Annotated in this window: 45 protein-coding genes, 7 tRNA genes, 1 riboswitch and 1 other annotated feature (2 of these 54 cut by a window edge); of the genes, 5 read left to right on the plus strand and 47 right to left on the minus strand. The window is 29.2% G+C overall.

Annotated features, from left to right (window positions below):
* The 17 genes from AC2A4K_RS15150 to AC2A4K_RS15230 form a co-directional block, all read right to left on the minus strand.
* Nucleotides 1-365, minus strand: partial view of a signal peptidase I gene (locus AC2A4K_RS15150; protein WP_322505083.1) — the 5' portion only. 136 nt of this gene lie to the left of the window's left edge; 365 of the gene's 501 nt are visible here — the first part of the coding sequence; it begins with the start codon at nucleotides 363-365; its stop codon lies beyond the left edge, outside the window.
* Nucleotides 366-576: 211 nt separating this feature from the next.
* A complete protein-coding gene (locus tag AC2A4K_RS15155; protein WP_322505082.1) occupies nucleotides 577-2277 on the minus strand; it encodes an ABC transporter ATP-binding protein in 1701 nt (566 codons plus the stop codon).
* 249 nt (nucleotides 2278-2526) lie between these two features.
* Entirely contained in the window at nucleotides 2527-3375 is an 849-nt protein-coding gene (locus AC2A4K_RS15160; RefSeq protein ID WP_322505081.1) for a 3-hydroxybutyryl-CoA dehydrogenase, read from the minus strand.
* Between the two features lie 113 nt (nucleotides 3376-3488).
* A complete protein-coding gene (locus AC2A4K_RS15165; RefSeq protein WP_322505080.1) occupies nucleotides 3489-4496 on the minus strand; it encodes an electron transfer flavoprotein subunit alpha/FixB family protein in 1008 nt (335 codons plus the stop codon).
* Nucleotides 4497-4517: 21 nt separating this feature from the next.
* Nucleotides 4518-5297, minus strand: coding sequence for an electron transfer flavoprotein subunit beta/FixA family protein (locus AC2A4K_RS15170; RefSeq protein WP_322505079.1), 780 nt, complete (start codon nucleotides 5295-5297; stop codon nucleotides 4518-4520).
* Between the two features lie 18 nt (nucleotides 5298-5315).
* Nucleotides 5316-6455 carry an acyl-CoA dehydrogenase gene (locus AC2A4K_RS15175; protein ID WP_322505078.1) on the minus strand — a complete coding sequence of 380 codons (1140 nt, stop codon included), beginning with the start codon at nucleotides 6453-6455 and terminating at the stop codon, nucleotides 5316-5318.
* Between the two features lie 44 nt (nucleotides 6456-6499).
* On the minus strand, nucleotides 6500-7282 hold the full coding sequence (locus tag AC2A4K_RS15180; protein WP_322505077.1) for a short-chain-enoyl-CoA hydratase: 783 nt from the start codon (nucleotides 7280-7282) through the stop codon (nucleotides 6500-6502).
* Nucleotides 7283-7552: 270 nt separating this feature from the next.
* A complete protein-coding gene (locus AC2A4K_RS15185; protein WP_322505076.1) occupies nucleotides 7553-8191 on the minus strand; it encodes a redox-sensing transcriptional repressor Rex in 639 nt (212 codons plus the stop codon).
* Nucleotides 8192-8656: 465 nt separating this feature from the next.
* Entirely contained in the window at nucleotides 8657-10852 is a 2196-nt protein-coding gene (locus AC2A4K_RS15190; RefSeq protein ID WP_322505075.1) for a heavy metal translocating P-type ATPase, read from the minus strand.
* A 14-nt stretch (nucleotides 10853-10866) separates the two neighbouring features.
* On the minus strand, nucleotides 10867-11226 hold the full coding sequence (locus AC2A4K_RS15195; protein WP_322505074.1) for an ArsR/SmtB family transcription factor: 360 nt from the start codon (nucleotides 11224-11226) through the stop codon (nucleotides 10867-10869).
* A 129-nt stretch (nucleotides 11227-11355) separates the two neighbouring features.
* Nucleotides 11356-11976 (minus strand): GntR family transcriptional regulator, encoded by a 621-nt coding sequence (locus tag AC2A4K_RS15200; RefSeq protein ID WP_322505073.1) that lies wholly within the window; start codon nucleotides 11974-11976, stop codon nucleotides 11356-11358.
* 84 nt (nucleotides 11977-12060) lie between these two features.
* Nucleotides 12061-12639, minus strand: coding sequence for a zinc dependent phospholipase C family protein (locus AC2A4K_RS15205; RefSeq protein ID WP_322505072.1), 579 nt, complete (start codon nucleotides 12637-12639; stop codon nucleotides 12061-12063).
* A gap of 326 nt (nucleotides 12640-12965) precedes the next feature.
* Complete coding sequence (locus tag AC2A4K_RS15210) at nucleotides 12966-13532, minus strand: DUF3867 domain-containing protein (protein WP_322505071.1); 567 nt, start codon at nucleotides 13530-13532, stop codon at nucleotides 12966-12968.
* A gap of 275 nt (nucleotides 13533-13807) precedes the next feature.
* A complete protein-coding gene (locus AC2A4K_RS15215; protein WP_322505070.1) occupies nucleotides 13808-14878 on the minus strand; it encodes a mannose-1-phosphate guanylyltransferase in 1071 nt (356 codons plus the stop codon).
* Nucleotides 14879-15029: 151 nt separating this feature from the next.
* A complete protein-coding gene (locus AC2A4K_RS15220) occupies nucleotides 15030-16409 on the minus strand; it encodes a glycoside hydrolase family 1 protein (protein WP_322505069.1) in 1380 nt (459 codons plus the stop codon).
* Between the two features lie 704 nt (nucleotides 16410-17113).
* On the minus strand, nucleotides 17114-18490 hold the full coding sequence (locus tag AC2A4K_RS15225; RefSeq protein ID WP_322505068.1) for an aldehyde dehydrogenase: 1377 nt from the start codon (nucleotides 18488-18490) through the stop codon (nucleotides 17114-17116).
* Nucleotides 18491-18724: 234 nt separating this feature from the next.
* Nucleotides 18725-19435, minus strand: coding sequence for a DUF3298 and DUF4163 domain-containing protein (locus AC2A4K_RS15230; protein WP_322505067.1), 711 nt, complete (start codon nucleotides 19433-19435; stop codon nucleotides 18725-18727).
* A gap of 105 nt (nucleotides 19436-19540) precedes the next feature.
* On the opposite strand from AC2A4K_RS15230, the gene AC2A4K_RS15235 reads away from it, so the two are divergent.
* On the plus strand, nucleotides 19541-20488 hold the full coding sequence (locus tag AC2A4K_RS15235; RefSeq protein WP_322505066.1) for an alpha/beta hydrolase: 948 nt from the start codon (nucleotides 19541-19543) through the stop codon (nucleotides 20486-20488).
* A gap of 155 nt (nucleotides 20489-20643) precedes the next feature.
* Here the strand turns inward: AC2A4K_RS15235 and rluF are convergent, their stop codons facing one another.
* Genes rluF through AC2A4K_RS15250 form a run of 3 tightly spaced genes read right to left on the minus strand, consistent with a single transcriptional unit; the run spans nucleotide 20644 to nucleotide 23279 of the window.
* Complete coding sequence (rluF, locus tag AC2A4K_RS15240) at nucleotides 20644-21531, minus strand: 23S rRNA pseudouridine(2604) synthase RluF (RefSeq protein ID WP_322505065.1); 888 nt, start codon at nucleotides 21529-21531, stop codon at nucleotides 20644-20646.
* A 20-nt stretch (nucleotides 21532-21551) separates the two neighbouring features.
* Nucleotides 21552-22565: an anti-sigma factor domain-containing protein gene (locus AC2A4K_RS15245; RefSeq protein ID WP_322505064.1), complete on the minus strand. Its 1014-nt coding sequence runs from the start codon at nucleotides 22563-22565 to the stop codon at nucleotides 21552-21554.
* A gap of 60 nt (nucleotides 22566-22625) precedes the next feature.
* Nucleotides 22626-23279 (minus strand): class D sortase, encoded by a 654-nt coding sequence (locus tag AC2A4K_RS15250; RefSeq protein ID WP_322505063.1) that lies wholly within the window; start codon nucleotides 23277-23279, stop codon nucleotides 22626-22628.
* Nucleotides 23280-23676: 397 nt separating this feature from the next.
* Between AC2A4K_RS15250 and ispF the strand changes: the two genes are divergently transcribed.
* Nucleotides 23677-24147 (plus strand): 2-C-methyl-D-erythritol 2,4-cyclodiphosphate synthase, encoded by a 471-nt coding sequence (ispF, locus tag AC2A4K_RS15255; RefSeq protein WP_322505062.1) that lies wholly within the window; start codon nucleotides 23677-23679, stop codon nucleotides 24145-24147.
* Between the two features lie 134 nt (nucleotides 24148-24281).
* Here ispF and AC2A4K_RS15260 read toward each other — a convergent pair whose 3' ends face one another.
* The 7 genes from AC2A4K_RS15260 to AC2A4K_RS15290 all read right to left on the minus strand — a co-directional run bounded on the left by AC2A4K_RS15260 (nucleotide 24282) and on the right by AC2A4K_RS15290 (nucleotide 28127).
* Nucleotides 24282-25595, minus strand: a complete 1314-nt coding sequence (locus AC2A4K_RS15260; RefSeq protein WP_322505061.1) for a Na+/H+ antiporter NhaC family protein — start codon at nucleotides 25593-25595, stop codon at nucleotides 24282-24284.
* 101 nt (nucleotides 25596-25696) lie between these two features.
* Nucleotides 25697-25861, minus strand: a riboswitch (SAM riboswitch).
* Nucleotides 25862-25937: 76 nt separating this feature from the next.
* Nucleotides 25938-26780, minus strand: coding sequence for a pyridoxamine kinase (locus AC2A4K_RS15265; RefSeq protein WP_322505060.1), 843 nt, complete (start codon nucleotides 26778-26780; stop codon nucleotides 25938-25940).
* Between the two features lie 134 nt (nucleotides 26781-26914).
* Nucleotides 26915-26990: transfer RNA gene (locus AC2A4K_RS15270), tRNA-Lys, on the minus strand.
* Nucleotides 26991-27034: 44 nt separating this feature from the next.
* Nucleotides 27035-27108: transfer RNA gene (locus AC2A4K_RS15275), tRNA-Gly, on the minus strand.
* 70 nt (nucleotides 27109-27178) lie between these two features.
* Nucleotides 27179-27253, minus strand: a tRNA-Gln gene (locus tag AC2A4K_RS15280).
* A 3-nt stretch (nucleotides 27254-27256) separates the two neighbouring features.
* Nucleotides 27257-27333 (minus strand) — tRNA-Arg (locus AC2A4K_RS15285).
* A gap of 101 nt (nucleotides 27334-27434) precedes the next feature.
* Nucleotides 27435-28127: a hypothetical protein gene (locus tag AC2A4K_RS15290; protein WP_322505059.1), complete on the minus strand. Its 693-nt coding sequence runs from the start codon at nucleotides 28125-28127 to the stop codon at nucleotides 27435-27437.
* 191 nt (nucleotides 28128-28318) lie between these two features.
* Between AC2A4K_RS15290 and AC2A4K_RS15295 the strand changes: the two genes are divergently transcribed.
* Nucleotides 28319-28723, plus strand: coding sequence for an HNH endonuclease signature motif containing protein (locus AC2A4K_RS15295; protein ID WP_322505058.1), 405 nt, complete (start codon nucleotides 28319-28321; stop codon nucleotides 28721-28723).
* A 65-nt stretch (nucleotides 28724-28788) separates the two neighbouring features.
* Here the strand turns inward: AC2A4K_RS15295 and AC2A4K_RS15300 are convergent, their stop codons facing one another.
* From AC2A4K_RS15300 to AC2A4K_RS15315, 4 genes are all read right to left on the minus strand, one after another.
* Nucleotides 28789-31851, minus strand: coding sequence for a GDSL-type esterase/lipase family protein (locus AC2A4K_RS15300; protein WP_322505057.1), 3063 nt, complete (start codon nucleotides 31849-31851; stop codon nucleotides 28789-28791).
* 240 nt (nucleotides 31852-32091) lie between these two features.
* Nucleotides 32092-32166: transfer RNA gene (locus AC2A4K_RS15305), tRNA-Gly, on the minus strand.
* A gap of 9 nt (nucleotides 32167-32175) precedes the next feature.
* Nucleotides 32176-32249, minus strand: a tRNA-Gly gene (locus tag AC2A4K_RS15310).
* 4 nt (nucleotides 32250-32253) lie between these two features.
* Nucleotides 32254-32337, minus strand: a tRNA-Leu gene (locus tag AC2A4K_RS15315).
* Between the two features lie 242 nt (nucleotides 32338-32579).
* Nucleotides 32580-32798, plus strand: a binding site (T-box leader).
* 87 nt (nucleotides 32799-32885) lie between these two features.
* Here AC2A4K_RS15315 and thrS point away from each other — a divergent pair.
* Nucleotides 32886-34817, plus strand: a complete 1932-nt coding sequence (gene thrS, locus AC2A4K_RS15320; protein WP_322505056.1) for a threonine--tRNA ligase — start codon at nucleotides 32886-32888, stop codon at nucleotides 34815-34817.
* 83 nt (nucleotides 34818-34900) lie between these two features.
* Here thrS and AC2A4K_RS15325 read toward each other — a convergent pair whose 3' ends face one another.
* The 6 genes from AC2A4K_RS15325 to glmM all read right to left on the minus strand — a co-directional run bounded on the left by AC2A4K_RS15325 (nucleotide 34901) and on the right by glmM (nucleotide 42736).
* Complete coding sequence (locus AC2A4K_RS15325) at nucleotides 34901-36595, minus strand: M3 family oligoendopeptidase (protein ID WP_322505055.1); 1695 nt, start codon at nucleotides 36593-36595, stop codon at nucleotides 34901-34903.
* A gap of 91 nt (nucleotides 36596-36686) precedes the next feature.
* Nucleotides 36687-37268, minus strand: coding sequence for a 5-formyltetrahydrofolate cyclo-ligase (locus AC2A4K_RS15330; protein WP_322505054.1), 582 nt, complete (start codon nucleotides 37266-37268; stop codon nucleotides 36687-36689).
* Between the two features lie 272 nt (nucleotides 37269-37540).
* Nucleotides 37541-38353 (minus strand): class I SAM-dependent methyltransferase, encoded by an 813-nt coding sequence (locus tag AC2A4K_RS15335; RefSeq protein WP_322505053.1) that lies wholly within the window; start codon nucleotides 38351-38353, stop codon nucleotides 37541-37543.
* Between the two features lie 256 nt (nucleotides 38354-38609).
* A complete protein-coding gene (locus AC2A4K_RS15340) occupies nucleotides 38610-38780 on the minus strand; it encodes a hypothetical protein (RefSeq protein ID WP_322505052.1) in 171 nt (56 codons plus the stop codon).
* A gap of 17 nt (nucleotides 38781-38797) precedes the next feature.
* Nucleotides 38798-40630 carry a glutamine--fructose-6-phosphate transaminase (isomerizing) gene (gene glmS, locus AC2A4K_RS15345; protein WP_322505051.1) on the minus strand — a complete coding sequence of 611 codons (1833 nt, stop codon included), beginning with the start codon at nucleotides 40628-40630 and terminating at the stop codon, nucleotides 38798-38800.
* Nucleotides 40631-41389: 759 nt separating this feature from the next.
* Nucleotides 41390-42736 carry a phosphoglucosamine mutase gene (gene glmM / locus AC2A4K_RS15350; RefSeq protein WP_322505050.1) on the minus strand — a complete coding sequence of 449 codons (1347 nt, stop codon included), beginning with the start codon at nucleotides 42734-42736 and terminating at the stop codon, nucleotides 41390-41392.
* Nucleotides 42737-43206: 470 nt separating this feature from the next.
* Here glmM and AC2A4K_RS15355 point away from each other — a divergent pair, with 470 nt between their 5' ends.
* Nucleotides 43207-44499: a DUF349 domain-containing protein gene (locus AC2A4K_RS15355; RefSeq protein ID WP_322505049.1), complete on the plus strand. Its 1293-nt coding sequence runs from the start codon at nucleotides 43207-43209 to the stop codon at nucleotides 44497-44499.
* A gap of 52 nt (nucleotides 44500-44551) precedes the next feature.
* Here the strand turns inward: AC2A4K_RS15355 and AC2A4K_RS15360 are convergent, their stop codons facing one another.
* The 10 genes from AC2A4K_RS15360 to AC2A4K_RS15405 form a co-directional block, all read right to left on the minus strand.
* On the minus strand, nucleotides 44552-45946 hold the full coding sequence (locus tag AC2A4K_RS15360) for a sensor histidine kinase (RefSeq protein ID WP_322505048.1): 1395 nt from the start codon (nucleotides 45944-45946) through the stop codon (nucleotides 44552-44554).
* The gene (locus AC2A4K_RS15365; RefSeq protein ID WP_322505047.1) at nucleotides 45927-46619 is read right to left on the minus strand and encodes a response regulator transcription factor; all 693 of its coding nucleotides are present in this window, start codon (nucleotides 46617-46619) and stop codon (nucleotides 45927-45929) included. Before AC2A4K_RS15365 ends, AC2A4K_RS15360 begins: the two co-directional genes overlap by 20 nt.
* Nucleotides 46620-46864: 245 nt before the next feature.
* Nucleotides 46865-47182 (minus strand): DUF1540 domain-containing protein, encoded by a 318-nt coding sequence (locus tag AC2A4K_RS15370; RefSeq protein WP_322505046.1) that lies wholly within the window; start codon nucleotides 47180-47182, stop codon nucleotides 46865-46867.
* A gap of 79 nt (nucleotides 47183-47261) precedes the next feature.
* On the minus strand, nucleotides 47262-47564 hold the full coding sequence (locus AC2A4K_RS15375) for a YerC/YecD family TrpR-related protein (RefSeq protein WP_322505045.1): 303 nt from the start codon (nucleotides 47562-47564) through the stop codon (nucleotides 47262-47264).
* A gap of 213 nt (nucleotides 47565-47777) precedes the next feature.
* Entirely contained in the window at nucleotides 47778-48617 is an 840-nt protein-coding gene (locus tag AC2A4K_RS15380; RefSeq protein WP_322505044.1) for an AIM24 family protein, read from the minus strand.
* A gap of 116 nt (nucleotides 48618-48733) precedes the next feature.
* A complete protein-coding gene (locus AC2A4K_RS15385) occupies nucleotides 48734-50752 on the minus strand; it encodes an amylo-alpha-1,6-glucosidase (protein WP_322505043.1) in 2019 nt (672 codons plus the stop codon).
* A gap of 408 nt (nucleotides 50753-51160) precedes the next feature.
* Nucleotides 51161-53524 carry a glycogen/starch/alpha-glucan phosphorylase gene (locus AC2A4K_RS15390; RefSeq protein WP_322505042.1) on the minus strand — a complete coding sequence of 788 codons (2364 nt, stop codon included), beginning with the start codon at nucleotides 53522-53524 and terminating at the stop codon, nucleotides 51161-51163.
* Entirely contained in the window at nucleotides 53517-55010 is a 1494-nt protein-coding gene (gene malQ, locus AC2A4K_RS15395) for a 4-alpha-glucanotransferase (RefSeq protein WP_322505041.1), read from the minus strand. Before malQ ends, AC2A4K_RS15390 begins: the two co-directional genes overlap by 8 nt.
* 21 nt (nucleotides 55011-55031) lie before the next feature.
* Nucleotides 55032-57179, minus strand: coding sequence for a TIM-barrel domain-containing protein (locus AC2A4K_RS15400; RefSeq protein WP_322505040.1), 2148 nt, complete (start codon nucleotides 57177-57179; stop codon nucleotides 55032-55034).
* A 22-nt stretch (nucleotides 57180-57201) separates the two neighbouring features.
* Nucleotides 57202-57671, minus strand: the end of a protein-coding gene (locus tag AC2A4K_RS15405) for a LacI family DNA-binding transcriptional regulator (RefSeq protein WP_322505039.1). The gene runs 544 nt beyond the window's last position; 470 of the gene's 1014 nt are visible here — the last part of the coding sequence; its start codon lies off the right edge, out of view; the stop codon is at nucleotides 57202-57204.

Below are 57671 nucleotides of genomic sequence, written 5' to 3' on the forward strand. Positions count from 1 at the left end.
AATAAGACTTTTCCTATTAAATCTTCCTCTCTAACCATCTCAGTATCCTCTGCATTGTTATTATCACCTTTTGTTATTAACCCCTCTTCATTTTCTTCTACAATTCTATGAGTAACAATATTTCCTTCATATTTAAAAGTTATTACATCTCCAGAATCAACTTCATTAATTTCAGCACTTTTAACAATAACTAAATCTCCGGTTCTAATCTCAGGTTCCATGCTTCCACTTAATATTGAATATGTTCTAAACCCAACAGCCTTAAATATTGCATCTGACTTGCTCATAAAGTTGTTTATTAATATAAGAACTAACATACCTACAACTATATAATATATTGTATTACCTATCTTTTTATTACTCATAAACTCACCCTTACTAAATATTAAATATAGATACAATTGCCCTATTATATTTATATTCAAATATTATGTAAAATATGACTTTTTATTAGTATTTAATTCTTCAAATATATTTTTTTAATTTATATTTTAAAATACTTCTAAAATATAAATTGGTTGTATCAAAAGTAACTTTAAATAAAGTTTTGATACAACCAATTCTAAAACAAATATTCTATAGGTTATGAAGGTGACTATAAACTCCTCCAAGTTTTATAAGTTCTTCATGATTTCCTCTCTCTTCTATCCCCTTGTCTGTTAACACAATTATTTCATCAGAATTTTTAACAGTTGAAAGTCTATGCGCAACTACAAGAGTTGTTCTATCCTTACTTAATTCTTCTAAGGCTTTTTGTATTTCATATTCAGTAACATTATCTAAAGCTGAAGTAGCCTCATCTAAGATTAATATTGCAGGATTCTTTAAAAATACTCTAGCTATTGCTATTCTTTGCTTTTGACCACCAGAAAGCTTAACTCCTCTTTCTCCTATAAATGTATCATATCCATCTTCTAATCCCATTATGAAGTCATGTAGACAAGCATTTTTAGCTGCTTCTATAACTTCTTCCTCAGTTGCTTTAGGATTTCCATACATTATATTTTCTTTTATAGTTCCAGTAAATAAGAATACATCTTGTTGAACTATTCCTATGTTTTCTCTTAAAGATTTTAAAGTAACAGTGCTTATATCTACATCATCTATAAATATCTTTCCACTTTCATAGTCATAAAATCTAGGAATAAGATTACATACTGTTGTTTTTCCTCCACCTGAAGGACCAACTAAAGCAACCATTTTACCAGCTTTAATGTCTAAATTAAAGTTTTCTAGTATACTTTCCTTATTATCATATCTAAAAGTAACATCTTTTATTGAAATTTTCCCTTTTACATCTTTAAGTTCCTTTGCGTTAGGAATTTCTTTTTCATTTTCTTCGCCCATAATTTCTTCATATCTTTCAAAACCAGACATCCCATTTTGGAACATTTCATTGAAATTTATAAGTTTTCTAATAGGTTGTAAAAACATCTTTATATATAGTAAATATGCTGCAAAATCCCCAAGATTTATTTTTCCTAAATAAGTGAAATATCCAGCTGCTATTAATACTATAAGTTCAAGCATATCTATAAGGAAAAACATTCCTGAAAAATACTCAGCCATGGCTTTATATGCATGTTCTCTTGCCTTTTTAAATATATTATTACTCTTATCAAACTTATCCATCTCATAAGTCTTATTACCAAATGATTTAGTAACTTTTACACCTGAAATACTATTTTCTATAGTAGCATTTACTTCTCCAGTTTTAACTCTAGTATCTTTAAATGCTTCCCTCATTTTATTTTTCTTTCTAATAGTATAGAAAATTAAAAATGGTAAAAGAGCAAAAGTAATAATTGTTAAAGGTATATTTATTGTACATAAAATTATAAATGATCCAAATAACATAACTATTGATATAAATAAATCTTCTGGACCATGGTGTGCCAATTCTGATATGTCTAAAAGATCATTTACTATTCTAGACATAAGAACCCCTGTTTTATTATTATCAAAATATTTATTAGGCATGTCTTGTAATTTTTCAAACAAATCTCTTCTCATATCTGCTTGCATTCTTACACCAACTACATGCCCCCAATATTGCATAAAGTAGTTTAAACCTGCTTTAACTAAGAATATCAAAGTAAGCACCGTAGCAAAAACAAACAACAACCTTATTTGTTTATTTGGAATAACGTTGTTGATTATATTTCTTGTAATCATAGGATAAACTAAATCACAAGCAGCAACTAAAAAGGCTGCTAATAAATCTAAAATAAATAATTTTTTATATGGTTTATAATATTGTATAAATTTTTTTAACATATTTCCCCCTTAATGATATACGTTATTAATTAATATTTATTTTCATTCCTCTAATTATAATGAATTTTTTAAATTAAATCAACTAAAAAATAACTAAAAAGAGGTTGATAAAATATCAACCTCTTTTGCATAACTCAACTAAATTTTAATCATATAAATATCACACTATAAAACTATTTATGCAATTATTATAATAAATATTTATAATATAAATTATTTAATTTTTATAAACTTTTTTAAATTTCAATTCTATACATTGTAGTTGTAGAATCCTCTACCAGTTTTTCTACCTAACCATCCAGCTCTAACATATTTTCTTAAAAGACTGCTAGCTCTATATTTACTATCTCCAGTTTCTTTGAATAATACGTCCATGATAGCTAAGCAAACATCTAATCCTATTAAATCACCTAAGGCTAAAGGTCCCATTGGATGATTAGCTCCTAATTTCATTGAAGTATCTATATCTTCAACTGAAGCTATTCCTTCTGAATATATTTCAACAGCTTCATTTATCATAGGAATAAGTATTCTATTAACTACAAATCCTGGTGCTTCAGCAACTTCTACTGGAGTCTTTCCTATAGCTTCTGACATAGCTTTTACTTTGTCAAAAGTTTCTTGTGAAGTAGCCATACCTCTTATTACTTCAACAAGTTTCATTATTGTTGCAGGATTAAAGAAATGCATTCCTATAACTCTATCAGGTCTGTTTGTAGCTGAAGCTACTTCTGTTATTGATAATGAAGATGTATTTGAAGCTAATATAGTTTCTTCTTTACATATCTTATCTAACTCAGCAAATATTTGCTTTTTGATTTCCATGTTTTCTACTGCAGCTTCTATAACTAAGTCACAATCAGCAGCCATTCCTAAATCAGTAGTTCCAGTGATTTTTGATAATACCGCTTCTTTATCTTCTTCAGTTATTTTTCCTTTAGAAACTAATTTAGTAAGACCTTTATTGATTCCAGCTATTCCTCTATCAACAAACTCGTCTTTGATATCTCTAACGATAACTTCATATCCTTTTTGTGCGAATGCTTGAACTATTCCAGCACCCATTGTACCTGCACCAATTACAAAAATCTTTTCCATATTAAGTTCCTCCTAAATACTCTCTTTAATTGGACTTTTCTGATTTCTCAGAAAAGTCCTACACCATTAATTGAAAAATTTTATAAGTTTACCCTTGTTATATTACCTTTTAATTAAGCTTCCTCTTTCATAGCTTTTAATTGAGCTATAAATTCTGGAACAACTTTATTTACATCTCCAACTATTGCATAGTCAGCAATTTTCATTATTGGAGCATTAGCATCTTTGTTGATAGCTATTATCATATCTGATTCTTGCATACCAGCAGCATGTTGTATAGCTCCTGAGATACCACAAGCTACATATATGTTTGGTCTAACAGTTTTTCCTGTTTGTCCAACTTGGTAATCTTTATCTACCCATCCTTTTTCTACTGCTGCTCTTGAAGCTGCTATTGATCCGTTCATAACTTCTGCTAATTCCTTAAGCATTTTGAAGTTTTCTTCTGAACCAACACCTCTACCACCAGCAACTAATACGTTAGCTTCTGAGATATCTACGATATCTTTGTGTTCTTTAACTATTTCAACTATTTTTGTTCTTATATCGTTAGCATTAAATTCTATTTCAACATTTTCTACAGTTGCATCATTTTCTCCTAGTGGAAGTTTTTCGAAAACTCCTGGTCTTACTGTAGCCATTTGAGGTCTGTGATCTGGACATACGATTGTAGCCATTAAGTTACCACCGAATGCTGGTCTTGTTGCTAATAAATCTCCACTTTCAACATCAACATCTAAAGATGTACAGTCAGCAGTTAAACCTGTTTCTAATCTAGCAGCAACTCTTGGACCTAAGTCTCTTCCTATGAATGTTGCTCCTATAAAGATTATATTTGGTTTTTTAGCCTTAGCTAACTCACATATAGCTTTAGTATATCCGTCAGTTGTGTAATGCTCTAATTCTGGAGAATCAACAACTAGTACTTCATCAGCACCATGTCTTGATAAATCTTCAACTAAACCTTCAACTTTATTTCCTATTAATAACGCTGTTAATTTTGATCCTAATTTATCAGCGATTTTTCTACCTTCACCTAATAATTCTAATGAAACTTTTTGTAATTGACCTTCTCTTTGCTCTGCAAAAACCCAAACGCCATTGAAATCTGCTTTATTCATCTTAAATACCTCCCATAATCCTTAGATGTAGTGTTTTTCTTTTAATTTGCCTAGTACATAAGTAACTGAATCTTTAGGTGATTCTTTAACTATTTCTCCTGCACCTTTAGCTTCTTTAGTCATTGATCTCTTAACTTTTGTTGGAGATCCTTTTAATCCTAATTCAGCTTTGTCTACATCTATGTCATCAGCTGACCATACTAAGATTTCATCATCAGATGTTTCAAATATGTTTTTAACATTCATGTATCTTGGCTCATTTAACTCTTTTATAGCAGTTAAAAGTACTGGAGCATCAACTTTTATTAATTCATATCCATCTTCTAAAGCTCTATTTATTAATAATCCATCTTCTTCAACTTTAACACCTTGAACGTAAGTTACTTGAGGAATATTTAAATGCTCAGCTATTTCTGGTCCAACCTGTGCAGTATCTCCATCAATAGCTTGTCTTCCTGCGAATATTATGTCATATTCTAATTTCTTTATTGCTCCTGCTAAAGCTTTTGAAGTAGCTAAAGTATCAGCCCCTGCAAATGCTCTATCAGTTATAAGAATTGCTTTGTTAGCTCCCATACATAAAGCTTCTCTTAAAGCACTCTTAGCTTGAGGTGGTCCCATACTTATTACAGTTACTTCTGCTCCATTATTATCTTTTAATTCTAATGCAGCCTCTAAAGCATGCTTATCCTCTGGGTTTATTATTGATGGAACTCCATCTCTTATAAGAGTTCCTGTTTTTGGATCTATTTTAACAGCTGTTGTATCTGGCACTTGTTTTAAGCAAACTACTATTTTCATCTCAAAGCCCTCCTAAAATTATCTTAATATGCTTCCTGCGATAACCATTTTTTGAACCTCTGAAGTTCCTTCATAGATTTCAGTTATCTTAGCATCTCTCATCATTCTTTCTACTGGGTATTCCTTAGTATATCCGTATCCACCGAATAATTGAACAGCCTTAGTTGTAACCTCCATAGCTACATCTGCAGCAAATAATTTAGCTCTTGCAGCATCTACTGAATATGGTTTACCCGCTTCTTTTAAGCAAGCTGCTTTATATACTAAAAATCTTGCAGCCTCAATTTTAGTATCCATTTCTGCTACCATCCATTGTAATCCTTGGAATGCAGATAATGATCTACCGAATTGTTTTCTTTCTTTCATGTAAGCAACCGCTTCTTCTAAAGCTCCTTCTGCTAACCCTAATGCTTGAGCAGCGATACCTATTCTACCACCGTCTAGAGTTTTCATTGCTATTCCAAATCCTTTTCCTTCTCTTCCGATTAAGTTTTCTTTTGGAACAACACAGTTTTCCATTATTAACTCAGTTGTTGAAGAAGCTCTTATACCCATTTTGTCTTCTAATTTACCAATTGAAAATCCAGGGAAGTCTTTTTCAACTATGAAAGCTGAGATTCCTCTTGTACCTTGACTCTTATCAGTCATAGCAAAGATTATGAAAGTATCAGCAACTCCACCGTTTGTTATGAATATTTTACTTCCGTTTAAGATATAGTTATCTCCTTCTAATACGGCTGTAGTTTGTTGACCTGCAGCATCTGTACCAGCACCTGGTTCAGTTAATCCGAAAGCACCTAACTTTTCACCTTTAGCAAGTGGAGTTAAATATTTTTCTTTTTGAGCTGGAGTACCGAATTGATCTATTAATGAAGCACATAATGAAGTATGAGCTGAAACTATAACTCCTGTAGTACCACAAACTTTTGATAATTCTTCAACAGTTAAGATGTAAGATAAAGTATCTCCACCAGCTCCGCCATATTCTTTACTAAAAGGAATTCCCAACATTCCTAACTTAGCCATTTTTTTAACATTCTCCATAGGGAATCTTTCTGTTTCATCGATTTCTGCAGCTATTGGTTTAACTTCGTTTTGAGCAAACTCTCTAACCATTTGCTTAACTAATTCTTGTTCTCTTGTTAATTGAAAGTTCATTTTAATTACCCTCCTTAAATCCACACAACCATTTATTTAAAAAATTACTTGTTTTTAAAATTCTTTTCTCTTCTTTCTACAAAAGCACTCATACCTTCAGTTTGATCTTCTGTAGCAAAACATTTTCCAAAATCTTCAGCTTCTATAACTACTGCTGAATCTATATCAACTTGCATACCTCTATCAATTGCATCTTTACATAGCTTAACAGCTATTGGTGCATTAGCAGCTATTTTTTTAGCCATTGCCATTGCTTCTTCCATTAAAGTTTCTGGCTCAACAACTTTATTTACTAAACCAATTCTTAAAGCTTCATCAGCTTTTATCATATCGCCTGTGTAAATAAGTTCTTTAGCTTTACCCATTCCAACTATTCTTGGTAATCTTTGAGTTCCACCAAATCCAGGAGTAATTCCTAAACCAACCTCAGGTTGTGCGAACTTAGCCTTTGTAGTTGCAATTCTTATATCGCAAGCCATAGAAATTTCACATCCGCCACCTAAAGCGAAACCGTTTATAGCAGCAATTACTGGCTTGTCTAATTTTTCTAATCTTCTAAATACTTTGTTACCTAAAAGTCCAAATTCTTTACCCTGTTCTTCATTTAAATCTTTCATTTCTGCTATATCAGCACCTGCAACAAATGCTTTATCTCCAGCACCTGTTAAGATAACAACGTATACATCATCTTGTTTCTCGATGTGGTCTATAGCAGTATCTAAGTCCTTTAAAGTTTCTGAATTTAGTGCATTTAATGCTTTTGGTCTGTTAATTGTTAAAATTCCAATGTTGCCCTCTTTTTCAAAGATTACATTATTTAATTCCATCGTATTTCCTCCCTCATATACCATAGCGAATATATGGTTTTAAATAGCTTAACAACTAATAACTAACAACTTAATATTCTTCCACCTTATATTTTTCCAAAATTATTGTTAATTTTGTAACAAGCAAAGGCAAAAAAATAATTGAAGTACTTGGTACTTCAATTAAATTATAAAACTTAATAGTAAATATTTCAATATATTATTTATATTTTTTTGAAAATCTAATACTTTTTTTCCATATTAAACAATTTATCCTATGATAAATTCACTCTATTTTACGTCATTGTGATTTAAAAGATAAACTAAAGTCATCATACTCTCACTTAAATGTACATTTTCCACTCTTATCTCATTAGGTACTTCAAGATCTATAGGAGCAAAGTTCCAAATGCCCTTTATTCCACCTTCAACTAAATCATCACAAACCTTTTGAGCATTAGTTCTTGGTACACAAATTATTCCTATTTCAATGTCATTTTCTTTTACGAAATCTTTTAGTTTCTCTACATCTTGTATCTCTACATCTCTTATTTTAATTCCAAACATTCTTGGATTTGCATCAAATATACCTCTTAATTTAAAGCCTAATCTATTGAAACTATTATAGTTAGCTATCGCTTGCCCTATATTACCAGCACCTATTATTACTGTATTATAGTCTCTTGTAAGTCCTAATATGCTTCCTATATTATTGTATAATTCTTTTACATTATATCCATAACCCTGTTGGCCAAAATCACCAAAACAATTAAGATCCTGTCTTATTTGTGAAGCAGTAAATCCTATTTTTTCACTTAACTCTTTTGAAGATATTCTATCAACATCATTTTCCATTAATTCTTGTAAGTATCTATGGTATTTAGGCAATCTTTTTATAACAGCCATAGATATGCCTTTTTTCTTTTCCATTTTAATAGCACCTCTTTCTAAAATTGTTCTTTTTTTAAAAAGCAATTACTTTTTAGAATGTATTCTAAACTCAAATGATAAAATTACAAATTTAACCTTCTAAAATATTACCATACCCAAAAAAGTTTGTCTATATTTTAACATTCTTTTGGTTTCACTATCAAAAATATATGTATTTAAGTATATTATTTATATTTTTTTCCATTTTTATAATACTTGGTTAATATAATTAAAATTGCATTATTTTGTTATAACTTAACTTATTAATAAATTTCTACAAAAAAAATAAGGCTTGCGTGTCTAAAACCCTACGTGCACACAAGCCTATTTAAACATTTCATAATGTTTAATATAAAAGTTTAAGGGAATTATTTACAATCTATACCCTATGCCTGAAAGTATTCTTACCATGTAAGGATAGCAAAAAAACTAAGTCTTGTCAACAACATTAGACAAATTTCACGGTTATAACTTCTTATTTTTTAATATTCTACTTGAATTTAGTACAGCTATTAATGTTACACCTACATCTCCGAAGACTGCTTCCCACATATTAGCCATTCCTAAAGCTCCAAATATTAAAATTATAACTTTAATTGCTAGAGCAAAAATTATATTTTGCCATACAATTTTATTTGTTCTTTTAGCTATATCAATTGCTTTTATTATCTTACTTGGTTCATCATCCATTATTACAACATCTGCTGCTTCTATCGCTGCATCTGATCCTACACCTCCCATTGCTATTCCTATGTCGGCTCTAGCTAGTACGGGAGCATCATTTATTCCGTCTCCAACAAAAGCAATCTTTTTATCCTTACTTTTATTGTTAAATAGTTCTTCTAATTTTTCTACTTTGTTTTGTGGTAATAAGTTGCAGTATACTTTATCTATGCCTAACTCTTTAGCAACACTGTCTCCAACTTTTTCATTATCTCCAGTTAACATAATAGTTTGTTTAACACCTATTTTCTTTAATCCACTTATAGCTTCTTTAGCATCCTCTTTTATTTCATCTGAAATAACTATATAGCCTAATTCACTATTTTCATTAGCTAAATAAACTACAGTTCCAACTTCATTTATAGGTGTAAGAGTTATATTATCCATATTCATTAACTTTGAATTACCAGCCAAAACTGTCATTCCATCAATTGTTACCTTTATACCTTTTCCAGGAATCTCTTCATAATCTGATATTAATGATTTATCAACTTCTCCATTAAAGGCACTTACTACTGACTTAGCAATTGGATGATTTGAGTAATACTCAGCATATGCTCCTAATTTTAATAATTCTTCATTACTTAATTCGCTTGTGCTCTCTACTTTTTTAACTTTAAATGTACCTTTTGTTAGTGTACCAGTTTTATCAAAAACTATACTCTCTACATTATTTAAAGCTTCTAAATAGTTACTTCCTTTTATTAAGATACCATTTTTAGATGCTACCCCAATTCCTGCAAAATATCCAAGAGGTATAGATACTACTAAAGCACAAGGACATGAAACAACTAAGAATATTAAAGCTCTTGATATCCATTCTGAGAAGCTTGCCCCACTTATTACCAAAGGTGGAATAACTGCAAGTGCTAAAGCTAAAAATACAACTACTGGTGTATAATACCTTGCAAACTTAGTTATAAACTTCTCTGTTGGAGATTTTTTATTACCTGCATTTTCAACTAAATCTAATATTTTAGAAACTGTAGATTCTCCAAAACTCTTAGTAACTTTTATTTTTAATAAACCACTTCTATTTATTGAACCTGCTAATACATCATCATTTTTTTCTACTTCTTTTGGTAATGATTCTCCTGTTAATGCAGATACATCTAACGTTGCTTCACCTGATAAAACAGTACCATCTAGAGGAATTTTTTCGCCTGCCCTTACTACTATTATTGATCCTACTGAAACACTCTCTGGAGATACTTTTTGTTCTTCTCCATTAAGATTAATTAAATTAGCGAAATCTGGTCTTATATTCATTAAATCTGATATTGATTTTCTTGATTTATTTACCGCATAATCTTGGAACATTTCTCCAACTTCATAAAATAGCATTACTGCTACCCCTTCTGGGAATTCACCTATGGCAAATGCACCAATTGTAGCTATAGTCATTAAGAAGTTTTCATCAAAAACCTGTCCTTTTAATATATTTTTAAATGCTTTTAAAAGAACTTCTCCACCAGCTATAATATAAGCTACACCAAAGATAATAAATTCATACATCTTATCTAAATTAACTATCATTCCTATTATAAATAAAGTTAAGGCTGCCCCTAATCTAATAAGGTCTTTTTTATCTATTCCAAAATTATTACCTTTGATACTTCCATGACTATGTGAGTGACCATGAACATGTCCATGTTCATCCTCTTCATCACAACAATCTCTATGGTTTGAAGATTGCATTTTATTTTTTTCTGATTCCTTTAGAACTTTTACATCTGGTTCTAAACCTAAAACTATTTTTTCTACTTTTTCATCAAGCTCTTTTTCTGAAATCCCCTCTTTAGGAGTTATTAATAAAAGCTTTGTTGAAAAATTAAGAACAGCTTCATCAACATCACTAAGTTTATTTATCTTATCTTCAATCTTTCCTGCACAATTTGCACAATTTAAACCGTCTAAATAAAATTTTATTTCTTTCATGACTAATATCTCCTTTACTCTAAAACGTGGTCTAAACCTTCATTGAAAATGTGTTTAACATGATCATCAGCTAATGAATAATATACTACTTTACCTTCTCTTCTAAACTTAACAAGTCTTGCTTGTTTTAATACCCTTAATTGATGAGATACGGCTGATTGACTTACTTTTAATAACTCTGCCATATCACATACACACATTTCTCCTTCAAATAATGCACATAATATTTTTATTCTTGTTGAGTCTCCAAAAACTTTAAATATTTCTGCTAACTCATAAAGAACTTCTTCCTTTGGTAAGTGTTCTTTTACTCTCTTTAGTATATCTTCATGAATAGTAGAACAGTTACAACTTTCTATCTTATTATTCTTCATAATTCAAACTCCTATTATTAACATTAACATATGAGCATCTGTTCATATGTTCATTTATATTATATGTCTGTCCTATATAAAATGCAACTAAAAAAAGCTAAACTAATTTTAAATTAGTTTAGCTTTTCATTATTTCTTTAAGAATTTCTCTATTTTTTTTAATATATCTTCTTCTCCAACCACAAGTAAATTATCACCTTTTTCAAAAACCAAATACGGCCCTGGTGATATAATAAGCTCACCATTTCTTCTTATAGCAACAATAGTCGCTTTTGTGTTCTGCCAAAACTTTGATTCAGAAACGCTCTTTCCTATAAGATCACATTCTTTTGGCAATTCTATTTCTATAGGAGTTAATGGATTAGTATATCTAAGTCTATTTGAATAATCTACTATTCTCTCTATCATTTCTCCTATATTTTTTTCTATGGTCTCTTTTTCTCTCATTAAAGAGTCTATATCATGCTTTAAAGATGTTACACTTTCAATTGAATGAAACCTATTTATGAAATTATAAGCATTATCCTTTGAGATAATCGTTACTCCACTGCCTTTGCTTGATGATACTACTTTCATATCTTCTAATAATTTAACAGCTTTTCTAACTGTTTCTGGCGATACATTGTAATTACTTGCTAAAGTTGATCTACCATGTATCTTTTCTCCTATTTTCATGTCATCATTATATATTCTTCCTGCAATATCTAAAGCAATCTGCTTGTATATAGGTTCATTTACTTTACTCTCCATCTCATACCCTTTCTATTATAAAAATTACTCGTCTAAATACATATCAATTTTAACATACTTTATAATGGAAAGGAAATATTTGCATTAAGCTATAACTTCTGAATAAACCACTTGCGTATTTATAGATATAGAATCACTTATATACTTAATAATACTTCTACAAGCAAAATAAGCATATTGCATATCATTTCTATAGCTTTCTCTCCTTCTATATATCTTATGGGCTTCCTTTAAGAAAAACTCAACAGACATATTACCCAATATTTCAAATTCATCTTTTGAAGGGACATATGTTTTAGCAAAGTTAGCTAACTTTTTTTCATATTTAACATGTTTATTCATACTGTGCTTAAATTCCCATCTTTCGCTATGAGGAACACAGAAGAAGTCACATATAAAATGACATATAACTCCAAGTTCTTGGCTAAATCTGCTTACTGAGAATTTCTTTTTAAAGTCATACATACTAAGTGATGATAATTTTTTTATCTTATTCACTATCATATCAAAAGATTCATCTAAATAATGCTTCTTTAATTTATACTTTGAAACCATATCTGGTTTTACATTTCCATATATAAAATTTTTTTCACTAATTTTAAAATTTACGTCAACATCTCTCAATATATTTTGTGCAATAAGAACATGAGTGTTCATTAACATAATTTATTACCTCTAATCCCTTTTAAAAAAGTCTCTTAATTAATATGATATTTCATATCTAATAAAAGTATATTACAAAAATAATTTTTATTTATTAATTAATTATTAACAAACCTACTTTTTATTTAGAAAAATATAACTGTAACATAAACTTTAATCCAACAAAGTCATATTCCGCTTAAATTTCAGTTCTCTTTATATGAATATTGACTCAGAACCAAACCTAAATTTTAATAATATAATTAGTAATTTATTTTACCTAATTACAAAGACCTAAACATACTAAGTATAAAACTTAAATATGTTTAGGTCTAACTAAAAGTATTTTAGTAATTATATTGTCCTACATTTTCACAAATTCTTATATCTAAAAGATCATCTGGAAGAGTTTTTTTGTATGAGCATAAAAACTCATTTAATTCACCATCCTGAAGATCTATATTTTTAGGACTAGTTATAAGAACCTTGTTTTTTTCTAAAATTAATTCAATATCATTTTTTTCATTTTTTATAAAATATGTAGTAACATTAGATGTTTTTACTTTTCCTTTATATTTCTCTTGGAAACTTAAAGTTTTTCTTAAGCCCTCATAGTCTCCTTCTTGAATTCCAAAATTACTCATATCTATCCCTAAGTTTTTCATTTGACCTTCAATATCTTCCATATCAAAGCCGTATCTCTTAAGCATTTCTGTTTGTATGTTTAAGAACTTTTCCTGAGAAATATTATTTTCATTCATGTATTTAGTTATCTCTCTTGAAAGATCCATCATACTCATATTTCCCTGAGCTACTGAGTAGTATAAATCATAAATGTATGATTCAAAATTATCTATATCTTTATCTCTTGCCTTATTCTTTAATTCATTGAAATCTACAATTCTATCACTCATAAACAATACCTCCGTAAAGTCCAAATTTATATTATTATTATAATAACACAAAAACATATTTATAACATATTTTAAACACTAAAAGTTTTAATTAATACTTATTTATGTGAAAAAGTATAAAATTCAAATAAACATCACTCTTAAAAGTAATTAATTCAATTCATTATTTTTCTTTATAATAAAAGTTTAAAACTAATATAAATAATTAAAAAGACCTATATCATATGCTTTAAGAACACATGATATAGGTCTTTTTTTACATAAGCCTATTAAGCTTATAAATACTCTTTAAATTCCTTCTTACCACCAATAGAATTTAATAGATGTTTTATTTCTTGGTCTCTTCCCTTATCCATAACCAAAATAACATCTCCTGCATCAACTAATACTAAGTCTTTTATTCCAAATCCTATTATTAATTTTTCCTTTCCAAAAACGGAACAATTTTCACATTCCTCTAAAAAGACATTTTCTGAAGTTCTATTATTACCATTAGACTCTAAAAATCTACTTAAAGCTGAGAAACTACCTATATCATCCCAAGAAAAATCACACTTTATGACAAAGGATCTTCTTGTTTTTTGCATTACTCCAAAATCTATTGATATTCCATCAATTAATGAATATTGCTCTCTTATTATCTCTTCCTCATCCTCTTCTCCAATGTGTTGATATATCTCCATTAAACATTTATACATCTTAGGAATATACTTTTCAATTTCTCTCAATATAACATCAGCTCTAAATATAAACATCCCACTATTCCATAAATAAGTCCCCTTTAATAAGAAGTCCTTTGCAACTTCTAAATTAGGTTTCTCTGTAAACCTTGCTATCTTGAAGGTAGGAATGTCACCGTTAATTCTGTCACCCATTTCTATATAGCCATAACCTGTTTCTGGTCTGCTCGGCTCTATTCCAATGGTTACAATAGCTCTCTTCTTATCAGAAATTTCTACGGCTTGCTCCAGAGTTTGAAGATAACTTTTATCTCCTTCTATATAATGGTCTGAAGGCAATACAATCATAACTGCATCCTTGTCCTTCTTTAGAAGCTTGGCAGCCGAAAGACCTATACATGTTGCAGTTTCTTTATTAGCAGGTTCAGTAAAGATATTTTCTTTTCTTATATCTTTTAGTTCATCTCTTATTTTGTCTTCATACTCTTTGTTTGTCACCACATAAATATTATCTTTCTCGATTATGGGTCTAATCCTATCCACAGTATTACTAAGAAAACTCTTTCCATTATTGTGTATGCTAAGAAATTGTTTAGGGTTTGAGCTTCTTGAAAGTGGATAAAGTCTAGTTCCCTTACCCCCTGCTAAAATTAATGAGTAAAGCATGTTGCCTTCAACTCCGTTAATTGTTATAGTGTATTTTATGTGAAAATATGCCATTATGTGAGTATTAAAAAAATTTAAGACCTTAGTGTAAGTAAAAATACCCCTCTAAGGTCTTCCTAATTTATTAATATTAATTTATTTTATACTAATTTTAAAAACCATTGTTCTCAGAAACTTCTTTTATCCATCTTCCTGATTTTTTAATAGTTTTCTTTTGAGTAGCTAAATCTAAAGATATAAATCCATATCTATTTTTATATGAATTTAACCATGACCAACAATCTATTGGAGTCCATAAGTGATATCCAACACAGTTTGATCCTTCTTCTATTGCTTTATGAAGCCATTCTAGATGTTCGATTATAAACTCTATTCTATAATCATCCTCTATTATACCCTCTGCATTTTTGAACTTTTCTTCACCTTCAACACCCATTCCATTTTCTGAAATGAACCATTTTATATTTCCATAGTTCTCTTGAACATTTTTTGCTATATCATAGATTGCCTTAGGATATATTTCCCATCCTCTATGAGGGTTCATTCTCTTTCCTGGCATATCATAGTTATCAAAGTATTTTTCTGGTGCCCATGTTTCTCCAGTGTATTCTTCCTCTCTAGCCTTCACTCTTCTTGGTTGATAGTAATTTACTCCTAAGAAATCAACTGTATTATTTTTTATAACCTCTAATTCTCCCTCTGTTGACTCCCACATAACGCCGTCTTTCTCTAAAACTTCAATCAAGTTCTTAGGGAATTCACCTTTAGTTGCTGGATCTAAGAATAATTCGTTGAAGAAAGCATTAGCAATTTCAGCAGCTCTTAAATCTTCTTTTTCTTCGCTTCTTGGATAAGCCGGTGTTAGATTAACTATTATTCCAATTTCACCATCTTGTCCTAACTTTCTATATTCTTCTATAGCTCTGGCTGAAGCTAAGGCTATATTATAAGCCGCTTGAACTCCTCTTTTACCATCAACTATACAAGGATAATGCCACTTATAAAGATATTGCCCTTCTATAATAACTATAGGCTCATTAAATGTAGCCCACTTTTTAACCCTATCTCCAAACAATTCAAATGCAGTCTTTGCAAACTTAGCGAATAATTCTACAACATGCTTTGATTCCCATCCACCGTACTTATCATATAGCTCAACTGGAAGATCAAAGTGGTGTAGATTCATTATTATATCTATTCCATTAGCTAAACATTGATCTATTACATCATTATAAAACCTAACTCCATCTTCATCTGGTTCTCCAGTTTCAAAGTTCTTAATTAATCTTGTCCATTGAATTGAAGTTCTAAAAGAATTTAAACCTATTTCTTTTAGCATTACTAAATCTTCTTTATAACTATTATAAAAATTTGATGCTACATCTGGTCCAACACCATTATGAAATAATTCTGGCTGTATATCAAACCAGTGATCAAATACATTATCATGTTTCTTATTAAATCTACCTTCTGACTGAGGCCCTGAAGTTGCAGCTCCCCACCAAAAGTTTTCTGGGAAAGTATATTTCATTTGAAAACCCCCTATACCTTTGTAAACTTTTTCTTTATTTAATTGTATATTTTAAACATAAATATTTCTATAGTTCTTATATGGCTTAATTCAAAAAATAGTTGCTAATTTCAAGAAAAAAAAGGCCTAAGCATAAACTTAGACCTTTTTTCGCAAACCAATATAACTAATACAATTATTTAAATTTTAATTTAAACTTGAAACGTCCCCTTTAAATGACCATATTTAATAAATTCTCTCAAAATTCAATAATTAATAAAAATAATTTCTCAATATAAATACCCTAATATCTATCATAAGCTGAAAGATACATTAAGCTTCTTCCCCGTCGAAGCTAAAAAAATTCATGTAAGAACAAAACATGTTCTTTAAGTTTAAATAAAACTTAATCATATTTCCAACAGTGATTGTACTCAAAGGCTCCCCCAAACCTTGAAGCATAAAAACTTAATCTTTAATATGTTTATTATACAATATTATTGGTTTGTCAGAAGTTCATCTATAAATAACAGGCATTAGTACATAGACGTAACTTTCAAAGATTGTATTCCTAATTAAGTTATATGTTTTAAATATAAATTGAACACTATATTTTAAGAACTTTTTTATCCGCTCATTGAAAACATATACAATCTTTAATTATATTATACATAACTTTTTAAATCATTTCCATACAAAACCAGTCATATTCATCCATTTTTTATTTATTTCATAATTTTTTTAACTATTTTCAACTTATTTTTGAAAGGAGCATACCTAATTTTTATATCTAAAAATGTTTTTCTATTCATGACACCCTTTTTATTAGAAAATAAGTCAAAACTATACTTGCCATGATATTCTCCCATTCCACTTTTTCCAACTCCACCAAAAGGCAAATAAGATGAAGATACATGTACTAAGGTATCATTTATTGTAACTCCACCTGATGATGTAGTATTTAGCACCTTTTTAATCTTATTCTTATCTTCTGAAAAATAATACAAAGCTAAAGGCTTGTCTTTACTATTTACAATCTTTATAACATCATTTAAATCCTCAAAATTTAAAATTGGAAGAATAGGTCCAAAAATTTCTCTTTCCATTACAGGATCATCCCAAGTCACACCTTTTAAAATTGTAAGCTCTATTTGAAGAGTTTCCTTGTTATAGTTTCCACCAAAAACTAACTTATCCTTATCTATATAAGAAAGTACTCTATTAAACTCTTTTTCATTTACCATCCTAGAATAATCCTCTGATTTTAGAGGTTCTTCTCCAAATTGCTTTTTAATTTCTTCCTCTAATTTCTTAATAAACTCTTCCTCAATATCCTTGTGAACATACAAATAGTCCGGTGCTACACATGTTTGTCCTGAATTCATTGCTTTTCCCCAAACAATTCTTCTTGCAGCTAACTCTACTTTACAATCCTTATCTACAATACATGGACTCTTTCCTCCAAGTTCTAAGGTCACAGGAGTTAAATTCTCAGCAGCTGCCTTCATTACTATCTTTCCAACCATGGCACTTCCAGTGAAGAATATATAATCAAATTTTTCTCTTAACAATTCGTCAACCACTTCTTTTCCTCTTTCGGGATTAACATGAAGAACATACTTTTCATCAAATACTTGTTCTAAAATACTTTTAAGCACTTTAGATGTTTCTGGTGCTGATTCAGATGGTTTTAGAACAACTGTATTTCCTGCTGCTATGGCACCAATCAAAGGATCCATTGTAAGCATAAAAGGATAATTAAAAGGACCAATTATAAGAACAACACCATAAGGTTCTAAGTGTACAAAACTTTTTGCTGGAAATTGAACTATAGGAGTTTTTACTCTTCTATCTTTACTCCACTTTCTTATATTTTTAATTTGAATATTTATTTCATCATATACCATGGCAACTTCTGTTATATAAGATTCAAAAACTGATTTCATTAAATCTTTTCTTAAAGCCTCAAGAACTTTTTCTTCTTCACTTTTTAAAACCTCTCTTAGTTTTTTTAATTTATTTATTCTAAACTCTATATCTTTTGTTTCATTTGTACTAAAATACTGCCTTTGTTCATTTATCTTTTCTCCTAACGCACTCATAAAGCTCTCCCTTTCTGTTAACATTTTTAATTTATTATAATCTTACTTAATTAATGCAAATTTTAATCATAATATGGAAATAAGTTCTTCTTTTTTATCTATTATAATCGTATTTTTAAAAATAATAAAACGCCCTTTATATTTATTTTCAAATATATCACTGATTAATTAATCAATATTAAAATAAAAAATAGTTTAGAAAATCTAAAATTTATTTTCTAAACTATTCCAATATCAAACTCCTAATTTATAAACGAGACCTTCCTTTAATTCTCCATAAGGGATTTTAAACTCTCTGATTCCTGAAGAATATGGCGCTATTTCATACTGTTGAAAGTATACTATAATTCCATCCTTATTTAAGTAATATGCTTGATTTTCATTAACCCCCTTAAATAAAGCCCCATTTTCAAAATAAATATCTTTTTCTTTTTCAATATCCTCTCTCACCTTTTTATCAATTATACTTTTATAATCAAATCCTTCTTTAAACAAGTCATTTAGTTTAAGAATTTTTCCAGTCTTTAAATCATAATTATAAGAAACCTTAGTTGTCAATCCATGAGCTCCACCAGTATACTGATAATAAGTAACAGGTAAACTTATAACTTCATCTGTATTAAAAGCTTCAAATAAACTATAGGCCTCCATTTTAGGCATTGGAGTTCCTGCTTTTTCATATTCTTTACTATATTCTTCGCCCAGTAATTTAATATCATTTATCCAATCTAAAGTATAATTTTCTATGGTTTTATTTATTTTGTCTACAACTTCTTTTTCTCCGCCATGAATCATAGGATATTTAACTTTAACCTCATGTTTATCAGTATTTTCTTCTATAGATTTTTCTACAACTTCTATTTTGTTTATTTCTTCTCCGAAAACTGGTACCGCTAAGACTAGAATTACTAATATAAGCCCTAAAAAACTTCTTTTAATTTTCATAAAAATAAACCTCCATTTTATAATTAACTCAATTTATTTTTCTCTTAAATGTTATAATTATGTATAAATAAAAAACTATTTAAAATCTTGCTAGGAGTGATAAAAATGAAATACCTTATTATATTGATTGTTATTGCAATTCTAGTTATTATATTTTTCTCAGCAATAGGTATTTATATATTTAAATCAACTGTAACTAGAAAACTTCATGATATAGCTCAAAGCTATAATATATACGTAGAAAATAATCTTTTTGATGAGACACTATATGATTCTGTTCATAAAGAAGATATAACTTTAAAATCTTTTGATAATCTTAACCTAACATCAACATTAATAATGAATGAAAAACCAACAAACAAATTTATAGTATTAGTGCACGGTGTTTCTATTTGTTATGTTGGTTCTTTAAAATATTTTGATATTTTTTATAGAAATGGCTTCAACGTTCTTATAGTAAATCAAAGAAGACATGGAAAAAGTGAAGGTAAATACTCCACATACGGTTTTTATGAAAAATATGACGTAAACATGTGGATTGAATATTTAAAATCTAGATTTGGAGACGATATAATATTAGGACTTCACGGAGAATCTATGGGTGCAGGAACGGTAATGGAAACTATCCCTTTAAATAATTCTATAAAATTTGTTATTGAAGATTGTGGCTATTCTAATTTCTACAGACTTATAGGCTTTCAAATATCTCATGGTTTCAAAAATAGAATAGTTAGAAAAATTCTTAGCCCTGGCCTTATTTTCGCAGACTGGTTCATGAAATTAAAAGCAAAATTTTCTATGAAAAAAATAGTTCCTATAGATATAGTAGCCTCAACTAAGATACCAATTATGTTTATTCATGGTAAAGAAGATTATTTTGTTCCTTGGTATATGGCAGTAGATTTATTTAATGCTAAAGTTAGAGGATATAAAGAACTCTATTTAGTAGAAGGAGCTGAACATGCTGAATCTTTAGCGACCAATAAACTCCTTTATGAAAAAAGAGTAATGAATTTTATTGAAAAAGCACTATTCTTTTATGACACAAAGTAAAAGCTTCTGTTCTAGATAAATATTGATTTTTAGCTAGACTTTTAACCCTAGCTCAAAACATAGCCAAATAAAAAATGCTTATTAAGCTATAGAAGAAAACTCCTATAAATATAGAAATTTCTATATTTATAGGAGTTTTATTATGTTAACTTCTCTTATCTAGAAGCCTCTTCTGTTTTTATAGAGTTTGATGTAAGTCTATTTATTTCTGCTAACTCTTTTTTGGTTAAATATCTCCATGAACCTATCTTTAAATTTCCTAAACTAACATTCATTATTCTAAGTCTTTCTAGTTTCTTAACTTCATAACCAAAATACTCACACATTCTTCTTATTTGTCTATTTAAGCCTTGTGTTAATATTATTCTGAAGGCATATTTCCCTTCTTTTTTTACTAAACACTTCTTAGTAATTGTGCCTAGTATAGGAACACCATTACTCATACCTTTTATAAATTCATCAGTTATAGGTTTATTTACAGTAACAACATATTCTTTTTCATGATTGTTTCCTGCTCTTAAAATTTTATTTACTATATCCCCATCATTAGTCATGAATATTAATCCTTGAGAGTCCTTATCTAATCTTCCTATTGGAAATATTCTCTTCTCATGATTCATAAAATCAACTATATTTCCCTTTACTTTGCTTTCTGTTGTACAAGTTATTCCAACAGGTTTATTTAAAGCTATATAAACAAGTTCATTTTCAACCTTCAATGATTTACCATCAATAGATACACTCTGTCCTTTTGAAACTTTCATTCCTGTTGTTGCAACAACTCCATCTATTTTGACTCTTCTTTGTTCTATAAGCTTATCTGCTTCCCTTCTAGAACAAAATCCTGTTTCACTTATGTATTTATTTAATCTAACTTCATCTCTAACTTCATTTTTATTTGATATAACTATATCTTTTTCTGAAGCCTTCTTTGCTATTTTTTGTTTTGTTGGATTATTAATTTTTTTCTCTTCATTTCTATGCTTTTTTTTATTAGAAAAACTTTTTTCTCTTCTGTTGTTATTCCTTGATACTTTTCTCACTATAAATAATCCCTTTCTTATTAATTTTTCTTTTCATACCCTGAATTATTTATCTTTATTCTAAAATTATTATTTGCATTATCATCCTTGTTTACACTATCAACATAAGCTGTGATATTATTTAAATCTATAGTATCCACCATTTTTCCAGTTATATAAATACTAACAATTCTATTTGATGGTATCATATCCTGCTCCTCAAAGCCTTTTAATATATTAATCATTCCATCTTCAAATTTATCATTATTTAACTTTAACTCTGTTACTAATATATTTCCCTTTTCTGTTGGTGAATAACTATAGACTATTCTATTAAATCTATTTAATCCAATTTTGACTTTGGATGTTCCTTGAATTAATATGGTAGTTTCTTGTTGCTTATAAATAAATGTAAATCCACCTATAAGAACAAAGGCAATTAAAACAACACTGATTATTATCTTTCTATAATGTCTTAAAGTTTTCTTTTCCTTACCGGACAGTTCCTCTCCAACTTTATTTTCACATCTTGTTTTTATTCTTATAAATTGGCCTTCCTTAGTTAATATTATGGTACTATTTTTCCCTTCTAACATAACTAATCCTTTATAAACAGTCTCTTCTCCCTTAGTTCCTTTTATAACTGCAAGGCTTTCTAAATCCTTAAAGTTTATATTTAGATACATTGCTAAATTTGTATAATTTGCATTGTATAATAAAACTATATAAGCAATTATATAGTTTGACCAATTGATTATCTTTTCATTACTAAAGCCTGTTTTTTTAGCTATAACTTTTGTAGGCAACTCTCTTCTATTCAATATTTTTCTTAAGAGAACTTCCTCATCAACTAAAAAATATGCTATATTAAGAATTAAATTTCTTTCTTCAAGATTAAAAGATTCATTAGAAAGATTTTTTATATTAACTTTAAATTTTCTAAGTTCTTTTATAAAAGTACTTATTTCTTTTTTTAAGATATTCTTATCTAGATTCTTCTTTATATTTCTAGTAGAAAACATATATTTATCTTTTCTAAAAGTTACCTCACTCAATTAAGCTACACTCCTTTATATATATTTTACAAAAAATAAGACTAAGGCAAAAACCCAGTCTTATTCCACTAACTTTCCTTTTACTATTACTCTATTTTTAGCATCCATAGTACATGTAACTAAAGTCATTGTTGCATCTTTAGTAGGCTCTAAAGCTTCTGTTTGACTTGGAGTAACCTCATACATATCTGTTACTTCATAAGTATATTCTTTTCCATTATAAGTAACATTAACCTTGTCCCCATTTTCAAGTTTATCAATGTCTTTAAAAGCCTCTCCAAAATATGACTGTCTATGTCCAGCTATAGCAAAGTTCCCTTTTTCTCCTGGCATAGGTGCTCCTGGAAAGTGACCTACTACATACTTGATATCTTCATATCTAACGCCTTCTATTATACCAATTTCTAAGTCTATCTTTGGAATATTTAAAATACCAATTCCATTTCCTTCTTCAAGTTGTGCCTTTTCTGGTTTCTTACTCTCTTTAGTTTCACTACCTTCAACTTTGTTATTACCATCATTCTCTTCTTCAAAAGTTGCCTCACCATTTGAATTTTCACCTTCTGGAACATCAAAAGTTAGATTCTTAAAACTCTCCAAAACCGCTTGTTGTTGTTTATAAGTATCATACTTCATCCAAATTGTTATCCCAATAAGAGATACCCCTGCAACAATTAAAAAAATCCCTAAAACATTTTTAATTTTTCCCCACACTTCTCAATGCACCCTTTCTATTTAATTTTCCCTTTTATTATAATGCTATCTACTAATTTAAGCTTTAAAATAACTACTTTTATATAAATTTAAATATTTAAAAGCAATAGCACTATTTTCTTTAATTAAATCTCAATTTATTATACCATAGCATATATCATATCTATATAAAATTTTATACAGTAAATACATCTTTTTCATAAATTTGAATTCTTTAATTTATTTATATTTTAATTATATATTACACTCTTTATGTTACAAATTTATTTTTAATCTTTGCTAAATTATAATAAAGATTAATACTCTTTGATAACATAATAATAATTATATATAATGAAACCATAGAAATTATGGTGGCTCTCACCATAATGATAAATATTTTTAAGAGGTGATAAAAATGAGAATCGGAATGGGATATGATGTTCATAAATTAGTTGAGAATAGAGATTTAATTTTAGGAGGAGTTAAAATTCCTTATGAAAAAGGACTTTTAGGTCACTCAGATGCTGATGTTTTATTACATGCAATAATGGATTCGCTTTTAGGTGCTGCAGCTTTAGGTGATATAGGTAAGCATTTCCCAGATACTGATCCTAAATATAAAGGGGCAGATAGCATAAGGCTTCTTGAATTCGTTGGTGAACTTATATATAAAAATAACTATAAAATATCCAATATAGATGCAACAATAATAGCTCAGAAACCTAAAATGGCTCCTCATATACCTACAATGAGAGAAAATATAGCAAAAGCGTTAAATATAAATTTAGACCAAATAAATGTTAAAGCAACAACTGAAGAGGGTCTTGGCTTTACTGGCTCAGGTAAAGGAATTTCTTCTCAAAGTATCTGTCTTTTAATGAAATAAAAAAAGAGTATATAACTTCCTTAACATTGGAAGGTATATACTCTTTTTATAACTTATAAAATCCAACTTTATACTACATTTCTTTAAATCCGATATCTAAAATCCCCTTTTTAGTGCTTATTGCTTTTTATAGTTTATTGAGTTACTGCAACATCTAATTCTTCACTTGTTTCAGTATTCTCTTTCTTTTGGAAAAATGCTATAAATATTATTGCACTTATTCCCATTAAATATGGATAAAATAAGAATTTCATTATTTCAAATGAACTTAATCCTGTTAAAGCTGCTGCTGACATTAACTGTGCTCCATATGGGATTATTCCCTGAACTGCACAAGAAAACATATCTAATATTCCTGCAACTCTCTTTGAATCTAAATTATATTTATTTGAAATATCCTTTGCTAAAGGTCCAACTGTAACAATAGCAATTGTGTTATTTGCAGTACATGCATCAATTAAACTTACTAATAATCCAATACCAAATTCAGCCCCTCTTTTGCCATTGATTCTTTTAGTAACTAAATTTAATACATAATCTATACCGCCATTTTCTTTTATAATCTCAACAATTCCTCCAATTATTATTGAAATTAATATAAGTTCACTCATTCCAGCAACTCCAGCTGATATAGAATCAAAGAATGCTTTTAAATCCATAGCCCCAGTAAAGAATCCGATTCCTCCAGCTAAAATTATTCCACCTGATAATATAGCAATTACATTTCCCCCCATTAATGCTGCTATTAAAATTCCTAGGTATGGAATAACTTTTATTAAATTATAGTCATATTGTCCTACAGAAGCATTAGAACCACTTCCTAAGAATGTATATAATATAATTACTAAAATAGCTGATGGTAATATAACCTTAAAGTTTATTCTAAATTTATCTCTCATTTCACAACCTTGAGTTTTTGTTGCTGCTATTGTTGTATCAGAAATCATTGATAGGTTGTCTCCAAACATAGCTCCACCTACTACTGCCCCAACTATAAGAGGTAATGCTATATTAGTTTTTTCTGCAATTCCCATAGCTATTGGTACTATGGCAGCTATTGTTCCCATTGATGTTCCTAATGATATAGCTATAAATGATGATATTATAAATATTCCTGCTATTAATATGTTTTTAGGTAATATTGTTAAACCTAAGTTTACTGTTGATTCTACTGCTCCCATGTTTTTAGCCACTTCTGCGAAAGCACCTGCTAATATAAAAATTAAACACATTAAGATTATATTGCTATTTCCTGCTCCCTTACAGAATATCTCTATGTTCTTCTCAATCCCTCTTTTTCTGTTCATAAATATTCCGACTAATGCGGCTATTATCCCAGGAACTAAAATAGAAACCGAGTAGAAATCTTTCATTACTATTGAAGTTCCTAAATAGATTGATACAAAAATTATTAATGGTAATAATGCTGAAAACTTTCCTTCTTTCATTTTCTCTCCTCCTAATCTATTTAATAAACCTATCTTATTTATCCTACAAAATAAAAAAACTTCTATCCCAGGATAGAAGTTATTATTCTTACAGATTCTCTTTCTTATCTCTCAGTTTCTACCGCAGGATTTAGCACCGCTATAAATCTTTGCACATGAAATTATTACTGACTTTTATTATTTTAAAATCAGTATTGTTTTAACCGCAAAGAATTACCGGTTGCTGGGTTTCACAGGGCCAGTCCCTCCACCTCTCTTGATAAGATTTATTAAATTTTATTTTTTTTAATACTAACACGCCAAAATTACTTTGTCAATTTAATTTATATTGTTTTTAATAATTTATTTACTTACTAATTTATATAACAAACTTTCAAGCAATATTCCTTCATTAGGTGGATAATCAAATTTTTCACTATATTCTATTGCCTCTGCTATAAAGTTGCATGCTTTTTCTAAAGCTTTTTCATCACATTCGCCTCTTAGTATCCATCCTATTAACAAGGATGCAAAGGCATCTCCAGTTCCACAATAAAATGCATTTATTTTTTTATGAGAATAATTGTAGAACATCTTTTCCTGTTTATCATACAGCACAGTATCAATATATTCATTTCCCTTTGAACTTGGTACACTTGTTATTATACTTATTTTAGGTCCTAAGTTTCCCAAGGAAATTAAATACTCCTTAATCTCCTCTTCAGTTAAGTTTTCTTTATAGTCTTTTCCTAAAAGTAAAGTAGCTTCTGTAATATTAGGAGTTATTATATCAGCATTCTTAATCAAAACTCTCATCTCTTCAATCATTTTTTCACTCATGCCATCATATAGCTTACCATTATCAGCCATAACTGGATCTATAACAACTAAAGTATCTTCTTCTTTAAATTCTTTTATAAAGTCCTCTACAAATTTAACTTGATTAGGATCTGCTAAATATCCACTATAAATACATTGAAAACCTAAGTTAAGCTTTTTCCAATGCTCCTTAGTTTCATATATAAAATCACTTAAATCTCTAATTGCAGGTTTTCCAAATCCATCTGTATGTGTTGATAAAACCGCAGTTGGAAGTGGACATACTTGATTACCCATTGAAGATAATATAGGAATTATTGTCGCTAAAGCTGCTCTTCCATAACATGAAATATCATGTATAGCAGCAATTTTATTCATAGATTTCATTTTTATCTCCCTTCAAAAATCCGCTCTAAAATATATATTTCTCATTACACAGTATTATATTAATTAATTTTTCTTATATCAAATGTACCGATATATTTTAAAATAAAAAAAGCATCGCCTTAGTAAGCGATGCTTGGTGCACCATCAGGGATTCGAACCCTGGACTCCCTGATTAAGAGTCAGGTGCTCTACCAACTGAGCTAATGGTGCATATTGCATTTTTTAAGAGAATTTTACAGTAAAACCTTAAAAAATGGAGCGGGTACCGGGAATCGAACCCGGGTATCCAGCTTGGAAGGCTGGTGTTCTACCATTGAACTACACCCGCTTGGTATGTTTATATGTTAACATAATATTAACATGTTGTCAAGTATTTTTTGATTTATTATTCAAAAAAATGGCTGGGATAGCAGGATTTGAACCTGCGAATGACGGAGTCAAAGTCCGTTGCCTTACCGCTTGGCGATATCCCAACATGGTGTACCTTAAGGGATTCGAACCCCTGACCCACGGCTTAGAAGGCCGTTGCTCTATCCAGCTGAGCTAAAGATACAAACTTGAATCAACAAAAATTATTATACATAATCATTTAAAAATTGTCAACATTTTTTTGAATTTATTTTATATTTTTATTAATACTAAGCGAATTTAATTTTAAACAATATCTTCCAAGTACTTAAATAACACAGTTTTAAATTTTTCTCCATCCTCTTTATTTTTATCAGCATTTTTACAAACTCTATACCATTCTTCTGTAGTCATTCCTATAGTTTTTTCATAACAATCTTCACAATCAGTTTGTAAGTTAGTTTCAACAACAAACTTACCTAATTCTTCAGCATTATTGAAGACTTTTAAGTATAAAAACTCATCTTTATCTCCAATCCAATTGTTATTAAATCTACTACAGAATATTTTTAATTTTCTCATTCCATTTTCAGCATTAAATCCATTTAACTTTCTTAATGCTAAAATATCATTTTTCATTTTCTCTCTATCTTCTTCTGTTGCTTTACTCTTTACTATAGAGATAATTTTTTCTACATCATTTGATGGAATTTGTGTTACTAATTTTCTTTTTCCTTCAACCCATTTATAATAAGCCTCTGGCATAAAGACATATTGTATAAACTGTATGAGGCTATTAAAATCAGGTACCATTACCCAAACATTTTGGAATCCAACATGTCTATTAAATATTACATAATGTAGATATTTTGTGTCTTTAGTTATAGGTTCATCTTTGAACATTCTTCCTTTTAGGGTTTCATTTTTTCTTATTAATTCACCCCAATACTTCTCGGGATTTTCTTCTTTTTTTAATCTTTGACGAAATAAGTTACGCATCTTAAAACCCCCTTTATATATTTTATAATTTAATTATATTGCTAACTTTTTTTAACATCAAAGTGTAAAAAATCCTAAATTTCTTTATATACCCTCATATCTATTTAAAAAAGCTCGCTTATATTGATTAAACTATTTTTTTATGCTATTTTATTACTATAAATGGGTATATCAAAATTAAGGAGGATTATATGTCTTATTGTTGTGAGATTTGTGGTGATTACGCTGATGTTCATCACATAGTTCATAGAGCAGAAGGTGGTCTAGATTTCAAACTAAATTATAAATATTTATGTAAGAAACATCACCGTTCTAAAAATGGTCCACATAGAGATAAGTTTGTAGATTTAAATTATAAACTTGAAATGCAGAATAAACTTAATGAGCTTTTTATAAAAAGTTTTTATACCGGTAATGATATAAAAACTATGCTAGGGCTTACACCAGGTTCCTTAAAAAAATTAACTAAGAACCTAAAGCGTTATAAAGAAGGATATTCTAGAGATGAATTAATATTTAATCTCATGGGCAGAAAAGTTTATTCAGAAGAATATATAGAAGATTTCATGTTGCAAAAAGCAATAAGTTGTATATAAAATGTGCTGTATCAAAACTATTAATTTAATTTTAGGTTTTGATACAGCCTTATTTTTTTATTTCTCTAATTATTTAATATTCTTAAAGAAATAAACTCTATTTCGAATTTATCTATAACCTTATCTTTATTTAAATCATAAATTTCTATTTCACTCCATCCTTCAGAGTTTGAATTTTTTCCAAAATTCATTGAGACTAATGATAAATCACCTATATTTAAGAAACCATCATCATTTAAATCTCCCGTTAATTCATTTATCTCTAATGAATCAAATATAACTTTAGCATCTTGAAGAGCTCCTATATTTTCTTTCATTTTTCCTACAGCACCTGTATTTAAACATTCTTCTGCCTTAATTAAAGCATCATTTAAAAGTCTTTTAGCACCGTAGATATACTCTCCAACTTCATATCCTTCTTTGACATTATCACTTAATATTTTATATTCATTTATAATAGAATCTAACTGTTCTCTAACTTCTTCAAATATAGCATCACCTGGTGTATCTAATGAAAAACTACAAGTTAAACTATTATAATTATATATTCTTAAATCCTTTAAAATTTTCTTAGCAATTTCTAGATGTCCCCTATGATTTGGATTCCCCTCTAAGAGCCAAGATTCTCCAAGCCATTCTTGATTTTCATTTAATTTTCTCCAATACTCATAGTGATCTATTAATAATACTTCTTCCTCTTTAGCTACTTCCCTTATAACTTGCACATAATCCTCTATATTCTTTTCATTCTTAATTGGTGTTTGTAAAACTGGTACGGCTCCTATTTCCTCAGTTCTATTAACTATTGAAATTAAATTGGCTTTAAATTCTTCAGGAGTAATGTTTTCATTGCCTCCAATCATAATAAAAGTAGCTTTAGGATTATATTTAGTGGCTAAATTATCAAAATTACTTAATAAATATTCAGAATTAGCATCTTCTACAGCGGAGTTCACCATAAACTTTTCTCTTTTAGCCATACTTCCACCATTTAACTCCCAACGTACTCTTTCTTCCAAATACTCTACATAATTCTTGTAACCAAAAGTATCTCCTTTTCCAGTAGTATCATCATCACCCAAAAATACCCAAGAGACTTTTTCATTTTCATTTATTATCTTTATAATATCAACTAAGTTTTCATTTAAATTCTCCTTAGTTGATTTAATCAATTCCTCTTCAGACAAATTATTATCATATACATCTATATAAGATATATCCCCATAATAGAACCATTCACCAGAAGTTTTATAATCTAAATTTCTTCCTACATTTAAGGTATTTGCTTCTGTTACAGTATTAAAAAATCCTTTATTTGAATCACTGTGAATCATTTCTCCATCAACATATATTTTAGTTCCACTTTCACTTACATCTACTGCAACTGTATGCCACATTCCATCATTATAACCTCCTCTTGAGGTAGTTATATTACTTTTGAAAACCCCATTTTCTCTTGCTGAAAAGTGAATACTTCCATTATTTATAGCTAAAGTAACATTACTAGCATCATCTCTAGAATCAGAAAGACTTAAAATAGTTTGAGCATTTCTATTATTCTCAACTTTAAACCTAGAGACTATAGTTCCTTTTCCTAAATTACTGACCTTATTCAAATCTTCTGACTTGTCTATAAAATCATCATTAAATTTCTTATCTAGATTATAATTGATTAAACTTTCTTTTCCTTCTATGCCTTCATATTTAGGGTAATATGTTGTATCTACACTCCTTCCAAAATCATTTTCTATTTTTATTGGATAATTTAAATTACAGGTATAACTATCATCCTCAAAAATTTCTAGTTCCTTAAAAATAAGCTTAACCATTTCTAAATGTCCTTTTTCATTTGGATGAATTGAATCATTCAAAAATTCATTTTTAATATTAGGATTTTCTTTCTCTAAATCTTCCCAATGTTTATAATGATCTATTAAGGTAACATTTTTATCTCTTGAAATCTCTCTAACAGCATCCATATAAAGTGGAAGACTCTCTCTATTAGAAGACATTCTTATTGTGTTACTTGTCTGAAGAACTGGTATAGCTCCTCCTTCTCTTACTCTATCAACAAGCTCTCTTACATTTCTTTTATATTCATCTAAAGGAACCATTTGATTAGATGAATCATTCATACCAATCATTATAAAGACTATATCTGGATTATATAAACTAACCCAAGTATCGAATCCGTTTATTATATTTCTAGTGGTGGCACTAGAAACCCCAGTATTAAAAACCATACTATCCTCTTTAGTAACTCTATTTATACTTTCTCCTTTTAATCTTTCACTAAAATGTTCTGAGTAACTTCTGTATCCTTTTGTATGCAATGGGCCATGAGTTATACTATCTCCAGTAAATACTACGTTTAAATCCTTATCTCCTTTTAGCATTTTAATTAACTCTTCCTTTTCTCCCTCTGGTTCCGGGTTAGATTCTTCATTTACTTCACTTAAAGCTAAACACTCACTGGAACTTAATGCCGTATCAAAAACTTTTATATTTGATATCTCTCCATTTAAATACCATTGTCCATTCTGATTTTCACTGGTTAATATTCTACCTATATTTAAATTATTTGGCGTATTTACTCCATTAAAAAAGCTCATGTTAATATTATTACCAGTAGAATATAACTTACTTCCGTCTACATATAACTCTGCTCCATTCTCTCCCCCTATATTCACAACAAGTCCATGCCACTTTCCATCATTATAATTTCTATGTGGCCACTCAAACCCTAGCTTTAATTGTCCATTTTCTCTGACTTCATATCGAATTCGACCTGTATTAGTTATACCAACAAATAATCTACTATTAGAATCATTTTTATCACTCATAGAAAATAGTGTTTGCCATGTATTAATATTATTTGCCTTAAACTTAATAGCTATAGTTCCCTCTGTTAAATTTTCAATCTTCCCTAAGTCTTCTGTAATATCTACATAGTCATTAATACCATTGAAGCTCTTATTTAATTCATAGTCTAATTTAGGTTCTTTAGTTTCAAACTCTTCAATTATGTTATCTTTATTTTCATTTGCAAGCACAGATACATAATTTGAAAATATGCATGTTCCTCCAATACATGTAGCTAATAATAAACTTATGGCTTTTTTCTTCATAGATTTCTCTCCCAAACAAAAATTTAATTAGTTGTATATCCTCTTATATCCTTATTCTTAAGAAAAGACTAATATACTAGAAAGTTTAGGTTACCTTTTTATCAGGATTTATTTTAACAAATTACTTATACTCAAAATATTTCCTGTATAAAAAAAGACTTTTATTCCAAATTTGGAATAAAAGTCTTTTAATTTATTATATTAAACGAAAAAAGCAACTGAAATATCAGTTGCTTTATATGGAGCGGAAGACGAGACTCGAACTCGCAACTTTCACCTTGGCAAGGTGACACTCTACCATTGAGTCACTCCCGCATATTTAATTGGAGCGGGTACCGGGAATCGAACCCGGGTATCCAGCTTGGAAGGCTGGTGTTCTACCATTGAACTACACCCGCTTAGTGGTGCAGGTGAAGGGAGTCGAACCCCCACGCCGTAGGCGCTAGATCCTAAGTCTAGTGCGTCTGCCAATTCCGCCACACCTGCAAAACTATGTTTTAATTATAATATTTTTCAAACTCTATTTCAAGTTTTTTTTGTAAATTATTCTCTAAAAACTTTAATTTAAATGTATCAATTGTATAACTTTGATTATATAATATTGAGATACTAAGTTGTTCTTATATTTTACAAACTCTAAGAATTTTTAATTAAGTTTTATTTTATTATTTTATCCATTGACATACAAAACCAATAAACTTATAATCTAAAGTAAATATTATAAATCTATTAACACAATGAAGAGACGAGTAAACTTTGGTACATTTTCAGAGAGAAAGTACATTAGCTGCAAGTACTTTTAAATGGAATTAGTTGAAGACTACCTCTGAGTGACTCTAATCCAGTCCGTTATAATCACGTTACGATTAATTTAAGTGGTACTTTATTTAATATTACTAAAGTACAATTTGGGTGGAACCACGGGAATATACACTCTCGTCCCTTTTCTATATAGAAAAGAGACGAGAGTTTTTTATTTTATATGAATGATAAATAACTATATGAAAAACATAATTTTGAAAGGAGAAATTGATATGATAAAAATTACACTTAAAGATGGTTCAATAAAAGAAGTTGAAGCTGGACTATCAGTTTTTGAAATAGCTCAAGGCATAAGCCAAGGTTTAGCTAGAAACGCATGTTGCGGTATAGTAAATGGAAAAGTTGAGGATTTAAGATTCATAGTTAATGAGGATTCCAACTTAGAAATCTGTACTTTCGATTCTAAAGAAGGACAACACGCTTTTAACCATACAGCTTCTCATATACTAGCTGCTGCAGTTAAAAGATTATTCCCTCAAGACAAATTAGCTATAGGACCATCAATAGATAATGGATTCTATTACGATTTTGACACTGAGAAACCATTCACAGCTGATGAATTAAACAAATTAGAAGATGAAATGAAAAAAATAATAAAAGAAAATCCTGAAATAAAAAGATTTGAGCTTCCAAGAAATGAAGCTTTAGAACTTATGAAGGATGAACCTTACAAAGTTGAACTTATAAATGAATTACCAGAAGATGAAATAATCTCATTCTATCAAATAGGTGATTTCGTTGATTTATGTGCTGGTCCTCACTTAATGAGCATTAAGCCAATGAAGGCTGTTAAATTATTAAGATCTACAGGTGCTTACTGGAGAGGTGACGAAAGTAATAAAATGCTTTCAAGAGTATATGGTACTGCTTTCCCTAAAAAAGCTGAATTAGATGCTTATTTAGAAGCTTTAGAAGAAGCTAAAAAAAGAGACCATAACAAATTAGGAAGAGAACTTGGAATATTCACTACTGATGAAAATGTAGGTCAAGGTCTTCCACTATTAATGCCAAAAGGTGCTAGAATCATTCAAACTCTTCAAAGATGGATTGAAGATGAAGAGCAAAGAAGAGGATATGTTTTAACTAAAACTCCTTTAATGGCTAAAAGTGATCTTTACAAAATATCAGGACACTGGGATCACTATAAAGATGGAATGTTTGTTTTAGGTGATGAAGAAGTAGATAACGAAGTATTTGCTTTAAGACCAATGACTTGCCCATTCCAATATGCAATATACAATGCTACTCAACACAGTTACAGAGACTTACCTGTAAGATTTGCTGAAACTTCTACTCTATTCAGAAACGAAGCTTCAGGAGAAATGCATGGTCTTATAAGAGTAAGACAATTCACTCTTGCTGATGGACATATAGTATGTACTCCAGAGCAATTAGAAGATGAATTCAAAAACACTGTTGACTTAGTTAAGTATGTTATGACTACTTTAGGAATAGCTGATGATATTACTTACAGATTCTCAAAATGGGATCCAAACAATACTGATAAGTACATCAATGATCCTGAAGCTTGGGAAAATACTCAAAATATAATGAGAGAAATATTAAATCACTTAAATATAGATTTCACAGAAGCTGATGATGAAGCTGCTTTCTATGGTCCAAAACTTGATATTCAATTCAAGAACGTTCATGGAAAAGAAGATACAATCATCACTATCCAAATAGACTTTGCTTTAGCTGAAAGATTCGGAATGTACTACATCGATAAAGATGGAGAAAAGAAACGTCCTTACATCATTCACAGAAGTTCAATCGGATGTTATGAAAGAACACTAGCAATGCTTATAGAAAAATATGCAGGTGCTCTTCCAACTTGGATAGCTCCAGTTCAAGCTAAAGTTCTTCCTCTTTCAGACAAATATGCTGATTATGCAAATGAAGTTGTTGAAGAATTAAGAAGAAGAGGCGTTAGAGTTGAAGCTGACCACAGAGCTGAAAAAATAGGATACAAAATAAGAGAAGCTAGATTAGAGAGATCTCCTTATATCTTAGTAGTTGGAGAAAAAGAAGCTGAAAACAGAGAAGTTTCTGTAAGAAGCAGAAAGAATGGTGAAGAAGGTGCTATGCCTTTAGATCAATTAGTAAATAGAATAGTTCTTGAAATAGCTAACAAAGAAAACTAAGAACTTTCAAATCTATAAAAGACTTAGTTAAACAAAAAGAACTTGGATAATTTATTCCAAGTTCTTTTTTGATTTATTACATATTAGAATTTGCTATCATCTATGCCTTCTAGATACGAATCTACTACTCCAACTATACTTTCGACACATCCGTTTTCAAATGGTGATTTTAAGTTGGCGTATTTTAATAATCCTAGGAATGTTTTTGTTCCACCTATATTACAAAGATTTAAATAATCTTCCCACGCTCTTTCATGGTTTTCTCTATCTTTTTTCCAGAATTGAAGTGCGCATATTTGAGCTAATGTATAATCAATATAATAGAATGGTGATAGGAATATGTGATTTTGTTGGAACCACCAACCACCTCTTTCTAAGAAATCACACTCATCATAGTTTTTATGTGGAAGATATTTTTTCTCTATTATTCTCCATGCATCTTTTCTTTCTTTTGGTGTAGCCTCTGGATTTTCATATACAAAGTGTTGGAACTCATCTACGGTTACCCCATAAGGTATAAATTTAATTGCATCTCCTAAATGATAGAACTTATATTTATCTGTATCTTCTTTAAAGAATAAATACATCCAAGGCCAAGTAAAGAATTCCATACTCATTGAATGAATTTCACAACTTTCCATAGTTGGCCATTGACATTCTTGCATTTCTATCCAAGAACTTCTAAAGTTTTGGAATGCATGTCCTGCTTCATGAGTTAAAACATCTACATCTCCTGCTGTACCATTAAAGTTTGAGAATATAAATGGAGCTTTATAATTAGGGAAGTTTGTACAATATCCACCAGCTGCTTTCCCTTTCTTAGCTACTAAATCCATTAAGTTATTCTCAACCATAAAATCAAAGAATTCCTTAGTTTCTTTTGAAAGCTGTGAATACATCACCTTTGCATTCTCAACTATCCACTTTGAATCTCCCTTTGGAGTTGGATTTCCACTTAAAAATTCAAATTTTTCATCATAATATTTTAATGATTCAAGTCCTAATCTCTTAGCTTGTCTCTTATATAATTTGCTATCTATAGGAACTATAAATTCTTCAACTTGCTTTCTAAAGTTTTCAACCATTTCTTTATTGTAGTCATATCTTCTCATTCTTACATAACCTAATTCAACAAAATTGTTATAACCAAGCTTTTTAGCTATTCTGGTTCTTATCTTTACAAGCTTATCAAAGATTTCATCAATTTCATTTTCATGCTTAACAAAGAAATTATATTTAGCCTCTGAAGCTCTTTTTCTAACATCTCTATCTGATGATGTCACAAAAGGAGCTAGCTGTGCTAATGTTCTTTCTTCTCCATCAAAATCAATCTTTGCAGAAGCAATAAGCTTTTGATATTGACTACCTAATTTGTTTTCAAGTTGCATGTCTTCTATTACTTCTTTAGAAAAACTCTTTTGTGAATACTCAGCTTCTTTTATTATAGTTTCTCCATAATAAGCACCTATTTCATCTTTAAAAGGTGAATCAATTAAAGCTTTATAGAACTCATTGTTTACTTCTTCTATAAGAGGAGAATTTTCATCCCAGAAATCACTTTCTTCATTATAGAATTTATCCTCAGTATTTATTGTGTGTCTAACTTCTGATAAAGCCATCATGGTTGCTGTATTGTTTCTTATTTTATTTATTTCTCCTATGACTTTCTTAGCTTCATCAAAGTCTTTCGCTTTTTCTAAATCTTTTATGAAAACTCTAATATTTTCTCTGTCTTTTTCTATATTAGGTCTTTCGTACTTAAACTCTTCAAATTTCATACATTTTCCACCTCACAATTCTATTTCCTTTAATTTTGGCACAACTAAAAATTATTATCAATAAATTTAAATTATCAAAAATACTCTTTTATTATTTCACTTTTTTTAAGTTAATAATTTTTTCCTCACTTATTATTAAATCAACCTTCTCGTCAAAGAATTCATGTGGAATTTCATCAAAAATTTGAAAATCATAACATAAAGCTACTCTTTTACTATTAGGATATTTACTTAAAAATCTGTCGTAGAATCCCCCACCATATCCTAATCTATTACCGTTCATATCAAAAGCTAGACCTGGTATTATAATTAAATCAACATCTTCACTAATATCCTCACATTCAATACTTGGTTCTAAAATTCCAAAAGCACCACTTTCATTTAGTTGAAGCATTGAATTTATTTTTAGAGCCTTCATTTGTCTTTCCTTTAAGCTTACTGGAATAACTTTAGGTACTGCAACAATTTTATCTGAAGCTAATAATTCCTTTATTATATCTATTGTGTTTATTTCAGAGTCCATGTTTACATATATAAATACAACTTTACTATTTTTATAAATTTCACTTTCAAAAAGTGATTTTCTTATCTTTTCATCAGCCATTAACTTTATGTTTTTATCTAAAACTTCTCTTTTAAGCTTAATTTCTTTTCTTAACTCTCCCTTATCCATTGAACTCACTCCTCATAGATTTTTAATAATTTTACCATATTTTGTATTGCAATACTATATGAAAGAAATTAATATTATAGTTCATACATAAATTATAAAGAAAATTTCTATTTTACCATTACTCACACTAGATTAATTAAAATATTTTTAATTTAAACTAATACTATAAATAAAAAAATACTATAAATAAAAAAATACTATAAATAAAAAATAGGTATATAAATTGATTCCTACAAATTAAATTTGCCAATTTATACACCTATATAAAAACTTTATTTTTTTGCTATTATTGTAAATGTCTTTGGAATTCCCTTATCAAAAACTTCACTTGATAAATTCGGTTCTTCTTCTAAACTTTCAATTTTTAACCCTGAACTAGCTATTGCTGTAACTATTTCACCTAAATTCCATTTACGAAGAAGTACTTTCTCAACCTTACCTTCTTCTAAGTATTTTGAATAAGCAACCTCTTTTTCTTCTAGTGAAGTATCAAAATAATCTCCTGTAACCTTATGTTTTCTTACTTTTGCAGTGCTTCCTCTTGATGTTATAAGCTTTGTTGATACTGGATGAAAATCTCTTATTACAGCCTTTCCATCCTCTTTCAGTAAGCTATATATAACTTCCATAAAAGGAGTTAAGTCTGAAAAATAATGAAGTATTCCCATTTCAGCAAATACTATATCGTAATCTCCACTTAATATCTCTTTAGACATCTTTAAAACATCACTTAATATGTATTTAATCTCAACTCCACAAGCTTTTGCTAAGTCTAAAGCATATCTTTTATTTCCCTCTGAAAAATCTACTACGGTAACATCTGCACCTAATAAAGCTAAAGCAACAGCTTTATTTCCGTTAGATCCCATAAGATTAAATATTTTTTTGCCCTTAACATCTCCAAACTTATCTAATAAAACATTTAACTTTTTCTCAGGCATAGCTTTTATTTTCTCTGCCGCCTCTTCAGCTGTCCCAAATCTTTTAACCCAAGCATCATATGTTTCTTTATTCCAAGCCTCTTCATTTTCTTGAATACAGACTTTTTTATCTTCTAAAATATTATTTTCTTGAAATTTTTCCACTGTAAATACCTCATTAATTAATATTAGCTTATTCCTCAGCATTATAAGGTTTTAGCGAAAGTATTATACTTCAACCAAAATTATTTTTCAATATATTTCTTAATTCAGCGCATTCTAGCCCATAATTTTTTTATTTATTCATATAAAAACAAAGAGAGTGTGGAATTTACTCTCTTATAGAATTTTTAAACCCTATATATTATAAATTCCAACACTCTCTACACATATAAATAAGATTAAATTTTAAGCTATATAATTAAATTCCTTGTGCCCCAATTGCTGATTCTAAATCTTTTATTATTACATTTACTATTTCTAATTTACCTTTAGCATAGTCTTTATCTTGTAACCAGTTTAAACCTAGTTCAAGACATTTTTTAGTTTCCTTGTACTCTTCTAATAATTTTAATAAACTCTCATTATTCATATTCAAAATCCCCCTTTTTATTCAACAGTTACTGATTTAGCTAAGTTACGTGGTTTATCAACATCAAATCCTTTAGCTTTAGCCACGTAATATGAGAATAATTGTAGTGGTACAACACTTAAAACTGGTGATAATAAGCTTAATGTTTCTGGAATTTCTATTAATCCTTCAAACATTTTTCTCTTACTTTCTTCCATATCACCTTTAAAGCAAACACCTAAAACATTAGCTCCTCTTGTAACAACCTCTTGAACATTACTTATCATTTTATCCATAAGCTCTCTTTGAGTTAATAATGATACTACTGGTACATCTTTTTCTATAAGAGCTATTGGACCATGCTTAAGTTCTCCACCTGCATAAGCCTCTGAGTGAATGTAAGAAATCTCTTTAAGTTTTAATGATCCTTCCATTGCAACTCCATAATCCATACCTCTTCCTAAGAAGTATAAATCTTTTTCTGTAGATGCTTTAACTGCAAATTCTTTTATTAAATCTGTATTTCCAAGAATTTCTTCAACTTTTTCTGGTAATTCAAGCATTGCTTTCTTGATTTCCTCAATTTCTTCTACTGATTTGCTTCCTTTTAACTCAGCGAAGTGTAATGCTAATGTGTACATAGCAATTAATTGAGTTACATATGCTTTTGTTGACGCAACAGCTATCTCAGGACCAGCCCATGTATATAATACATCATTAGCTTCTCTTGAAACTGAACTTCCTACAACGTTAGTTACAGCCAATACTCTTGCACCTTTCGCTTGTCCATCTCTTAAAACTGCTAATGTATCTGCAGTTTCTCCTGATTGACTTAATACTATTATTAAAGTTCTATCTGTAATAACAGCATCTCTATATCTAAATTCTGAAGCTATATCAACTTCAACTGGTATTCTAACTAATTTTTCTATAGCGTATTTTCCAATAACTCCAGCATGGTAAGCTGTTCCACAAGCAACTATATATACTCTATCAACATTATCTAAATATTCTTTAGTTATTGATATATCATCTAAAGTTACTTCTTTTCCTTCCATAACTCTTGATGTCATTGTATCTTTTATAGCCTTTGGTTGCTCATGAATTTCTTTTAACATGAAATCTTCATATCCACCTTTTTCAGCTGCATCAACGTTCCATGTTATATGATAAACTTCTTTTTCTATTGGATTTTTCTCTTCATCATAAAGAACAACTCCATCATTTGTTAATACAACAAACTCTTTATCTTCTAAAAGATAAACTTCTCTTGTATAATTTAAAACTGCTGGTATATCAGAAGCTATAAAATATTCTTTCTCTCCTAATCCAACTATTAATGGACTGTCTTTTCTTACAGCAACTAATTTTTCTGGTTCATCGTTACATATAACTCCAATAGCATATGAACCTTCCATGTGTTTAGTAGCTTTCATAACAGCATCTAATAAGTCTCCTTTATAGTAGAAATCTACTAAATTTGGAATAACCTCTGTATCTGTTTCTGAATGGAATTCATATCCTTTTTCCATTAACCAGTTTCTTAATTCATTATAGTTTTCAATGATTCCATTGTGAACTACAGCTATTGTTCCTTTATTATTTAAATGAGGATGTGAGTTAACATCTGATGGCTCACCGTGTGTAGCCCATCTAGTATGTCCTATTCCGATTCCACCCTCTATTGGATTTTCTTCTAACATTCCTTCTAAGTTTGCTAATCTTCCTTTATGCTTCTCAGCTTTTATCTTATTGTCTTCTAATACAGCAACTCCTGCTGAATCATATCCTCTATACTCTAATTTTGATAACCCTTCAACTAATACATTAGTTGCCTTTTTCTGGCCTACATATCCAACTATTCCACACATATTATTTTCTTCCTTCCGTTTTTCAAATTATATTTCAACTTTCAAAATAAGTTATATATAACTTCTCAATGCATAGAAGGTTTTAACACCTAGTTAGCTTTGTCCTTAAAATTACTTCTAAGCTTTAACTAACCTTTTACGGTAGTGTCTTACCGTGGGGCACCCGCCGAAATCTCGATACTCCCCATCCTCGTCAACTTAAAGTTTTATGAATACTAATAAATCTTACCTCCATTTAAGGTCAGGCGACTTATTAACTTATGGCCATAAAAACTTTAAGCCCTGGCGCTTTAATTTATTATCTTGAAAGTTAATATATTCTATGCATCATCTTTTAAAAAATCTACAAACTTATTCTAGCACTTTCAAAAAATTTTTCAAGCTTTTTTCACTTATTTTTGTCCATTTTTCTTTATTTTTGATTATTTTTTAAGATTATTTTTATTTTTCTGTCTATACCTCTATATTTCTTCTTTTTAATATATTAATGTATAGTTGTATAGACATCTATAACCTTTAAAGCACCAATTAAATATTTAAAATTCTGTTCCCCAAAGAAAGTCTTAAATAAAATTCTTTCATTTTATTTCAAAGCACTAGTTAATCCACATAATAATTTTTAAAATATAACTTTTATTTTTTAAAATAGTAACTATTAAAACTTCTACTATTATTTATAAAAAAAGCTATAAATATCATGAAAAGTTTTTACTATATCTCTTCATGTATTTATAGCTTTAAAATATATTATCTTATATATTAATTACATTTATCTTCTATCATTTTTGCTAAATTATGAGCCATTTCATCTATTTCAGCTTGATTTTCACCTTCAAGCATAACTCTTACTAATGGTTCTGTACCTGAAGGTCTTATTAATACTCTTCCGCAACCTTCTAAAGCAACTTCTATTCTCTTGATTTCAGCTATTATTTCTTCATCTTCTTCATGAATATTTTTCATGTTATTTGGTATTTTAGCATTAACTAAAACTTGTGGTAATACCTTCATTACATTCTTTAATTCAAATAAAGATTTTCCTGTTCTCTTAACTATACTAGCTACTTGAAGTGCAGTAACAAGACCATCTCCTGTTGTGTTATGCTCTAAGAATATAATATGTCCTGATTGCTCTCCACCTAAAGAATATCCTTTAGCTAACATTTCTTCTAATACATATCTATCTCCAACTTTTGTAACGGCTGTGTTTATTGATTCATTTTTACATGCTATCATTAAACCTAAGTTACTCATTACTGTTACTACTAAAGTATCATCCTTTAATCTACCTAATTCTTTTAAGTACTTAGCACATATTGTTAATATAAAGTCTCCATCAACTAAGTTTCCTTGCTCATCAACAGCTAAACATCTATCTGCATCTCCATCAAAAGCAAATCCCATATGGCATTTCTTCTTAACAACGTACTCCATTAATTCTTCTGGATGAGTTGATCCACAATTTTCATTTATATTAGTTCCATCTGGATTATCGTTTATTACAAATATTTCTGCTCCTAATTCTCTGAAAGCTCTAACAGCAGCTTCATGAGATGCACCATTAGCACAATCTAAAGCTATTCTTAATCCTTCTAAAGAAACTCCTACTGTATCTTTAGCAAAGTTTATATAATCCTCTAAAGCAGCCTTCTCTATTATTTCTCTTCCTAAATCTGCTCCTGTTGGTGATGGAACATTTTCAAAGCCACTTTCTATAACTCTTTGTATTTCATCTTCTAATTCATCTGATAATTTATATCCTTTATCATCAAAGAATTTTATTCCATTATATTCAACTGGATTGTGTGAAGCTGATATCATAACCCCAGCATCAGCACCATATTCTCTTGTTAAATGAGCTACTGCTGGTGTTGGAACTACTCCTAAACAAACAGCTTCTGCCCCAACTGATAATATACCAGCAACTAAAGCCGCTTCTAACATATCTCCAGATATTCTAGTATCCTTTGCTACTAATATTTTAGGTTTATGAGTTCCTTCTGTTAAAACATAAGCTCCTGCTCTTCCTAAATTATATGCTAATTCTGCTGTTAATTCAGTATTCGCTATTCCTCTAACTCCATCTGTTCCAAATAATCTTGACAATTTCTGTCACCCCTCTAATAAATTTATATTATATTTAATTAAAATTCTTTTATTTTTGCTACTTAATTAATACTTTTTACACTTTCAAAGAATACTGTATGTACTACTTTTTGTCAAATATTAGTTAATAGAAATTTAAATTTTTTTCTATTTTTCATAGTCATTTTTTATATTATCATAGGAATAAAGCCTATTTATTACTAAAATATTATTTTTAGACCACTTTTTCATTAATATTATTTTAACAAATCTCTAAGGAATTTTACTTCTTTTAATATAATATATCCTTCATATTAGCATATACTTGAAATTAGAAAGGTGTTGTGTTTTATGTTCATTAAAATACCTATTAATAGTATATTTCTATATATCTTACATAAATATTCGTGAAAACATTTTAATTATGGACATAACTCCTATTACGCCTTAAAATATTAATTGAGTGATATAAAAGAAAGGGGATAATTAACATGACAACTAATGAATCTAATTACATAGATGAAAATAAAAATCCTATAGAAACAGAAGATTTTGCAAAAGCTTTAGCTGCTGAAGAAGAAAATTCTTGTAAAAGAAAAAAAGAGGTAATTGAGAAAATTAAAAGCTTAGCAAAAAACGCTCAAAATTGGAAAGAAGCTAATAAAGAATTCAACTCTCTTTTAGAAGAGTTTAACAATATTTATTACTATGACCAAGAAGCTGAGAATACTCTTAAAAGTGAATTAAGAGAAGCTAAAAATGAGTTTTACAATGCTAGAAAAGCATTCTTTGAAAAAGCTAACGAAGGTTTCAAAGAAAATGCTGCCAAAAAAGAAGATGTTATAAAAAGACTTGAAGCTTTAGTTTATACAAATGATATAAAAGCTGGAGATATGCTATCTAAATCTTTATCTGAGGAATTCTATGCTTTAGGCTTTGCAGGCAAAGAAGTAAATACTGAATTATTCAATAGATTTAAAGCTGCTAGAAATGCCGCTCAAGAAAGTAGAAAAGCTGCTATGGAAGGCTTAAAAGAAGAATTCGTAAATAAAGCTGAAAGAAAAAGAGAAATCATTGCTGAGCTTAAGGCTTTAGTTAACAATGAAAACTGGAAAGAAGCTACTGAAAAGTTTAATGCTCTTTGTGAAGAATTTAAAGGAATAGGCTTCTCTGGAAAAGAAGGAAATGAAGAAATATCTCAAGGTTACAAAGAAGCTAAAGATGCTTTCTTTGCTAAGAGACAAGAATTCTTCGATGCTTTAAAAGCTAAAAATAAAGTTAATATCGAAAAGAGAACAGCTCTTATAGAAGAGTTAAAGAAATTATATGAAAATGATAGCTGGAAAGAAGCTTCAGCTAAAGTAAAAGAAATAAGTGATGAATTCTTTAAAATAGGATTCTGCGGAAAAGAAGAAAATGAAAAACTTATAAATGAATTCAAAGAAATAAGAGACGGATTCTATGCTGCTAGACAAGAATATTTTGATAATATAAATGCTGCTAGAGCTAATAAACAAAGAGACTTCTTAAATGGATTACTTAAAAACAAAGATGAATTTGTTAAAAAGTTAAAGAAATATATTAGCCAAGACGAAGAAAGACTTTCTGACTTCACTAACAGATTATTCAATGTTAGACCTGGAAACAACTCATTAGAAACTATTGAAAAATACCAAGAAATAGTTGAGGATATTAAAGGTAGAATTGAAAGTAATAAGGCTAAAGTCAAAGAAGTTCAAAATGAAATGCATGAAATAAGAACTGAATTAAATGACTTAAAATAAAAAATTTAAAGCTTACTAACAAAGTATTAGTTAGTAAGCTTCTTTTATAACTTTATTTAGGAAGTATTATTGTAAATTTACTTCCCTTTCCTAATTTACTTTGTACTCTTACTTCTCCACCATGAGAAGATACTATAGACTTAACTATGGTTAACCCTATACCAGTTCCCCCAGTAGCTCTTGTCCTTGATTTATCTGCTCTATAAAACCTTTCAAATACATATTGTAAATCTTCTTTCGAAATACCTATTCCTTCATCTTCTATAGATATACTCAACTTATCATCGTTTAGTTTCTCCTCTATAACTATAGTACTTCCTTCATTAGAGTACCTAATGGCATTTGAAAGAATATTTACTAAAGCTTGAGTTATTTTATCTTTATCACAATATATCTGAATATTATTTTTTTCGTATTTAATTTTTATTTTTTTACTCTTGGCTAAATTAGAAAATTGAAATACTACAAAACAAATTACATCACTTATATTAACAAGATCTTTTTTTATCTTCATAGAAGCCTCATCATATTTATTAAGCTTTTGCATATCACTAACTAAAGAAGTTAGTCTTTCTGCTTCCTCTTTGACGCTCATAAGCCTTTTCTCTGTAGGTTCCCATATTCCATCTATCATAGCCTCTAAATGTGATTGTATATTTGTTAAAGGTGTTTTTAATTCATGAGAAATATCTCCTGTAAGCCTTTTTCTTATGTTCTCCTGTTCCTTTATGCTCTGTGAAAGATTATTTATAGAATTTATTAAATCATTAATCTCTAAAATATCTGTATTTATATCAATTTTTTTATCATAATCTCCATTTGAAATATATTTTGCTTTTATCATAAGCTTATTTATTGGTTTTGTTATAGATTTTGAAATTATAAAGCCTATTATAGTAAAGGCCAAGATTAATAATGCTCCAATACTTAAAATAATATTATTTACCATATCCAAGAACACTAATTCATCCTCCATATAAAAAATAGGACCATAAAATTTAACTCTAACTTCCCCTATTTTTTCTCCATTTTTGATTAAAGGATAATATACTGGCTCAAATTGACTTGTAGTAGAACCATATTTCCCTTCCATAGAACTTTTTATAAAATTCATAACCTTATTACATTTCTCTTTAGAGTTTTTCTCTATATTAATTACCTCTTGATCTTCCTTATCATATAAGGCAACTATAATTCCTTTGTTTAAGGCATCATAACTTATCTTTTCTAAATTTTGATAATTCCACTTACCATTAGAATATTGCTCACCTAAATCAATCAAAATATTTTGTACTGTATTTTGATTTTTAACCATAACATAATCTCCAAATTTTTTATCAAAATAAAACTTTGATACAAATACAGTAAGCAATGTAGCAATTATTATAATAGCTATAGAAGGAACTATTACCTTAAAGTTTAAACTCTTATATCTTCTTACCTTCAAACTTATACCCCACCCCATATACAGTTACTATAAACTTAGGTTTTCTTGTATTCTCTTCTATTTTACCTCTTAAATTTTTTATATGAGAGTCTATGACTCTATCAAAACTATCACTTTTATCACCTAAAACTAACTCAAGTATTTCATCTCTAGTAAATATCTTCTTTGGATATCTACTTAAGCAAAGAAGTATATTAAATTCTGTGGATGTAAGAGTTATTAATTCTCCTCTTACCCAAACTTCCATTGTATTTGCATTAATCTTTAATTCTCCATTATCAAAAATTAAACTATCACTTTCTTCTTTTGGACAATTAATACTTCTTCTAATAATGGCCTTTATTCTAGCTATTAATTGTTTAACACTAAAAGGCTTAGTAACATAGTCATCAGCTCCAATATCAAAACCTTCTAACAACTCCTCTTCTTCAGTCTTTGCAGTTATCATTATTATTGGAACACAACTCTTCTCTCTTATTACTTTACAAACTTCCTCTCCACTTAAATCTGGAAGCATAAGATCTAAAAGAATCAGATCTATATTATTATTTTCGAATATTTTTAAAGCCTCTTCTCCATTACTACAAGAAAAAACATTAAATCCTTCTTTCTTTAAATAGGCTTCTAAGACCTCTACTATTTTTTCTTCATCATCAACTAATAATATATTCAAAATTTACACCTCTTACTAAATATTTTAGATTTTCTATTTGTATATTATTTATATAAAAGAAATATATAAATAATATGTAGAAATATTTTAGGCTTTTCTATGCTTATATTTTTATTATAGTATACATGTAAATCGTAATCAGATAGCTTGTCTGCTTTTTTTCGTATTAATTTAATTATTTTATATAAAAAGAAGACTAACTTATATAGTCTTCTTTCTCAATTAGCAAAGTTAATATAACTTAATTATTCAGGTTTAAAAGTTGCACAATTTGTGCTTTCTTGATTTTGTGCATAATCACCAGAAATATCTATGCTTTCTGCATGGCATTTACAATCTTTATTGTGACAACATTTTTCTGCTTCACAATCAACACTAGTTGCTGGTTCAGCTTCTCCAACATCAACAGCAGCATTAGTAAATCCACCTTTTTCAACAAAGCTTCCACAACAAGTTGTTTCTGATTGCTTAGCAAAGGAACCATTTACTTTTATTGTGTTTAATGAACACATATCATTTTGATTATATGTACAGTTATCTACTCCACATTTTAAATTTGGCATACTATATACCTCCTTAAATATTTAGTTGATATTAGTATGTCTTTTCTTCACTACATTATTCCTAATGTGATTTTTACACCTATTTACTTTCTTCTAACCTATCTAGTATGGCATTGTACCCATCTGCTCCATAGTTTAGACATCTATTTACTCTACTTATAGTTGCTGTTGATGCCTTAGTTTCATCGGCAATTTCAGTGTATGTCTTCTTATCTCTAAGCATTCTTGCAACATGCAATCTTTGAGCTAGTGCTTTTAATTCTGAAATTGTACATATATCCTCGAAAAAGCTATAGCATTCATTTATATCCTCTAATTTTAATATAGCCTCAAATAAAAAATCTAAATCCTTACTTTTTAGTTTAGATTGCACTCCATTCATATAATCTTCTCCTTTAACTACTTGTATATTAATATAACTCTATAAAAATCAAATATATTTTAAATTCTTTAACAAATTAATTATATCTCTTTATTATAATAAAGAAAATAATACTTGCAATAGAGTTAGTTTAATATATCTAAACTTTAGTGAATTTTAATTTGAATATATTTCTTTAGTAATAGTCATTTAAATACTTATATTATAAGTAAATTATACTTCAGTATTTGAACTACCACTTGGGTCTGTTAAAGGTCTTAGTGAATCCCATCCATGCTCAAGCTTTTCATAAACAGATTTAGTTGGTATTAACCATACCTCTCCTGTTCCTCTAAACACATTTAAAAGACCTTCCCCACCAGTAGCTGTAGATACTAAAGATTTAGATGACTTCTCAACTGTAAATTCAATATCTCCAGTTCTTAAAACTGCAAAGTTACCATCAACTTTTAAAACATCATTATTTATCTTACATTTAAATATTTCTTCTTCAGGTACTGGTATTTCTAAAACTACTATTCCTTCTCCTGAAAGTTTTGTTTGAAATATACCTTCATTTCCTAAAACCATAGATGATAGTGACTTATTCATATGAGCTGTTATTTCAACACTACTTTCACAAGCATAAAACAATCCATCGTCAACTATTATCTCATCATCTTCTAATTCAATTAATGCATAATGTCCAAAAGAAGGCTCTAAAAATATATCTCCTGTTCCATCATATCTAGGCTTAAAAGTACTCTCTCCAGTAACTTTACTAGTAAAAAACTTTTTACCTAACCCTATTGGTCCACCAATCTTATTTTTCATAGATATCGGGCCTCTCATATAACTTAAAGCCCCTTTTTCTATCTTTACAGAACTGTCTTCTAATATAATTCTTACCTGTCTAAGCTTTATATTAGCCTCTCTCATTTGGTTTAACTTGATCGCAAGATCTAAAGAGTTTCCTCCTCTTAAACTATCATATTCTAAAACTTGAAATACAGAGTCTCCTCTCATTTCAGATATCATATTAATTTGATTTTCTATGTTTAATGATGTTCTCACACCTATCGCTCCTTTATGTTAAGTTCTTCCTTTAATTATATCCCAAAAGTTAGAACTTAATAATTACAAAAAATCAAAAAAGCTAGAGATTATAAAATTAATCTCTAGCAAAACATTTATATAAATATATCTTTGTGGGCTTTTTCTAATTTTTTCTTATTTCCTAATATATCTTCATAATAAACTCTAAGCATTTCACCAACACTCCAAGCTTGGGCATAACATCCTCTAGCTTTATATGGATTATCACCATCAAAAATTTCAGCAATACTTCCTAAACATTGATCTTGTATGTGATCTTCCATATCCCTCATTAGAGAATCTACTAACTCAACAGCTTCTTTAGAATAGTCATTCACCTTACAATAGGCTGTGAAAAATCCACCTAGTGGGAATCCCCATGTTGTTCCTTGATGATAAGCCATATCTCTATCAAAAAGCTTTCCTATATAAATTCCATGATAATCCTTATGATCTCTACTTAAGCTTCTTAAACCATAAGGTGTATATAACTCTTCAAAGACTTTTTGTACAACATACTTTTCTTTTTTTCTATCTAACATTGTAAATGGTAATGATACAGCCCAAATTTGGTTAGGTCTTAAGCTTGAATCTTTTTCTTCATCATTTACAACATCATAAAGATACTTACCATCTTCATTCCAAAAAGCTTTTTCAAATGAAGATTTAACTTTTTTCGCTAACTCTTCATATTCATTATTTTCTTCTTTTTCAAACTTATCTTTTAATAAAGCTGCTATTTTTAAAGCATTATACCATAAAGCATTTATTTCAACTGGCTTACCATGTCTTGGAGTAACTACTATTCCATTTACTCTAACATCCATCCAAGTTACTTGATCTAAACCTGAACCAGCATTTATTAAAGAATCCTCTTCATCCATTTTTATAGAGAACTCAGTTCCTTCTTTATAAGCCTTTATTATATTTTTTATTGTTCCATACACTTCATTTTTAACGAATTCTATTGCTTCATCGTTATTGCTATAAAGTAAATAATTATAAACTGCATTTATAAACCATAATGAAGCATCAACAGTATTATAAAGTGGTTCTTTTCCTTCTCCAGGGAACATATTTGGTATTAGTCCATCTTTCTCGTATAAACTAAAACTTCTTATAATATCTTTAGCATCATCTAATCTACCAGTTGATAGCGTTACACCATTAATGGCAATCATAGCATCTCTTCCCCAATCTAAGAACCAAGGATATCCTGCTAATATTGTTTTTCCATTTATAGATTCTCTATTAACTATAAATTGATCTGCTGCAATAGGAAGATACTTAGCCAAAACTCTTGAATCATCAAATGTATTTCTAAGTTTTCTTATTCTTTCTTCTTCATTTTTTATTATTTTTTCACAATCAAAATCATTTTCTTTCTCTATAGTACAAAGTAAATAAACTTTTTTTCTTTCATTAGGTTTTAAATTTATTTCAACAGTTCCTGGAACGTAACATTTATCCACAAACTTATCACCTGTACTTTTATCCACATCATAATAAATTTTATCCACAATTTTGCCTGAATTATCTATTATTTTTCCACCATAAGTTAAAAATCTTATGTTTATGTCCTCTTTTAGCTGTGGAATAAGTTCAATTTTTTCTTTATCCACAGTTTTTTTGAATTCTAAGTTTTCTTGTTCACTACATACTCCTGGATTTCTAAAAGTAACTAGTGGTTCAATGTTTATTTTTGATTCTTTACTTTCATTTAATATGTCATATTCTATTACTACAGTATTCTTTCCATATTCCATAGCAACTTTTTTATCCACAACTACTCCATCTACAAAAAATCTAAAATGAGGTAATCCATCATAATAAAATCCTTGTAAATTATTAAAGCCATCAACTATTTTATCTGTATATTTACAAGAACTCAACTGGTGAACCTTTCCACCAATATTTATTTCTTCATTTAAATTAGAAAGAATCATATATCTTTCCTCTGGTGAATTAGTACATGCTAATAATAATCCATGATATTTTCTGCAGTTTGCTCCAATAGCAGTACCTCCACAAAATCCACTTATGCCATTTGTTAGCATCCATTCTTTTTCTATACCTCTATCATAACTAATCCAATCTTTTTTTCCAAACTTCATAAATTGCCACCCCTTATTTTAATACCTAAAGTACCCTTTTTGCTATAATCTTTATAAATTTTAAACTTATATATAAATTTAAAACTATGTACCAAATAAATGTTGATTTTACCTAACTAATAAAATTAAATAAAAAATAATCATTATTTTAAACATAGCCTAATAAAAAATACTTTATAAATTTAGAAAAGGCTTTGCATTAAAAACCTAAAACCCGCTTAAATTTTACGCTTTTATAAAAAGTGTAAAATTTAGCTCTCCAAATTTTTAATTTGGACTTTAACTCAGTTTTCAAGTTTTAACAAAGCCATTTTCTATGATTGCCTATATTTCCTTAAGGAAATATAGGCCTTTTAGTAATATATTTGGGAATATATTGGAATGCTTATTAAATAAGCTTTTGCCCTATTATTTATTTGTGCATTTTTTGATTCCCCAGATATCATCACAATATTCTTGTATTGTTCTGTCACTTGAGAACATACCTGCATTACAAGTATTTTCAAATGCTTTCTTAGCCCATCCTAATTCATCTTTATAAGCCTCAAATACTTTCTCTTCAGTATCCTTAAATCCTTTAAAGTCTGCTAATAAGAAATATTGATCTCCCTCTTCTAATAATGAGTTATAAAGATCTTCGAAATCACCAGTACCACCATCATCAAAAGTACCATCAACTAATGAATCTAAAACTCTTTTTAATTCTTCATCAGCTTCATAGTAAGCAACTGGATCATATTTTCCTTTTAATTCTTCTATTTCTTCTACTTCTAATCCAAATATAAAGTTGTTATCTAATCCACTTTCTCTAACAATTTCTACATTAGCTCCATCGTTAGTACCGAAAGTTGGAGCTCCATTTAACATGAATTTCATATTACCTGTTCCTGATGCTTCTTTACCAGCTGTTGATATTTGTTTTGATACATCTGCTGCTGGGAATAATCTTTCTGCATAAGAAACTCTATAGTTTTCTACGAATACAACTTTTATTTTTCCTTTTATAGATTCATCATTGTTTATAAGTCTAGCAACTTCATTTGTTAACTTAACTATTGATTTAGCTCTCTTATATCCTGGGAAAGCTTTTGCTCCATATATGAATGTTACTTTTGGTATATCCATATCTGGATTTTCTTTTAATCTATAATATAAATCTAAGATATATAGAGTATTTAATAATTGTCTCTTATACTCATGTAATCTCTTAATTTGTATATCAAATATTGAATCTGGATCTAATTCCACACCTTCATGCTCTTTAATATATGCAGCTAATTGCTCTTTCTTAGTGTGCTTGATTTCCATAAATCTCTTTAGAACTTCTTCATCATCTTTGTATTTTTCTAATCCTTTTAATAAGTCTAAGTTTTTAACCCAATCTTCACTTCCTAAAAGTTCAGTTATTAAAGCTGATAATTCTTGGTTACATAACCTTAACCATCTTCTAGGAGTTATTCCATTTGTTTTGTTTTGGAACTTCTCTGGATATAATTCATACCAGTTTTTAAGCTCAATGTTTTTTAATATATCTGTATGTAATTGTGCAACACCGTTAACGGCGAATCCTACGTGTATTGCTAAGTTAGCCATTCTAACTTTTTCATCATTAACTATTCTGAATTCTTCTATTTCCTCTTCTGAGTATCCTTTTTCTTCTAAGTTAACTATAAACTCTGCATCTATTTTTTTAATTATTTCTAATATTCTTGGGAATAATTCTTCTATTAAATCAACATCCCATTTTTCTAAAGCTTCTGCTAATATAGTATGGTTTGTATAAGCAAAAGTTTTTGAAGCAACATTGTAAGCTTCTTCAAAAGTGAATCCTTCTTCATCTACAAGAATTCTTATAAGCTCTGGAATTGCTAAAACTGGATGAGTATCATTTAATTGAACAGCATGAAGCTTTGCAAAATCTTCAGTAACGTTTCCAAATACTTCTTTATGCTTTCTTATTATATCTTTTAATGATGCACTTACTAAGAAATATTGTTGTCTTAATCTTAATAACTTACCATCTCTATTTGAGTCATTTGGATATAATACTCTTGATATATCTTCAGCTCTATTTTTAAGTTCTAATGCTTCATCATATTTTTGTTCATTAAATAATTTGAAGTCAAATTCTTTTACAGGTTCACACTTCCATAATCTTAAAGTATTTATATTCTTACTAGCATATCCTATTATAGGAGTATCATATGGAATAGCTTTAACTGTCATATCTTCAAAATCAACAGTTACAAATTCATCCTCTTTTCTTATACTCCAAGGTTCTCCATATTTTAACCAGCTATCAACATCTTCCTTTTGGAATCCATCTTCAAAATATTGAGAGAATAAACCATTGTTATATCTAATTCCATAGCCTTTTAGCGGTACTTCTAATGAAGCTCCTGAATCCATAAAACAAGCTGCTAGTCTTCCTAGACCACCATTTCCTAGCCCAGCATCCTCTTCTATTTCCTCAATTCTATTTAAATCAAATCCTATTTCATCTAAAACTTCTTTTACTTCATTATAAAGCCCTAAACTTATTAAGTTATTTCCTAAGGCTCTACCCATTAAATATTCAGCAGAGAAATAATATGCATTTTTTTCTTTCTCATAAAGCTCTTCTGTATGATTCCAATCATCAACAATGTTTTCTAAAAGAGTTAATGATAGTGCATTAAACACCTCAAAATCTTTAGCATCTTTAATTGAACTCTTTCCATACTTTACTTTTAGGTATCTTTCGATTCCTCTCTTAATTTGTTCTTTATTCATTGTTATTCACCCTTCCATATAGTTTTGTTATATCATATATTTTCTCTGCTAATTCATCAGTTAAAGCATCCTCTTTAACTCTCCATTGCCAATTGCCCCCAAGAGTAGATGGATAGTTTATTCTTGCTTCATTTCCTAAGTTTAAGAAATCTTGCATTAGAGCTATTGCAGTATGTGCTACACTACTCCAAACTCCTCTGATGAATCCCCAGTTATAACCTTCTTCCTCAGTAAGTTTTAAATATTTTTTAGAGTATTCCACATCTTCCTTATTCCCTGTAACTTCAAACCAACCTCTAAATGTATCATTATCATGAGTGCCAGTATATGCTATTGTATTTACTGGGTAGTTATGTGGAAGATAATCACTTTCTTCTCTAGAATCAAAAGCAAATTGTAAAACCTTCATTCCAGGGAAGCCAGTTTCATTCCTAAAGTCTATAACCCCTTGAGTTAAGTAACCAAGGTCCTCTGCTATTACATTAACCTCTCCTAACGCATCTTTGATTGCATTAAATAGCTTTATTCCAGGTCCTTTAATCCACTCACCATTTACTGCAGTTTCATCTCCATATGGTATTTGCCAATAAGCTTCAAATCCTCTAAAGTGATCTATTCTTAATATGTCATAAAGCTTAAAGCTTTCTCTTACTCTATCAATCCACCAACTATAGCCGGTATCACCCATATAACTCCAATCATATATAGGATTACCCCATAACTGACCTGTTTCTGAAAAAGCATCTGGTGGACATCCAGCCACTTTTTTAGGCACATTATTTTCATCTAATAAAAAGGCTTTTGGATTTGCCCAAACATCTGCGCTATCCTCTGCAACATATATAGGCATGTCTCCTATTATCTTAATTCCTAAACTATTTGCATATTCTTTTAACTCACTCCATTGTTTAAAGAAATGATATTGTAAGAATACCCAATAATTTATTTCTTTAGTTAACTTAGCTTTGCATTCTTCTAAAGTCTTTTTATCTCTTAACTTTAGTTTTTCATCCCAATCTTGCCAACTAACTAAGTCATTTTCATTTTTAATTGCCATATATAAAGCATAATCTTCAATCCAAAGTTTATTTTCTTCTCTAAACTTCTCGATTTCTTCTTTGTTTTTATCTAAAGATTTTTCATATGCTATTCTTAACACTCTCATTTTCTTGTCAAATAATAAAGCATAATCTATTTTTTCTGGATCATCCCCAAAATTAATTCCTTCATAATCCTTTTTATCAAGTAATCCTTCTTTATTTAAAATATCAAAATCTATGAAATATGGATTTCCTGCAAAAGCTGAAAATGATTGATATGGTGAATCTCCATAACTTGTAGGACCTAAGGGCAATATTTGCCAGTATCCTTGTCCAGATTTCTTTAAAAAATCTACAAAATTGAATGCTTCCTTACCAAAAGTACCTATTCCATACTTTCCAGGTAAGGAAGCAATATGCATTATTATTCCACTTGATCTTCTCATATTGCTTCCCCCTAGTTACTATTATTGAACTAATATCTCTTTTTCAATCATATTTTTATTTAAATCAAATATCTTTATATTTAACTTTTTAACCCTTGAATTTTTATTTTCTATTGATAAATCATAATCTGATTCTGCTTTTGTGATTTTAACTTTAAGCTCTTCATAATCACCTTTTTTATAGTCTTTAGTAATTCCATCATCGTTGTAATATGTGTACTCAGCCATATCATCAACAAAAGCAATTAGATTTAATTCACTAGTATCTAAATTTTCCACCCTTTTACTTGGCTTACTTGCCATTGTTACTATTTTATTCTTTCTTATGAATATAGGAACTTCACTTAATTTAGCCTCTACATAATGATGACCTTTTTGTAAAACTTCAAAATCTCCCTCATCATATTTTCTAGCTCTCCATAGAAGCATTTCTTCTGGAAGATAAACATATCTTCCTAAAGCATTTTGCTCATATATAGGTGCTAACATCAAACTATCACCTAAAAGCAATTGATCTTCTACTCCCTTCACAAAGTTATCTTCATATTCAAATGTTAATGGTTTAAAATACATTTCATTATTTAAAACAGCCTTCATATACTCACTATAAAGATATGGAACCATAACATATCTTAACTCCAATATATTTCTTAATACTTTGACACTCTCACCTCTAAATGCATATGGTTCCTGATGTCTTGTACCTAAAGCTGCATGATTTCTAAATAAAGGTGTAAACATACTTAATTGTGACCATCTTATAACTAAGTCTTCTGTAGCATCTCCCCCGAATCCGCCAGTATCAGCTCCTGTATAGATAAATCCACACATATTGATATTTGGCATCATTTGAAGGTTTAACTTAATGTGTTCCCACCAAGACATGTTGTCTCCAGTCCATATTCCCCCATATCTATGCATACCCACTGTAGATGCTCTAGAGAAAAGTAGGAATCTCTTATTCTCATCTATATTTTCAAGACCTTCAGCGGCTGCTCTTGTCATATTAAATCCATAAAGATTATGAACTTTATCATGTCTTATTTTTTCATTTCCTACTCTATGATAAAAACTTTGATAATCTTCCATACTATTTTGAAGTCTTGGGAATGTATCCTTAACATCAAAGTAATCATATATACCTAAGTTTTTACCCTTTGCCTCTGATATTTTTTCAAAAGCCTCATTTAATCTTTTTTCTGAATAGAATATTGCAGGTTCATTCATGTCATTCCAGAAACCTTCTATTCCTTTATCAGTAAGGACTTTATACTTGTTTCCAAACCATAATCTTGCATCCTTATTTAAGAAGTCTGGGAAATGGACTTTCCCAGGCCAAACTGCTGCTACAAAAGGTTTTCCCTCTTCATCTAAGCAGTAATAACCATTTTTAACGCCTTCCTCATAAACATCATATCCCTCTTCAATCTTGCATCCTGCATCAATTATTGGGATAAGCCTAATTCCTCTATCTTTAACTTCTTTTACAAGGTTTTCAAAGTCAGGGAATGCTTCTTTATTTATAGTAAAGTTCTTGAAATCCTCCATATAATCTATATCAAGGTATAAACAATCAAGAGGAAGTTCTAATTCATTAAAATTATCTAGGACTTCAAGAACTTCATTGCTATCTTTATAACTCCATCTACTTTGTTGAGCACCAAATGCCCATTTAGGAGCTATGTAACTTTCACCTATAAGCTCTCTAAAACTCTTTGCTATGTCTTTTAAGCTTTCGCCTTCAATAATATATAAATCAAAGTTTTCATCATCTATTGTTATCTTTAATTCATCTCTTCTTGTATAACCTACATCAAACTTTACTCTTCCAGGATAATCTATAAATATCCCAAAAGTTTTTTCCCCATAAACCATTAAGAAATTATGAGCTCCATAAAGACTTTTCTTTTCTGGAGTATGTGAAAAATCATCTGTGCAGAAACTTTCATATATCCAGCCTCTTTTATTTAATCCTCTTACATTCTCTCCTAATCCATAGATTACATCTTCATCCTTAAGATCTAATGTAAAAGTGTTATTTTCAAAATTTAAATATTTTAATTCTTGGTTCTCTATTTCTGAACCTTCCTTTAAAACAACTGACTCAGTATTAAAAGGAGTTCCAAAAGTATATTTAGTTATGTGATTATTGATACCATTAATTCTCATAATATCTCCCCCATTATAATAACTATCTCATGTCTTTACATGACTCTCTCTCTATAATTTTTGTTTCAAAAATTATATGCTTATGCTCTTCCTTTTTAGTTAAAAGAGCTAATAGTAAATCTATACTATTATTAGCCATATGTCTTTTAGGCTGCTTTACAGTTGTTATTCCTGGATTATAATATTTGCTTATATCCATACCATCAAATCCGATAATAGACATATCCTCTCCAACCTTTAATCCTTGATCTATCACTGACTTAGCTGCACCAACTGCCATAATATCTGATATTGAAAAAATAGCTGTTATATCTTTTCTATTATTTATAATTTCTTTTGTAGCTTTATAACCTCCACTATAATCGTAGTCACCTATAAATACATTGTCTTCTGAATATGGTATATTGTTTTCTTTTAATGCCTCTTTATATCCTTCAAGTCTTAATCCACTGATACCAACGTCGTTTTTTTCTCCTAGTAAAATAGCAATGT

It is taken from the genome of Clostridium sp. LIBA-8841 (assembly GCF_057782475.1).

What these genes read in the sequence shown, in the direction of transcription:
- AC2A4K_RS15155 (WP_322505082.1), bottom strand. Translation starts at nt 2,277, where the DNA reads ATGTTAAAAAAATTTATACAATATTATAAACCATATAAAAAATTATTT.
- AC2A4K_RS15160 (WP_322505081.1), bottom strand. Translation starts at nt 3,375, where the DNA reads ATGGAAAAGATTTTTGTAATTGGTGCAGGTACAATGGGTGCTGGAATA.
- AC2A4K_RS15165 (WP_322505080.1), bottom strand. Translation starts at nt 4,496, where the DNA reads ATGAATAAAGCAGATTTCAATGGCGTTTGGGTTTTTGCAGAGCAAAGA.
- AC2A4K_RS15170 (WP_322505079.1), bottom strand. Translation starts at nt 5,297, where the DNA reads ATGAAAATAGTAGTTTGCTTAAAACAAGTGCCAGATACAACAGCTGTT.
- AC2A4K_RS15175 (WP_322505078.1), bottom strand. Translation starts at nt 6,455, where the DNA reads ATGAACTTTCAATTAACAAGAGAACAAGAATTAGTTAAGCAAATGGTT.
- AC2A4K_RS15180 (WP_322505077.1), bottom strand. Translation starts at nt 7,282, where the DNA reads ATGGAATTAAATAATGTAATCTTTGAAAAAGAGGGCAACATTGGAATT.
- AC2A4K_RS15185 (WP_322505076.1), bottom strand. Translation starts at nt 8,191, where the DNA reads ATGGAAAAGAAAAAAGGCATATCTATGGCTGTTATAAAAAGATTGCCT.
- AC2A4K_RS15190 (WP_322505075.1), bottom strand. Translation starts at nt 10,852, where the DNA reads ATGAAAGAAATAAAATTTTATTTAGACGGTTTAAATTGTGCAAATTGT.
- AC2A4K_RS15195 (WP_322505074.1), bottom strand. Translation starts at nt 11,226, where the DNA reads ATGAAGAATAATAAGATAGAAAGTTGTAACTGTTCTACTATTCATGAA.
- AC2A4K_RS15200 (WP_322505073.1), bottom strand. Translation starts at nt 11,976, where the DNA reads ATGGAGAGTAAAGTAAATGAACCTATATACAAGCAGATTGCTTTAGAT.
- AC2A4K_RS15205 (WP_322505072.1), bottom strand. Translation starts at nt 12,639, where the DNA reads ATGTTAATGAACACTCATGTTCTTATTGCACAAAATATATTGAGAGAT.
- AC2A4K_RS15210 (WP_322505071.1), bottom strand. Translation starts at nt 13,532, where the DNA reads ATGAGTGATAGAATTGTAGATTTCAATGAATTAAAGAATAAGGCAAGA.
- AC2A4K_RS15215 (WP_322505070.1), bottom strand. Translation starts at nt 14,878, where the DNA reads ATGCTTTACTCATTAATTTTAGCAGGGGGTAAGGGAACTAGACTTTAT.
- AC2A4K_RS15220 (WP_322505069.1), bottom strand. Translation starts at nt 16,409, where the DNA reads ATGAAATATACTTTCCCAGAAAACTTTTGGTGGGGAGCTGCAACTTCA.
- AC2A4K_RS15225 (WP_322505068.1), bottom strand. Translation starts at nt 18,490, where the DNA reads ATGAGTGCGTTAGGAGAAAAGATAAATGAACAAAGGCAGTATTTTAGT.
- AC2A4K_RS15230 (WP_322505067.1), bottom strand. Translation starts at nt 19,435, where the DNA reads ATGAAAATTAAAAGAAGTTTTTTAGGGCTTATATTAGTAATTCTAGTC.
- AC2A4K_RS15235 (WP_322505066.1), top strand. Translation starts at nt 19,541, where the DNA reads ATGAAATACCTTATTATATTGATTGTTATTGCAATTCTAGTTATTATA.
- ispF (WP_322505062.1), top strand. Translation starts at nt 23,677, where the DNA reads ATGAGAATCGGAATGGGATATGATGTTCATAAATTAGTTGAGAATAGA.
- AC2A4K_RS15260 (WP_322505061.1), bottom strand. Translation starts at nt 25,595, where the DNA reads ATGAAAGAAGGAAAGTTTTCAGCATTATTACCATTAATAATTTTTGTA.
- AC2A4K_RS15265 (WP_322505060.1), bottom strand. Translation starts at nt 26,780, where the DNA reads ATGAAATCTATGAATAAAATTGCTGCTATACATGATATTTCATGTTAT.
- AC2A4K_RS15290 (WP_322505059.1), bottom strand. Translation starts at nt 28,127, where the DNA reads ATGCGTAACTTATTTCGTCAAAGATTAAAAAAAGAAGAAAATCCCGAG.
- AC2A4K_RS15295 (WP_322505058.1), top strand. Translation starts at nt 28,319, where the DNA reads ATGTCTTATTGTTGTGAGATTTGTGGTGATTACGCTGATGTTCATCAC.
- AC2A4K_RS15300 (WP_322505057.1), bottom strand. Translation starts at nt 31,851, where the DNA reads ATGAAGAAAAAAGCCATAAGTTTATTATTAGCTACATGTATTGGAGGA.
- thrS (WP_322505056.1), top strand. Translation starts at nt 32,886, where the DNA reads ATGATAAAAATTACACTTAAAGATGGTTCAATAAAAGAAGTTGAAGCT.
- AC2A4K_RS15325 (WP_322505055.1), bottom strand. Translation starts at nt 36,595, where the DNA reads ATGAAATTTGAAGAGTTTAAGTACGAAAGACCTAATATAGAAAAAGAC.
- AC2A4K_RS15330 (WP_322505054.1), bottom strand. Translation starts at nt 37,268, where the DNA reads ATGGATAAGGGAGAGTTAAGAAAAGAAATTAAGCTTAAAAGAGAAGTT.
- AC2A4K_RS15340 (WP_322505052.1), bottom strand. Translation starts at nt 38,780, where the DNA reads ATGAATAATGAGAGTTTATTAAAATTATTAGAAGAGTACAAGGAAACT.
- glmS (WP_322505051.1), bottom strand. Translation starts at nt 40,630, where the DNA reads ATGTGTGGAATAGTTGGATATGTAGGCCAGAAAAAGGCAACTAATGTA.
- AC2A4K_RS15355 (WP_322505049.1), top strand. Translation starts at nt 43,207, where the DNA reads ATGACAACTAATGAATCTAATTACATAGATGAAAATAAAAATCCTATA.
- AC2A4K_RS15370 (WP_322505046.1), bottom strand. Translation starts at nt 47,182, where the DNA reads ATGCCAAATTTAAAATGTGGAGTAGATAACTGTACATATAATCAAAAT.
- AC2A4K_RS15375 (WP_322505045.1), bottom strand. Translation starts at nt 47,564, where the DNA reads ATGAATGGAGTGCAATCTAAACTAAAAAGTAAGGATTTAGATTTTTTA.
- AC2A4K_RS15385 (WP_322505043.1), bottom strand. Translation starts at nt 50,752, where the DNA reads ATGAAGTTTGGAAAAAAAGATTGGATTAGTTATGATAGAGGTATAGAA.
- AC2A4K_RS15390 (WP_322505042.1), bottom strand. Translation starts at nt 53,524, where the DNA reads ATGAATAAAGAACAAATTAAGAGAGGAATCGAAAGATACCTAAAAGTA.
- malQ (WP_322505041.1), bottom strand. Translation starts at nt 55,010, where the DNA reads ATGAGAAGATCAAGTGGAATAATAATGCATATTGCTTCCTTACCTGGA.
- AC2A4K_RS15400 (WP_322505040.1), bottom strand. Translation starts at nt 57,179, where the DNA reads ATGAGAATTAATGGTATCAATAATCACATAACTAAATATACTTTTGGA.